Below are 54,447 nucleotides of genomic sequence, written 5' to 3' on the forward strand. Positions count from 1 at the left end.
GTGGGAAGCACAGGGTTTGCCGCGGTTTCGGCCGCGACGGCGTTCGCGCCGAGCGCCGAGTGGCTGATCGCCGGACGCGCCGGGCTTGGCCTCTTCGGCGCCATGCTCATGCCGTCTACGCTCTCCCTGATCCGCAACATCTTCCCGCAGCCCAACCGGCGCAGGCTGGCCGTTGCGATCTGGGCAGCCGGGTTCTCCGGCGGCGCCGCCCTCGGCCCGATTGCCGGCGGCTGGCTGGTGGAACACTTCTGGTGGGGCGCCGTCCTGCTGGTCGCCGTGCCGATCATCCTGCCGCTGCTGCTGCTCGGTCCGGCGCTCATCCCGGAATCCCGCGACCCGAAGCCGGGCCGCGTGGATGTGCCCAGCATCGTCCTGTCCCTGCTGGTCATGGTGCCCGTTGTCTACGGGATCAAGACCCTCGCCACCCACGGTCCCGCACCGGAGGCCTTCGCGAGCATCGGTGCCGGCCTGCTCATGGGCTATGTATTCATCCGGCGGCAGCGCACCCTTGCCCGGGTGCACAGCACGGACCACAGCACAGCCCACCGGACGGCGCCCATGCTCGATGTCAGCCTCTTCGGCAACCGGGTCTTCAGCACCGCCATCACTGCCAACGTCCTGGCGCTGTTCTCGTTCAACGGCTTCATTCTCTTCCTGGCCCAGCACCTGCAGCTGCTGGAGGGCCAGTCCCCCTCGGCCTCCGGGGTCGCCATGATCCCGGCCCTCATCGCCACAGTCGTCGCAGGGCTCCTGGTGGTCCCGTTGGTTCGGAAGGTGCGGCCCGGCTTTGTGGTGGCCGGCGGCCTGATGCTGAGCGCGGCCGGCTATTTCCTGGTGGCCTTCGGCGACCACAGCCACGGCCCGTCGCTGCTGCTGGCCGCGCTGCTGGTCCTCTGCCTGGGGGTCGGTGCCGCGGAGACGATCTCCAATGACCTGATCCTCGGCGCGGCGCCTGCGGACAAGTCGGGGGCCGCCGCCGCCATCTCCGAGACCGGGTATGAAGTGGGGTCCCTGCTGGGCACGGCGATCCTCGGCTCGATCCTGACAGCCTCTTACCAGGGCAACCTCCGGCTCCCCGCGGGCGTGTCCGAGCTCGCGCCGGCCGCGGCCACGAACCAGGCCGGCGAGACCCTCGCCGGTGCGGTGGAGCTCGCCGGGATGCTTCCCGCGCCGCTGGCGGAGGCGGTGACGGCGGCCGCGCGCACGGCCTTTGACTCGGGCGTGCACGTCACGGCTTCCATCGCGCTGGTCCTGATGTCCGGGGCATGCGTGCTCGCGGCCGTTCTCCTGCGAAAGGTGCCGAAGGCAAGCTAGCAGGCTCAGAGACCGTCAAGGTACTTCTGCCGGGCGTCCAGCAACTCGCCAGCGCCATAAACAACAGCGTCCGACGCCGGGAATACCCGGCGTCGGACGCTGAGGTTGCAAGGGCGGCCCGGTGGGCGCCGGACCTACTTGCTGTCCGGAGTGGTCACGCTGGCCGTGGCCTTCATGGTCTCGGCATTCACCATCCAGGCGTACTGCTCGAGCTTGGCGATGAATTCGTGCAGCAGGTCGGCGGTGGTGGGGTCTTCATCGTCCACTTCGTCATGGACTTTGCGCATGGTGCCCACGGCTGCCTCCAGCGCAGCGACAATGCGTTCGATGGCGTCCTTGGTGGTGATCAGGCCCGCCGGGAACTGGGCCAATGCGGTGGACTTGGCAACTGTGGAGCTTCGGCCGTCCGGGAGGGCGTGGAGGGCGCGCATGCGCTCGGCGAGGTCATCCGCGAATCCCCGGGCGGCGTCGACGATCTCGTCCAGCTGGAGGTGAAGGTCCCGGAAGTTGGTCCCGACGATGTTCCAGTGCGCCTGCTTGCCCTGAACGTGGAGTTCGATCAGGTCCACCAGGACTGCCTGCAGGTTGGTCGTCAGTGTAGGTGTTGCTTTCATGCGTCCTCCTCGATAGAACCGGTGCCGTGTGGGCCGCGTGCGCCATTGGCTGGCGGTCCGGCCGATGGTTTCGACGCTACCGCAGGCGCAGTCCGGCCGCGACGGTTCGGGGAGGAATTTCTCGATCAGCTTACTAAGTTGGCTTACTAACCGTTTCGGGGCGGCTTAGACCGCTTCGTTGAGGACCGGACCGCGGGGGAACACGGCCCGGGTAATGCCGCCGGAGGTGGCCTCGGAGAGCTGGGTGAGGTAGTCGTTGCGGCGCCGCGGCGTGATCCTGGACTGGGGTTCGAACGGCTGCGCGGGATCGTCGGCGTAGTGCGCAGTCAGACCGTCGCGCATGAGCCGGATGGCCTCCGAACGCTGCTGGGACACCGCGGCGTGCGTGGACCCGAGTTCAGCGGCCAGGTCTTTGACCGTCCGGTCGCCGAAGTAGATCTCCTCCACGACGTAGCGCATCCGTTCCGGCAGGGATTTCACGGCGGCCCGCAGGTACTGGAGCCGTTCGTCCGCGAGCACGGAGTGTTCCGGCGTGAGGGTTTCGGCGGCCAGGGTATCCACCACCGCTTCATCGAGGGGTGTCAGCGTGCGTGAGGCATCCGCGAGCGCGGCCTCCACAACGCTCTGCTGGACCCCAAGGGCGGAGGCGATCTCGTCGACGGTGGGCGTGCGGCCAAGAGCGGACGCCAGCGTTTCCTGGACGGACATGGTTTCCTTGATCCGCCGGCGGGCGGAGCGGGTGGCCCAGTCGCTGGCCCGCATCTCGTCCGCGAACGCGCCAAGGATGCGCCGGCGCGCGAACGCGCCAAACGGCACCCCGAGGTCGGGATCGAACGAATCGGCCGACGTGATCAGGGCAATGGCACCGGCCGAGGCCAAGTCATCGCGAGAAAGGTGTGACGCCTTCGAGCACAAATCTGAGACGAGATACCCCACCAGCGGAAGGTGCTGCGTGACCATCTCGTTGCGTTCCACGCGATTCAATACTGTGTCCCCCCATGAGACCGGATCCGAAGGGTCACAGACCCTTAAAACGCCGAGAACCGCGCCCAAAACCGACCGGTGCTCCCCCCATAGGAGTCAGCGTTCGCAAGCAGGGCGCAGCACCCATGGAGGAAACCTATCACCTGATTTGGGATCTGCGTGTACCCTCAGGGAAAAGCTTGGCAAAAAGTGCGGTACCCGCCCCGAACCTGCGATTCAGGGGGCGGAAAGAGAATGGGGCCCATGAGCGCAAGTGATCTCTCCGCGGCACTGTGGCAGGAGCGCCGGCAGCTGGAACTGCTCCTTTTCAGGCTGGAAACCCAGCGGTTGCACGTTGGGGCCGGGAACGTGGAATGGCTGAGCCTGATGGCGTCCGAGATCGAAGCCGTGCTGGACCGGTTGGGCTTTGAAGCCCTGGCCCGGAGTGTCGAATCTGCTGCCGTGGCGGCCCTGTGGGGCGTGCCGGCACAGGCGACGCTGGTCGAACTGATCGCTGCTGCCCCCGCAGGCCCCTGGCCCGGGATCCTGCGCGAGCACCTGGACGCCCTGAACGCACTCCTTGCCCGGCTGGGCGAGGCCGCCCGCGTGAACGAAGAGGCGCTGCTAACACTCCCCCTGCCGGGACGCCACGGTCCGGCAGGCACCGCCGGCCTGTTGGATCAGCTGGCCACCAGCGGGAACCTGGAGCGGGCCCTGGCCGTGGTACGGCGTGCACCCCAGCCTGCCCTGGCCCAGTATCTGGGCGGGGAACGGGACTGATCCGGCAGCGGTCCTTAGCCTTCGGCGGGAGCGGCGGGCGGCAGGAGCCCGCGCAGCGCGTCCTCGGCCTCCGGGCCGGCTTCCGCCGCAGCGAGGTTTGCGGCCGCGATGGCTTCGATGACTTCCCGGCGCTGGATGGGCACACCCCGGGGCGCCTCAATGCCTATCCGAACACCGTCGCCGCGGCCTTCCAGGACCGTGATGACGATGCCGTCGCCGATCATGATCTGTTCGCCCGGCTTGCGTGTAAGTACCAGCATCTTCTCAATCTACCCTTCACCGCGGGACGCGTCGGACGGTTCCCGCCTGTTCTGCCATGTCGGATCCGGACCGGCCAGGCGGGCGTCGATCCAGCCCACGGGCAGTCCCAGGCCATTGACGCTTTCAGGCGACCCGGTCTCCGAGGCGCCGACCACCGCCACTGCGGCAACGTTGATCTGGGCCGAGAGCACGCCGACCCAGCGCGCCGTGTCCTCGTGCTTCCGTCCGGCATCGACCACCACCCAGACCTGGTCGGCGGAGAGCGCGGCCACGGACTGCACCCGGGCCAGGGCGTTCCGGGCCTTGCCGAGCCCGAACGCCACCAGGACGGTGCGCTCCGTCAGCACCGCGTGGGCGCGGGCGGCCGTGGCGCTTTGCCGCCCGTCAACGTGCAGGTGGCCATAGGCGGAGAGGTCGCCGGCGGTCCGCACATCGGCACCGCCTGCCGCCATGGACATGGCCAGGGCGGCATCCATCGCGTCCTCCCCGAGACCGACCAACACGACAAGATCGCCGACGCCGTTCAGCGGTGCGGGGGCGACCTCGGCATCCGCAGGCGCCCGGCCCGGCGCGGCGGCGGGAGCTGGGGCTGGGGTTGGGGCTGGGGCCAGAGTTGAGGAAGCGGGGGCCGGGCGCGGCGCGGTAGCGGGGGTTGGGGCCGGAGCCGGGGAGGCACTGTCAGGCCGCCCGGGGTGGCTGTCGATAGGAGCTCCCGCGGTGGGAACTCCGGTGGGAACTCCGACGGCGGGGGCCGGGCCGGCGGCATCTGGTTCCGCCGGGGTCCTGAGCCCGGCGCCGAGCTGTTCCAGAAGCTCGGCAAAGTCCCGCGACTCGGTGGACACCCCGGCGGTGGCGGGCCGGTGCATACTCAGCTCGGCGGCGTCCGCCTCTTCCAGCAGAGCGGCGATGGCGGCGCCCTGAAGGTGATGGGACGGACCGACGGCGGCCCGGGCCGCCGCAGGCGCGGCCGGCGGTCCGGTCTGCGCTGCAGGCGCCCCCGGTGCTGCGGCGGCAGCGTCGGCGTCGTACTTTCCGGCGTTGCTCTCCCCGGCCGGGCTGCCGCCGGGGCTGCCAACGGGGCTACCGGCGGGGCCGGCCGATTCGGTCTCTGCCAGTATGTCGGCGTCGGGCACGACCTCGCCGGTGACCACCTCGTGCTTGGACATGATCTCGATCATGGCCTCGTAGCGGTCCTGGGCGAAGAGGCCGGCGATGCCCGGACTGATGACGCGTTCGGCGGACACGATCCGGGCCGCGGGTCCGTACTGCTGTTCTGCCTTGCGGCGGATCTCCTCGAGGGAGGTTCCCTTAAGCCGATAGCGGTTCGGCATGGCGCACCACTCCTACTGTTTCGATCCGGACGTTGGCAGAGGTCACCTCGCGGTAGGACAGCACGGGCACCGATCCGGGCTGCGTGCCCACGAGCCGGTGGATGGCGGGCCGGAGCGCCGGTGCGCACACGAGCACGGCCTGGCGGTTGGCGGCGGCCGCGGCGTCGACGGCGGAGCCCACCGAGCGCAGCACGGCGTCGAGCCTTTCCTGTCCCATGACGATCTGGCTTCCTCCTTCCGCGGGCCGCATGTCCTCGAGCATGTGTTGTTCCAGGACGGGGTCGATCATGATGACGTTGAGCACGGGGCCGTCCATGAACTTGGCCGTGAGGGCGGGGCCGAGGGCCTGCCGGGCGGCTTCCACGAGCGATTCCGGATCCGTGGAAATCTTGGCGCGGAGCGTGAGGGCCTCGTAGATCCGGGCGAGGTCGTTGATGGGCACCTGCTCGTCCAGCAGGCCCTGGAGGACGCGCTGCAGCTCGGCGAGGGAGAGCAGCGCCGGGGTCAGTTCGTCGACGGCGGAGGGGCTCTGCTTGCGCACACCTTCGGTCAGCACGCGGACGTCCTCGCGGGACAGCAGCCGGGCAGCGTTGGCCGCGACGATCGAGGACAGGTGGGTGACCAGGACGGAGACCCGGTCGATCACCGTGGCGCCGGTCATTTCGGCGTTGTGCCGCATCTCCCCCGGAATCCACTTCCCGGCGAGCCCAAACACGGGCTCGATCATCGCCGCGCCGGGGAGCGAGTCCAGGTTCTCGCCCAGGGCGAGCATCTGGCCGCCGGGGGCCGTGCCGCGGCCGGCTTCCACACCGGCAATCCGGATGGCGTAGGTGGCCGGCGGGAGGTCCACGCTGTCCCTCGTGCGGACCGGCGGGATGACGAGGCCCAGTTCCATGGCGATCTTGTGCCGGAGGGACCGGACCCGGGCCAGGAGGTCGTCGGAGGCGCCGGAGACCATGTCCACGAGGTCCGGTGCCAGCAGGATCTCCACGGGGTGGATGCGCATGTCTTCCAGCAGCTTCTCGTTGGGGTCCTGTTCCGGGAAGTTCAGCGCTGTCGATTCCGCCTCCCGGGCCGTCTCCGCTGCCCGCTGGCCGGCGGCGGTCCGGCGGGCGGCGATGATCAGGCCGATTCCGACGAGGACGAACGGGAGGGGCGGCATGCCGGGGATCAGGGCCATGGCGAGGGCGGCGATGCCGGCGATCATGAGCGCGTTGGGTGACTGCAGCAGCTGGGTGGAGGCCGTCCGGCCCATGTCCGACTCGGCGTTGGACCGGGTCACGATCATGCCGGTGGAGACGGCCATGAGCAGCGCCGGGATCTGCGTGACGAGCCCGTCGCCCATGGTCAGCAGGCCGTAGGTGTTCAGGGCATCGCCGATCTCCATGCCGCGCTGCAGCATGCCGATGGCGATGCCGCCGATGAAGTTGATGATGATGATGATGATGCCGGCGATGGCATCGCCCTTGACGAACTTCGAGGCGCCGTCCATGGCACCGTAGAAGTCGGCCTCTGCCGAGACCTCGGCCCGCCGCTCCCGGGCCTGGGCGTCGGTGAGGAGCCCGGCGTTGAGGTCGGCGTCGATCGCCATCTGTTTGCCGGGCATGGCGTCGAGGGTGAAGCGCGCGCCAACCTCGGCCACGCGCTCGGCACCCTTGGTGACCACGACGAACTGGATCACCACGAGGATGAGGAATACGACGGCGCCGATGATCATGGAGCCGCCCACCGTCACCTTGCCGAAGGCTTCAATGACCTGCCCGGCGTACCCGTTGCCCAGCACCAGGCGGGTGGAGGCGACGTTCAGGCCGAGCCGGAAGAGCGTGGCCACCAGCAGCAGGGACGGGAACACGGAGAAGTCCAGCGGCTTCTTCACGAACATGCTGGTCAGCAGGACCAGCAGCGCCAGCAGGATGTTGCAGACGATGAGGAAGTCGAGCAGGGGTGCGGGCACGGGAACCACCAGCAGGAGCACGATCCCCACGATGCCGATGGGCACCACCAGCCGGTTCAGCCTGTTGTTCATGGTGCGGTCCTTTCACAGACGCTGATTCCCAAAGTTTTCCTGCCGCGTTTCATACGGTGTTTACTACGGTTTTTCATACGGCGCTGGCGTTCCATGCTGTGGCACCGGTGCTGCTCATGCGGTGCATCCCGGCGGCGGCCCCCCGGGCCTTGAGCGCCATGACGAACGCGAGGACGCCGGCCACCGCCCGGTAGAAGTCCACGGGGATCTCGTCCCCCAGTTCACAGGCCCCGTGGAGGGCCCTGGCCAACGGGATGTCCTGGACCATGGGGACGTTCTTCTGCTCGGCCTCTTCCCTGATCCTCGCAGCGATGTGCCCGGAGCCTTTGGCCACCACGCGGGGCGCGGACTTGCCGGGTTCGTATTTGAGGGCCACGGCCACGTGCGTGGGGTTGACCAGGACGACGTCGGCATCCCCGATCGAGGCGATCATGCGGTTCCGGCTCATCGACATCTGGCGCGCGCGGCGCTGGGACCGGATGAGCGGGTCGCCCTCGCTGTTCTTGTTCTCGTCCTGGACTTCCTTCTTGGACATCCGGGTCTTCTTGCGGTTGCGCCGCATCACCACGAAGAAGTCCGCCGCGGCCAGCACGATTCCGGCGGCCACCGCGAACTGCACCAGCGAGGCAATGCCGCCGGCCGCGGCAGCGGTCACACCGGACACCGGCAGCCCGCCGGCGGTCAGCAGCACCGGGATCAACCCCTGCACCACCCAGTAGAGCACCAGCCCGACGACGCTCGCCTTCAGCAGCGCCTTCAGGCCGCCCCACACCGCCTGGGCACCGAAAAGCCGCTTGACCCCGCTGAGCAGGTTGAAGTGTTCGAATTCGAGCCTGAATTTCTTCACGTGGACGCCGCCTTGGAGGGCGGAGCCGACGAGGACAGCCAGGAACACGACGATCAGCAGGGGGCCGACGATCCCGGCGATGGACGCGAACCCGTCTTCGAGCGCCTGGAAGGCCTTGCCGGGATCCGGTGCGGACACGATGCCGCGGACGGTGAAAAGCTGGTCCGTGGCGGCGTTCGCGGCCCGGTCCACCGTGCTGGGCAGCATGAGCGCGGCGGCGCCGACGCCGAGCCAGGCGGTGAGGTCCTGGGAACGGGACAGCTGGCCCTTGGAGCGGACTTCCTTCATCCGCTTGTCAGTGGCTTGCTCGGTCTTTTCCTGTGAATCCGCCATCAGCCCACCCCCAGCACTGCTTTGGCCGCCTGTCCGGCGAGGCTGGAGACGATCCGGGGCAGGGCCAGGAACATGAAGCCGGCCAGCATGAGGGTGAGGAGGATCTTTAGCGGGAAGCCCAGCGAGAAAGCGTTCAGCGCCGGCGCCACGCGGGTGAGCAGGCCGAGCCCGACGTCGGCAAGGAACAGGACCACCAGGAGCGGGCCGGCGATCTGCACGGCAGCGAGGAACATGCCGGACACGGCCGCGATGATGGCCTGCACCGGCTGGGCCAGGTCGATCCCTCCGGCCAGGGGCAGGGCGGCGAAACTGCCGGTGAGGCCCGTGATGACCAGCTGGTAGCCGTCCGAGGCGAAGAGCAGGGCCAGTGCCGCCATCTGCAGGAGCCGGGTGAACTGTGCGCCGTTGACCATCATTTGGGGGTCGAAGGCCTGGGCCATCTGGAATCCGCTGAAAAGGTCGATCAGGCTGCCGGCGGACTGGATGGCGGAGAAGATCACGAGGACCAGGAATCCCAGCACGAGCCCGGTCAGCAGCTCCAGGACCAGACCGGTGAGGAACCCGGCGGTGTCCCGGGGCGTGTAGCCGCCGACCATGCGCTGCGTCACCGCCAGGCCCAGCCCCAGTCCGAGCATCGCCTTCACCCGCCCCGGGAAGGCGTGGTGCGAGAAGGGCGGCGCCACGATCAGGAACGCGGTCATCCGGACCGTGGCCAGGAGCAGGACTTCCAGCCAGGTCGGGTCGATGGGGATGCCCACCTCACAGGCCTCCGAGCAGGGACGGAATCTTCGCGAAGAGGTCGTTCGTGAACGTCACCATCTCCGAAATCATCCAGTGCCCGCAGACGATCAGCGCCACGGCCACCGCGGCCGCCTTCGGCACGAAGGACAGTGTGGCTTCCTGCAACTGCGTGATGGACTGCAACAGGGAGATGGCCAGGCCCACCACCAGCGCCGTGACCAGCACCGGCGCGGAGAGCTTCGCGGCCACAATCATGGCCTGGAGGCAGATGTCCAGGACGGCGTTCGAGTTCATCCTGAACCCGCATAGCTTTGGACGAGCGCAGAGATGATCAGGCCCCAGCCGTCGACAAGGACGAAGAGCAGGATCTTGAAGGGCAGCGAGATCATGACCGGCGGCAGCATCATCATGCCCATGGACATCAGGGCCGCGGACACCACTAGGTCGATCACGAGGAACGGGATGAAGATGACGAAGCCGATGATGAACGCGGCACGGAGTTCGGAGATCATGAACGCCGGAATGAGGGTCTGCAGCGGGACGGCCTCGGGCGTGGCCGGGTTCTCTGCCCCGGCGGCGCGGGACATCAGGGCGATGTCCTCTTCCCTCGTGTGGGCGAGCATGAAGTGCTGCAGCGGGCCCGAGGCGGCGCTGACCGCACCGTTGAAGTCCAGCGTGCCGTTGAGGTACGGCTGGATTCCGGTGGTGTTGATCTCGTTGATGACGGGCCACATCACAAAGATGGACAGGAACAGGGCCAGCCCGGCCAGCACCTGGTTCGGCGGGATGGACGGCAGGGACAGCGCGTTGCGGGTCATCGCCAGGACCACAAAGATCTTGGTGAAGGACGTCATCATCAGCAGCAGCGAGGGCGCGACGGCCAGGAGCGTGATCCCGATCAGGGTCAGGACGGCCGTGGAGGGCTTACCGTCGGCGCCGTTGATCTGGATGTTGACGTTCCCGTCGCCGGGGTTGGCGGGGTCGGTCGGGGCCACCGGCGCGATCGGGTCGATCGGTGCGGCGTGGCTGGCCGTGGCATTGAGCCAAAGCAGCAGGAAGGCAATCAGCACGACGGCGAGCCCCGCGGCCAGGAGCCTGAGGGGTCGTGCGCCTGCTGAAAGCGAGCGGGTGGTGCGGGTAGCGAGAGGGCGGATCAATTGCGGCGTCCGCTCCTGAGCGCGGCGGCAGCCTGTTTCCACGTGGAACCGGCCAGGATGGAGCCGTGCAGCGGCGGGTGGCCCGACGCGCTGCCCGCGCCGCCACGGACGGCGGGGCCGCGGGCATGGGAGCTCCGGTGAAGGGTGCTGCGGCGCGACGGCGGCAGGTCCCGGGCACCGTCCGGGCCTTCGGCGCCGTCGTACTCGCCGCCGGCGGCCTTGCCGCCCTCGTGTGTGCTGACGTGGTTGCCGGCGAGCGGGCTGGCCTCGGCGAGGATCCGGGCGAAATCCCCGAAGCCGCGGCTGGTGCCGGTGACCGGGACTTCCTCGGGTTCGGGCGGGATGTCCCCGGTGTGGAGGACGTTGACGGCGTGCTCGGTGACGCCCAGGAGGAAACGCTGCCCGGCGGCGTCGACCACGACCACGGAGGCCTTTTGTCCGAGGCTCTGCCGGCTGACGATGGTCAGGGCACGGTCAGCCCGGCGCCGCCCGGTGCCTTTGCCCAGCCGGCGCTGCAGCAGCCACATGAGGCCAAGCACCGCGCCCAGGGCCACGACTACCCGCAGCCCGAGGATCAGTGCGTCCATTCAGCTGAGCCCCTCGGCAACGTCGAGGATCCGGGTGATCCGAACCGCGTAGTCCTGGTCCAGGACCACAACCTCGCCGTGCGCGATCAGGCGGCCGTTGAGCAGGACGTCCGCGGGGGCGCCGGCGGACCGATCCAGTTCGATGATCTTGCCCGGCTCCAGGGACAGCACGTCCCGGACCGACATCCGGGTGCGTCCGATCTCCACGGTGAGGGCCATTTCAATGTTGTTGATGCGGCCGAGCCGGCCAGCCACCGTGTCGCCGCCGGCGAAGACGTCGCCGGAGCGGTCCTGGCTGTTGCCGTGTTCGCGGAGCCGGACGGCAAACCAGGCCGCGGCGTTAGTGCCGTCGGAGAGTTCAAAGACCGCCGTGTCGGGGTCCGAGAGAAGCCCGGAAACGTCGGATTCGCGCAGGTCGGACAGGACGCCGGCCCCGAAGACCGAGCTGGCGCTTTCCATCGCGGGACGCAGCACGTCGGTCACGGAGACGTGCCCCAGCTGGGACCCTGCCCCGGCGGCCTCGTCCAGGAAGGTGCGGTCGCTGAGCATGAGCGCGAGATCGGCGGTCACCGCCCCGACGAAGGTCGCCGTGACCGCCTGGCGGGCGTAGGCCGCCGCGGCCCGGGCAGGAACCAGGGCAACAACCTTCAGGGCCACCGGGCTCGGCAGCTCCTCGACGAGCCGTTCCGCCGACAATTCGTGCTTGGTCAGGGTGATGCTCATCGTTGGTTCTCCTCGATTGTGACAATGACTGCGGCCGCGCGGGAGCCGTTGCGGGCCGGCGCGGCCGTGGCCAGCCGGGTTCCGTCCAGGGTGAGGTCAAAGGGCCGGTTTTCCAGGTGCGGCAGGGTCAGGACGTCGCCGACGGCGAGGCCCAGGACCTGGCTCGGGGTGACGAACGACGTCGAGAGCCGCACCGACAGTTCCACCGGCACCTGCTCCAGCTGGGCGCTGATGCGCGCCGGGGCGTCGTCGCGGGTGTCGGTCGGGTTGACCTTCTTGAGCCGCCCCAGCAGGATGCCGGCCGGAACGGCCAGGGTGGCGGGGGCATTGATGTCGCCGACGCTCATGGTGAAGGAAGCGACAATCATCAGTTCGCTCGGGGCTGCGGCCTGGGCAAACTGGGAGTTGTACTGGATGGTGTCCACCCGGACGGCCTCGCTGAGCAGCGGGCCCAGGGAGTAGCCGAGGTCCTCGAGGGCCTCGTCCATGAGGCCCTTGATCAGCGCCTGTTCGATCTGGGTGAACTTGCGGTCCGGCATGGGCGAATCATTGGAGGCGCCGAGCATGCGGTTGACCCAGCCGAGGGCGGCCGGGCCGGGGAACTGCACCACGAGCTTGGAATCGTGGGCCTCCACGGTGCACAGGACCATGGCGGTGACGGCGGGCAGCGAGGCTGCGTACTCGTCGTAGCTGAGCATGCTGACGTCTTCAAGGCGCACCACGGACTTGACGCGGACCTTGGCGGTGAGCTGGGTGCCCCACTGGCGGGCGAAGGTTTCGAAGGCGAGTTCCAGCACGCGGCTGTGTTCGCGGGCGAGGGTCGCCGGACGGCGGAAGTCATAGACGCTGACGGTCCGCTCCCGTGCCACTTCCCGCTCATCCATAACACTCACGGTTGCCACTATCGGCAAGGGATCGCGTGGTGTAAGTGATCCGCCGTTGGCAATCCGCTGCTATTTCTCGCTCAGCTTCAGGGCCTCTGGTATGAGCGCACGGACGACGTCGGGTTTGTCGGAGATGACGACGATGTCCACGCGGCGGTTCCGCTCCATGAGCTCCGGGGTCGAGTCGTCGTTGACCTGGCGGGCCGATCCGAACGCGACGGCGCCAATAGTGCCGGGCGGAATGCCGCCCTTGTCCACCATGTACCGCAGGACGTTGACGGCACGCGCCGAGGACAGCTCCCAGGTGGAGGGGTAGGCCGTGATGCCGTTCGCGGCGTGGCCTTCGACCATGATTTCCATGCCGGCCGGTTTCAGGACCGGGGAGATGACCTGCAGCACCCGGGCGGCCCGGGAGGTGAGTTCGGGCCGGTCCGGTTCGAAGAAGGCCTGTGATCCGACGAGTTTGACCGTCAGCCCGCGCTGGTCGATCTGGAACTCCACGTTTTCGCTCAGCCCGGCCGCCGCCAGGCCAGCCTGCATTTTCTTCTGCAGCTCTTTGAGCCGGTCCACTTCCTTGATCGCCTCAGCCATGTTCTCGGGGGAGGCGGTTGCCGCGCCTTTGACGGCGGCGAACGCCTCAAGGTTCTCGTCCACGAGTTCGGGCGGCACCACCGTGCCCGACGCCGTGTCCACGGTCTCGGACGCGACCGCGCCGAATCCGGTGGCCAGGGAGTTGCGGAGCTTTTCAAACTTGTTGGCGTCCACGGTGGACATCGCGAAGAGGACGATGAACATGCACATCAGCACAGTGACCATGTCCATGTAGGACGCCATCCAGCGTTCGTCGACGTGGTGTTCTTCCGGCTTCTTCCGCCCGCGCCGTCGTGGGCTCACGCGGCCTCGTCCATCCTGTCGGCCTTATCCGTGCCGCCGGCCTTCTTCCCGCCGCCGGAACTCTTGAGCTGGTGCTCGGGAACCATGGCGCGGAGCCGTTCGGCGAGCAGCAGCGGCTGGGCGCCGGACTGGACCGACAGCATGCCTTCCATCAGCAGCGTCATCCGTTCGATGTCCAGCTCCGAGAGCCGGGCCATCCGGGCGCTGAACGGAAGCCAGATGAAGTTGGCCGAGAGCAGGCCCCACAGCGTGGCGACGAATGCGGCGGCGATCATCGGGCCGAGGTGATCCGGCGTGGAGAGGTTTTCCAGGACGTGGGTCAGGGACACGACGGTGCCGATGATGCCCACGGTCGGGGCGTAGCCGCCCAGGCTCGCGAAGAATTTGGAGTTTGCGTGGTCGCTGCGGGACTTCGAGTCGATCTCGTCCTCCATCAGCATCCGGAGGTCCTCGGCGTCGGTGCCGTCGGCGATGTTCTGCAGGGCACGGGCCAGGAAGGGATCCTTGACGCTGGCCGCTTCCTCTTCCAGGGACAGCAGGCCCTCGCTGCGGGCCTTTTCGGCGAAACGGACCATCTGGTCGATGCTTTCCTGCGGCTTGGCGGTCTTGCCGAGGAACATTTTGGGGAGGGCTTTGAAGGCCTGGAGGACGTCTTTGAGCGTGTTCCCGGCGATCCCGACGGCGAGCGTGGCACCGAAGACCAGGATCATGGGGGCAGGGAGGAGAAGGGCCGACAGGCTCGCGCCTTCAAGCGACACCATGGCGATAACGGAGCCAAAAGCGAGGAGCAGTCCGATGACTGTTGCGGGATCCATCGTTACTTTCTGGGTTGCAGGGGCACCGTGGGGCCGGCGCCGTCGGTGTCGTCTGTGTCGTCGGGCGAGTCGTCGGAATCGTCCGAATCGTCAGTCCGAACCAGGCTGAGCGGGTACCCGGTGATGGTCGGAAAGTCCCGGGCCTTGCTCAGGACGTACGCGCGGTAGTCGGCAATGAGCTCGACAACTTCCGCGAGGCTTTCCAGCACCACGTACGCGGCGCCGTCGAGCGTCACCAAATGCGTGTCCGGGCTCTCGTGGATGCGCTCAATGAGGTCCGGATTGACCGCGAAGCGCGTTCCGTTGAGGCGTGTAACGACGATCATGGGCCGATTCTGCTCTGTGAGGGGAAGGGTGTTCTGATCCGTACTGTCGGCACGCCGGGCCCCTTCGTTAGGAACCGTCAACAGGGCCCTTGCACAGTCCCGTTCCGCAGGGCGGCGGAGGCGCCAAGATTTCCCGTGCCAAGGCCGCTGCACGGTATTAAGGTGGGAGCTGACGGGGCCACGCGGCCCGCCCCGGAAGGAAGGCCAGCCATGGTGCCATTTCCGGCTCTTGAGCAGCCGTTGAACCCGTTTCCCCGCTATGAAGCCATGCGGGACAGTGAACCTGTTTTCCAGGATCAGGAGACCGGCGTCTGGCACGCGTTCCGCTACGACGACGTGCAGCGGGTCTTGTCCGAGCACGCCACGTTTTCCTCCCGGTTCGGCGGGGATGGCCCGTCCGGCCAGCTGTTTGCTGCCAGCCTGGTCAACACGGACCCGCCCCGGCACCGCCAGTTGCGTTCCCTGGTGTCCCAGGCGTTCACGCCCCGGTCGGTGGAAGCGCTCGCCCCGCGCATCTCGGAGCTCACCAACGAATTGCTGGACCCGGTCATTGCCGCCGGCAGCACGGACCTGATCGACCAGCTGGCCTATCCGCTGCCGGTCATCGTGATCGCGGAACTGATGGGCATCCCCGCCGCGGACCGGGACCGGTTCAAGCAGTGGTCTGACGTGATCGTGAGCCAGACCCGCCCGGGCGCCGACGACTCCGACCACGCGGCCGCCCACCGGGAAATGGCGGAGTACTTCATGGCCATGATCGAGCAGCGGCGGCGCCAGCCGGGCAACGACCTCATCAGCGCGCTGCTCGGGGCCGAGATCGACGGGCAGAAACTCAGCGTCATGGAGCTGCTCGGCTTTTGCAGCCTCCTGCTGGTTGCCGGCAACGAGACCACCACCAACCTGATCGGCAACGCGGTGCTGTGCTTCACCGAGGCGCCGGGCACGGCGGAACGACTGGTCGCTGAGCCGGACCTGCTGCCGCACGCGATCGAAGAAGTGCTGCGCTACCGCTCCCCCGTCCAGTCCATGTACCGGATCTCGACCGTCGAGACGACGCTGCGCGGCCGGTCCCTCCCTGCGGGGTCGCCGATCGTGGCCTGGATCGGTTCGGCGAACCGGGACGGGGAGCAGTTCCCGCACCCTGAGGTGTTCGACGTCGAACGCTCGCCGAACCGTCACCTCGCCTTCGGGCAGGGCATCCACTTCTGCCTCGGCGCTCCCCTGGCCCGGCTTGAGGCCAAAATCGCGCTGCAGGCTGTGCTCTCCCGGTTGCCGGGGCTGGCCGTTGAACCCGGAGCGACGCTGGAGCGGATGGAAAGCACGATCGTCTACGGGGTCAAAAGGCTGCCCGTGACCTGGCAGGCTGCCTGACGGCGAGCGGCCCGCCACACCCCGCCCTGCCCCCTGCCCCGCCCCCGCCCCAATCCCTGCCCAACCCCGCGTTGCCCTATCACTTGTGGCTGCTTCAGGGTCCGAATGACAACCAGGAGTGATAGGGCAACCCCGGGGTTGTGGGGGAAACGCGCCAGGGATTAGCGCTTGAGCTGCGTCAGTTCCTGCAGGACCTCATCCGAGGTTGTGATGATGCGGGCGTTGGCCTGAAAGCCGCGCTGCGCAACGATCAGGTTGGTGAACTCCTGGGACAGGTCCACGTTGGACATTTCCAGGGTTCCGCCGGTCAGGGTGCCGATCCCGGGGTCGCCCGCAGCACCCAACTGCACGCCGCCGGAGTTGCCGGTGGCCACGTAGGAGGAACCGCCGGCCTTCTCCAGTCCGCCGGGGTTGGTGAACTTGGCGAGGGCGATCTTGGCCAGAACCTGCTTAATGCCGTTGCTGAACGATCCGACCAGGGAGCCGTCGCTGCCAAGTGTGTAGGACTCGAGCTTGCCGACGGCGGCACCGTTCTGGCCGCTGACCGCCAGCGAGCTCATGGTGGCGTAGCCGGAGACCTTGGAGACGTCGATCGTGATGCCGTTGACGGCAATGGGGGCGCCAGCGTTCAGCTTCCCATTGGTGAAGGTCAGGGAGCCCGCGGTTGTTGCGCCGCCGTCGCCGGAAGCATCCCAGCCGGCCGCTGTTTTAGTGAAGGTCAGCGTCAGGCTGCTTTCCTTCCCGTTGGCATCGTAGACATTGACGACGCGGTCCAGTTTGGTGCCGTTTGCGACGTCGCTGGGCAGGTTTCCGTCCAGCGTCACCGTGTCCGTTGCCTTGGCCACCATGGTGTTGGGATTCAGGGTGATGTCACCAACGGGACCGCCGGCGTTGATAACACCGTTGGTGGCAGTCCAGCCCTGGAGGATGCCGCCGTCGGGGCTGACCAGCTGGTTGGCCGAGTCGGGGCTGAAGGAGCCGGCGCGGGTGAAGAGCTGCTGGCCGCCCTTGCTGGTGACGAAGAAACCGTCGCCGGAGATCATCATGTCGGTGGCGCGGCCGGTGCTCTGCGAGGAGCCCTGGCTGAAGTTGGTGGTGACGCCGGCAACCCGGACGCCAAGGCCGATCTGAGCGGGGTTGGTGCCGCCGGATTCGGCCTGCGGACCCGTGGCACCCTGCTGCAACTGGGACAAGGTGTCCTGGAACTGGGTGGAGGACGCCTTGAAGCCGGCAGTGTTGACGTTGGCGATGTTGTTGCCGGTGACGTCAAGCATGGTCTGGTGGGCACGGAGGCCGGAGATTCCGGAGTACAGCGAGCGGAGCATGGGAACTGCCTTTCTACGGGTGAAGAGCTGGTTAGGAAGCGGCCGGAGCAGTAAGCCCGGTGATGGAGTCGAGGGGAACGGAAAGATCGCCGACCGTGACGGACGGGACCGAGCCTTCATAGGTGACGGAGTTGGCGATGCCGGTTCCGGTAGTGCCGTCCGGGAGGGTGTAGCCGACCGACTGGCCGATCAGCTGGGCGGCCGCCGTCCGCATCTGGAGGGAGAAGCCCTCCTTGCTGTTGGTGGTCAGTTCGGTCATTTTTTCCATCATGGAGAGCTGGAGGGTCTGGCTCATCATCTGGTTGGTGTCCATGGGCGCGCTCGGGTTCTGGTTCTTGAGCTGCGTCACGAGCAGGGACATGAACACGTTGGCATCCATGGTCTGCGAGGGAGTCCGGACGGCAGAAGCCTGGGAGGCCGCCCCCGCTGCCGTTACCGGCTGGGATGCGATCGGCTGAATCGTCATAAGTCGCGTTCCTTCGTGTCAGACAAGAATGTCGAGGGTGGTCTGGGGGCCGTTCAAAATCCTGGCGGTGCGCAAGGCTTGGTCATCGGCCAGGGCGTCCCAGCGGTGTCCGGGGCGCGGCTCGGGCGGTCCGTTGCGGCCGTCCGGACCCGAGCCGTTTCCGCCCGGATCGCGGCCGGCGCCGAACTGGCCCCCGGGTCCGGCCCGGTCCTGGCCCGCGCCGGTGTTCCCTGCGTTTTGGGAGGGGCCTCCGGGGCCGCTGTGATCGGACAGGTCCAGGCTGGCGCCGAAGCCGGCGTTATGCAGTTCCTTGCGGAGTTCGGGCAGGATCCCGCGGACTGCTTCACGTCCTGCCTCGCCCGGGGCGAAGAGCTCAATCCGGACGCCCGCGCCGTCAATATGCGCCCGAACCGTCAGCGGGCCGAGATCTTCCGGGCTGACTTTCAGGGTCATGACGTGCTGGCCGTGGGCCGCGCCCACAAGGGTGAAGAGCGGTTTGGCGAGCTGAGGCTGGAGGGCCACGGCGGTCTGCGGAGCCTGCTGGGCAGACGGCTGGAACGCCGCCTGGGCAGCGGATTGGGGCACCGTCGGGGGCACTGTCTGGGGCGCGGTGTTGCCGGCCGACGGCGGCAGGGCGGCGGCGGCTGCCGGGGCTCCGCTGTCCGGATCGGACGGCGCCTCACCGGAGTTGGGTACCGCCGGAACGGGTGCCGTCAGGGCATTCGGGCCGGCCGCAATGGTTGCTGCGGCTGCTGTTACGGCGGCGGTTGCGGCCGTGGTGGCCCCGGCGCCGGCCTGGACGGCGGGTACGGGCATGGCCTGGGCGGGCATCGCTTGTCCGGGTGCTGACGGAGCGGCGGCGGTCTCGTCCGCCTCGCTGCCGGCCGGTCCCGTTGTGGGAGCCGTGACCCCCAGGGGCCCAGCCTGCACAGCGGCACGTTCCGTCGCGGACAGTGTTTGGGCTGCGCCGGCAGCGAGCTCTGGCGACGTGCCGAAGACCGGTGCAGAGCCCGACACGGACGTCGTTGCCACCCCGCCGGCGGCAGGCATGGCCGGCGATGAGGCCGCGGCAGTGGCTGACGAAGTTGCAGGCGTGGTGACGGGCACGCTGACAGGTGCAGCTGCCGGGGCAGAAACCTGTCCGGAGACTGGCTGGCCGTCGGTCGGCGTGGAGATTGACGCGGCAGCGGCCGTGGCCGCCACGGCGCTTGCCGCGACCGCGGGGCCTGTTAGCCCTAGGGTTGCTGCGGGCGCTTGTGTGCTTGCAGTGGTCAAGGCCGGCCAGGCGGCAGCCGTCGCAACGGTTGACGCCGGCGACGCCACAGTGACCGGGTTTCCGGTCAGTGGCGCGGCCATTGCGAGTGCTCCCGCCACAGTCCCTGCGTCGGTGGACGCTGGTGCGTGCTCCTGCCGGACGCGGGCGGGCGAAACAACCGCAGGCACAGCCGTGAGTGAAGCCGAGGCCGGTGCCGCGATGCGGGATCCTTCGATGCGGCCCGACGCCGGAGCAACGGCTGGGGCGGCGACAAACTGCGCGTGCGGAAACTGTGCAGACGGCAACTGAGCAGGTGCCAGCAGGGTGAGCGCTATGCCGGCGGCCGCGGGCGAGCCAGCCTCTGTCTGCGGCCCAGAGCCAGCTCCGCCGTCGGCCGCCACGGCATTACTGGCAGCGTTGCCGGCAGGCAGCACACCGGAGGTGTCGCCGTCGGGCATCGGCAGAGCCGGTCCCCCGCCGTCAGTTGCCGGTGCGGCTACCGGAACGGCAGCCTTGCGGAAGCGGCCGGCAGCAGGGGTGCCCGCAGCGTAAGCGGGCTCATTGCCGGCGCCCGGCCCAACGTCGACGCCGGGCTCGGCAGCGGGGCCGTTGCCTGCTGCCTCCTGGACGTCGTTGAGGACCGAGTCGAAGGACGCGGTCTCCGGATTTGCTTTGCCAGAAGGGCGATCGGCGCCCTGGCGTGCGGCCCGGACCGGTGCGGCCAGCGCAGCGGCGAGATCCGCCGACGCCGCGGCCTTCACGATGCCGTCCCGGCAGGAACGATGCGCCGGATGGAGGTCAGGTTGGACTGCTGCTCCCAGGCATCGCGGATCTGGATGGTTTTGCCGGGCACGGGTGCGTCGATCGCTTTGCCGTTGCCCAGATAGATGGAAATGTGGTTGCCCCCGAAGCTCACCAGGAGGTCGCCGGGTTTGGCCTCGGCGAGGGAGGCCACGGGGGTGCCCTGGCGCATCTGGTCGCTGACCACGCGGGGAATCTCTACACCGAGGTCCTTGAACACCCGCTGGGTGAAGCCGGAGCAGTCCATGCCGGTGGCCGGATTGGTTCCACCCCACACATAGGGAACACCGATGTACTTCTTGGCTACTGCCACCACGTCGTTGCCCGTCGCGGCGCTTCCGGTGTGTACGGATCCCGTGGCTTTGGCGCCGGTGAGCGCGGCGGTGCCGGCCGCCGCAGCGCCACCCAGCCCCAGGCTGCCGGTGAGGGCGGAAACATCCGTTGCCCCGCTCCCGCCCAATGCGGCGGCCAGGGCCTCGGTGAACGTGGCGGAGTCGCCGGTGCCCGTAGCGGTCGCAAGCGAAGTGGCCGCCGCGGTCTTGGCGGCGCTGGTTTCCGTGGCCGCAGGCCGGCTCAGTTCCGCGATCATCGCCTGGATGCCCTGCATGCGGCCGATCGCCTCGGTCATGCTCATGGCTTCACCTGCTGCTCGTCGCGGTGCCAGAGCGCCGAGGCGATCTCGTCGAGGGCCGACTGTTCGGCGCGCAAGTCCGCGGAGTTGACCTCGGCGTCGTGGCGGGCCTGCAGTTTTTCCAGTCCCACGGACCGTGTGCGGGCAGCGATGAACTCGGCACGGGCGTTGGCTTCATCGGCCTCGGCCAGGTGCGTGAGGTTTTGCAGGTCCGCGAGCATGCCGTGCGAGGACGACCTGGCGGCGGCCACGGCGCGCAGGGAGGCCGAGCTGGAGATGGGCTCGTCCGTGGCGGCCAGTTCGCGGCGGGCGGCGGCTTCGCGGACCCGGACGGAGCTGGAGCGTGAACGGGCGCGCGCCAGCCCGGTGGCCGCCTGGTCCTGCTGGAGCTGGCGGAGGCGCAGGAGGCCTGCCAGAGAGAATTCGCGGTTCATGCTGCTGCTCCCAGGATCGAGGTGAGGTGGCCGAGCCGCTGCCAGGACTCGGGGTGGGACGTGGATTCGTCCATCGGCTGCTGGAGGAACCCGCTGACGTCGTGCTCGTGGTTCAGCGCCGCGTCCACCAGCGGGTTGGTCCCGGCCTGGTAGGCGCCGACGTCGATCAGGTCCTGTGCCGCCTTGCGGGCCGCGAGGACCCGGCGGAGTGTGGCCGCGGCGTCCAGGTGCGGCCGGGAATTGACCTTGCTGGCCACCCGGGACACGGATCCGAGCACGTCCACGGAGGGGAAGTGCCCGGTGACGGCAAGCTTGCGGTCCAGCACCACGTGGCCGTCCAGGATGGAACGGGCCGCGTCGGCGATGGGTTCGTTGTGGTCGTCGCCGTCCACCAACACCGTGTAGATGCCGGTAACGGAGCCGGTTTCGGCCGTACCGGCGCGCTCCAGCAGCCGCGCCAGGATGGAAAAGGTCGACGGCGGGTAGCCCCGGGTTGCCGGGGGCTCGCCGGCCGAGAGGCCAATCTCGCGCTGGGCCATGGCCACACGGGTCAGGGAGTCCATCATCAGCACGACGTCCTGGCCCTGGTCGCGGAATGACTCGGCGATCCGTGTGGCGGTGAAGGCTGCGCGCATGCGCATGAGGGCCGGTTCGTCGGAGGTCGCGACCACCACCACGGAACGGGCCAGGCCGGCGGCCCCGAGGTCGTCCTCGAGGAACTCGCGGACTTCACGGCCGCGTTCGCCGACGAGCGCGATCACCGAGACCTCGGCGTCGGTGCCGCGGGCGATCATCGAGAGCAGGGAGGACTTGCCGACGCCGGAGCCGGCAAACAGGCCCATGCGCTGGCCCTTGCCGAAGGTCGTCATGGTGTCCAAGACGCGCACGCCGGTCTGCAGCGCGGTGTCGATGCGGGCGCGTTTCATGGCGTTGGGCGCCTCGTTGTCGATCGGCACACGCGGTCCGCTGAGCAGCGGCCCCTTGCCGTCGATCGGGCGGCCCAGGCCGTCAAGGACCCGGCCGAGCAGTCCCCGACCGGTGGGAACCAGCACCGCGCCGCCCTTGGCGCGGACGGGGTCACCGGCCGCTACTCCGGCAAGCCGGCCCAACGGCATGCAGCGCACAGAGCCGTCCAGCGCCGCGACCACTTCGGCGTCAAGGCCAGGGTTCGCCCCCACCGTGACGAGGTCGCCCAGCGCGCAGTCCAGCCCTGACACTTCCATGCCGAGACCAATGACTGACGTGACGACGCCGACCCTTTGCGGGGCAGCAGCGGCCAGCGCAGCGGCGTAGTCGGCACCCTTCGGGCGCCACTCGGCGATCATTCGTCGCCCCGGTAGGCGGGGTAGGCGCCGGCAGAGTCCGCGCCGGACTGGCCGGACTCGCCGAGCAGAGCCGTGCGGGCACGGCCCAGGGCCGAGCGCAGGCTGGCGTCGAACCAGCCCTGCTGGTATTCGACCTTCGCGTCGCCGCGGCCCAGGGAGGGATCCGCGATGAGCGGCAGTCCGGCGGGCATGTCCTGGCCCTCCCGGGTGAGGACATCGATGTCTGCCGGATGCAGCCGGATCGCGAGCACCGTGGCGGCGTCGTTCCCGGACAGGGCCCGGGCCAGGGCGGCGCGGGCGGTCCGGTTGCCTTCGGCCAGTTCGTAGCCGAGGATGGCCTCGGCGAGTTCCAGCGCCGTGCGCGCCAGGATTTCCTCGGCGTCCTGCAGGGCCTGCACGTTGCGGTGCGCGAAGTCTGTCTTGGCGACGGCGAGGGCCCGCACGGCACGATCCAGGTCCTGCTGTCCCGCGGCGAGGGAGGCGGCCTGCTCGGCGGCCATCCGGTCCCGCCAGCGGCGCTGTTCTTTCGCGGCGGCGCGCACACCGGCGGCGTAGCCTGCGGCGTGGCCCTCGGTGTAGCCGGCCTGCTCGGCGGCCGGGCCGTGGGCCCGCAGCGACGGGAAGACGACGCGCTCCGGGGCAGGGGCTGCGCCGCTGTCAGTAGACATAGTCTTCTTCGTCCCCGCGCTGGATGGTGATCTGCCCTTCGGCCTCGAGCTCGCGGATGGACCGCACGACGGCGGCACGGGCCTCTTCGACCTGTGAGGCACGCAGCGGCCCCAGCCCGGCGATCTCGGATTCGAGGATTTCCAGGTTGCGCCCGGAGACGTTGGTGGTGATGGTTTCCAGGACGGGCTCGGAGGCACCCTTCATGGCGATTGCCAGGACGGCCGAGTCGAGTCCGCGGAGCACCAGCTGGACGTCGCGGCGTTCCAGTTTCACGATGTCGTCGAACGTGACCATCTGAGCCCGGATCTCCACCGCGAGGTCGGGATCGAGCAGGTCCAGGCCGTCCAGCACGGACCGTTCCGTACCGGCGTCGGTCCGGTTGATGATCTCCAGCAGCGGCTGGATGCCGCCCACCACCTTCGAGGCCTGCTGGGACACGGCGGCACCGCCGCGGAGTTTGAGGGTCTCGGCCACAATCCCGATCGCCTCGGGCGCCCCGGATCCCATGGTGGCGATGCTGAGGGCGACGTCGGCGCGCAGCGAGCCGGGCAGCCCGGACATCACGGCCGAGGCCTTGCGCGGACTGAGGTGGGCGAGGACCAGGGCGATGGTCTGCGGCAGTTCGCCGTCGATCAGTGCCAGGATCTGCACGGGTTCGATGTCTTCGAGGAACTCGAAGGATCTGCCGGCCATGTTGACCGTCAGGCGGTTGATGAGTCCGGCGGCCTTTTCCGAGCCGAAGGACGCCTCGAGCAGGCCCTCGGCGAGTTCCCGTCCGCCCCGGGCCGTGCGCGGGCTGGTCAGCGCGGTCTGGTGGAAGTCCTTCATGATCTGCTCGGCGACGTCCGGATCCACCTTGCGGAGCTTGACGATCTCCGCGGCAATCTCTTCGGCCTCGCTGTCCGTGAGCTGGGCCATGACCTTGGCGGCGTTCTCGGGGCTCATCTGCATCAGGACGACGGCGGCGCGCTGGGTTCCGGTGAGGAGCGTATCCGCTGGTTTCATACCGGCTGCCTGTCATCCATGAGGCTGCGCAGGTAGTCGGCGGCCCGCTCCGGGTTGGCTGCGACCATGTTGTCGATCTCAAACCGGCGGCGTTCGGATTCCAGCTGTTCGGTGGTGGGGCCGGGAAGCGGAGGCAGCGCGGTGATCGGGATGGCCGAGGTCGCCGGTGCAGGCTCGAGGGCCACAACGGGCGGGGCCACCGGCATGATCTCCAGGTCCAGGCGTTCGCCCAGGTCCACAGGCTCGCGCTTCTGGCGGCGCCGCAGGATGATCGTGAGGACCAGGGCCAGGATCAGCAGGCCGAGCAGGATGCTGCCGGCGGTGACGAGAGTTCCGAAGAACGCGGCCTGCTTTTCGGCTTCGGCGTTGGCCTGGGCCTCGGCGAGTGCTTTGGCCGCGTTGTCGGCGGCGGTGGTGCTGAACGGCACCACCTCGACGGTGACCACATCGCCGCGGGCGGCGTCGATCCCGGCAGCGGAGGTGACGAGGTTCTTCAGGGAGGCAAGGTTCAGGCCACCGGCGGCGGCCTGGCTGACGGCCACGGAGATGGTCTGCCGCTTGATGGCCCCGGCCGGGATGACCCGGTCCTCGGTGACCTTGTTGACGGCGTTGTTCTTGGTCTCGGTGGAGGAGTCGAAGTTTCCGTTGCCGGTCGTGTCGCCGGGCACGGCGATGTTGTCCGGGCCCAGGACGCCCGCGGCGCCTCCCCCGGTTCCGGTGTACTTCTCGGTCTTGGACGATTCACTGAGCGGCAGGGCGCCCTCGGCGTTGGAGAAGGTTTCGCTCTTCTGCTGCGCGGATTCGCCCGTCACGTCGGCGGCGACGGCAACCGTTGAATTGCCCGGACCCACCACGCGGTCCAGGACGGCCCTGACGGCGTCGGACGTGCGCTGCTGGTAGTCACTCGCCTGCTTGGTCGAGGAACCGGCCGGCCCGCCGCCGACGGTGGAGAGCACATTGCCCTGGGAGTCGACCACGGAGACGTTGGCTGGCTTGAGGTTTTCGATCGCGGCGGAGGTCAGGTGGACAATCGCCTGCACTTTGTCGCCGGAGAGGGTAGTGCCGGCGTCGGTCTCGACAAAGACCGACGCGGTGGTGTCCGGGGCCGTGGACACAAACACTGTCTTCTCGGGGATGGCGAGCCGGACGGCGGCGGTCTTCACGCCGTCCATGGCGGAGATCGTGCTGGCGAGCTCGCCTTCGAGGGCGCGCTTGTAGGTGACCGACTGCTGGAACTCCGAGGACGTCACGCCCATCTTGTCCAGCAGGGAATACCCGGTGGCGGCGGCGGTCGGCAGGCCCGCGGCGGCGGCCTTGAGGCGCTCGTCGTAGACCTTGTCCTGGGGGACGAGGATGGTGGATCCGCCGTCGCTGAGCTCGTACGTAACGTTGTCCTTGCGGAGCTGTTCGACTATGCCGTTGGCGTCGGTGGTCTGGAGGCCGGAAAACAGTGGCGTCAGCACCGGGCGGGTGAGCCAGGCGGACAGGGCCACAATGCCGACCACCAGCAGGGCTGCGCCGAGCACGGCCAGGGTGCGCTGGCCGGCGGTGAAGCTCTTCAGGCCGGCGCCGAAGCGCTGGAAGAAAGCGTTTATCTGCGGAGGCATCAGGCCTGCATCCTCATGATCTCGTTGAACGCGTCAACACCCTTGTTGCGCACGGTGGCCATGAGCTCGAGGGTGACCTGGGCACGGGTGGCGGCAAGTGTGGCGTTGTGGATGTCATCCAGGTTGCCGGTAACGGCGGAGACGGCCAGCTGGTTCGACGTCGACTGCAGCTGCTGGAGGTTGTCCACCGCACCGGTGAGGGACGTGGCAAAGGCGGAGCCGTCCGTGCCGGCAACGGGGGCCGTTCCCGTGTCTACGCCTGCGACGTAGCTTGTTGGCAGGACTCCCTGGACAGGAGCGATGGGGGCAACAGTCATCAGGAGCGTCCAATCTCAAGGGCGGCCATGTACGTTTCGCGGGCGCGGTCCACAACCTGCGCGTTGGCCTGGTAGCCGCGCTGGGCGATGATCAGGGCGCCCATCTGTTCGGCCATGTCGATGTCCGGGTATTTCACGTTGCCGTTGGCGTCCGCCAGCGGGTGGTCCGGCTGGTAGACGATCCTGCCCTCGGCGCTGCCGCGCGGGGTGCCCTTGACGTACACGCCGGAGCCCTCCGAGCCTTCTGCGGCTTCGACATAGCGGGCCTGGAAGGCGGGGCCGGACGTGGCGGAGGCGTTGTTCATGTTGGCGAGGTTGTCCGAGACAGCATCGAGCCACTTGCGGTGGACGGTGAGGGCGGAGCCGGCGATGCCGATTGCGTCGAAGGTCATCAGCTGGTCCTCAGGGCGGCGCGCACGGCGGAGAATTCGGTATTGACGGCGCGGGCGGCGAACTGGAAGCGCAGCACGGTATCGATGTTGGACAGCGTCTCGGTGTCCAGGTTGACGTTGTTGCCGTTCAGCTCGGTCGGTTCCAGGGATTCCGCCGTCGTTGCCTGGACGTGGCCGTCCCCGGACTGCACCGACGCCGCGAGGGCGTCCTCAAAGCTGACCCGCTTCGCGTGGTAATTAGGCGTGTTGACGTTCGCGATGTTGTTCGCGATGGTGCGCTGGCGCAAAGCCAGCCCGTCCATGGCGCTGGCCAGGGCGGCGGAAGTCACGGATTCGAGCACAGAGTCCTGCCTGGGAAAGGTGGGGGTGGCCGATCCGTGGCCGGTAATCGAGCGATCCGTGCTCTTACAGTGGTTATCGGCACTGCTCAGCGCCGCGTTAGGTGAAAACGAGGGAGTATTTCAGGATGTTTTGAAGCCGGCGGTTCTTAGCCGTTGACGTCGAGGTAGACGGCGGAGGAAGACTCGCCCACGCCGGGTATCGAGGAGACCGCCTGGAGCTGACGGGCGACTCCAGACCTGGCTTCTTCCAGCCGCAGGGCAACTCGTTCCTGTGCGGCGGCCAGGGCTGCAGCGCGCCGCCGGGCGGCCGCCGGCAACGGTCCGGGCAGGACAGGCGGGGACCAGCGTTTTTCCGGTCTCGGCTCCGCCGTGGATCCGGCGGGGACCGCGAGCGGGCCCAGCGGGTCCTTCAGGGTGCGTTCGGCGGCCTGGACGGCCATTTCGAGGACATCCAGGACAGCCATCCAGGCTGCCAGGGAAGTGTCCGGGGCTGCCGACTCGGTCGGGGTTGATTCGGAGTGATTGAAACCGGCTCCCCCTAAGCCGATGTCTGAGTCACCCTGCTCAGCCAAAACCGAGACTCCCGCCACCCGTTCCGGGCTGGGTGTTCCAGGAGCCTGCCGCCGAGAAGGTGGCGGGGGCAGCGGCGGGGAAGGCCGCGGCGGTTCTGCTGCCTGTGGCGGCAGGCGATGAGACGGCCGCCGCCTCGTGCCAGGTCTGGCGCAGGGGTTCCAGCAGTTCGATGGCTTCGCGGGTCAGGGCAGGATCGCGCTGGATGTTGGCGTTGACCAGGGCCGTGAAAGCGTAGTTGTAGAGACCGAGCAGCCCGTCAGCTCCGTCCCAGGCATCAGTCTTCAAGGAAGAGGTGAGCTCGGCGATGATTGCCTGCGCGTGCAGGAGGTTTTCCGAGGCGACTGGCCAGTTGGCGGCCTGCTGCGCGGTCTCGGCCCTGCCCAGATCCAGCAGGAGGCGGTCGTACAGCATGGTGAGGAGGCGCGCCGGTGGCGCAGAGAGGACGGAGTCTTCGAGGTACTGGTTGCGCCGTGCCGCGCCGCCGAACCCGGCTGTGCCGTAACCATTGCCGTAGGCATTGGTGGTCATGATGAGCTACTTCCTGAGGAGAGGCCGGCGAGTTGGGAGGAGAGCCAGGTCTGTTGGGCTTTCATGTTGCTGAGCGCCACCTCAAGGGCGGAGTACGTGCTCTTCAGCGTGGCCTGGCGGGAGGCGAGGCGGGTGTCCCAATCGCTGATTCGATCGGCAAGATCACGGACCTCGGACTGCTGTCCGGTGATGGTGGTGGTCAGCGTGCCGTTGTACTTGTCCGACGCCTCGGTGGCCGCGGTGGCGATGCGCCCGGCGATCTCCTGCACCTTGGCTGTAGTGCCAGCGGGGTCGGCTGCGAGGGCGGCAGCAAACTTGGTGCCGTCGAATTCCATGGTGCCGGTCTTGGTGATACTGATGCCTATCTCCGAAGGAGACGTTGGGGGCGTGCCGACGGGCCGGGACGCGGCGGAAAGGATGTTCTGGTTCACGGACCGCACGGTGCTGTCGCCGGCGAAGATCCCCGCGCTCGTCGTGGTGCCGCTGGTGTTCGTTGTGGTGCTCACCGCGGTCTTGCTTGCCACGAGGGAGAAAATGCCGTTGACGCCTGAGACGAGGTCCGAGGCAAGCTTGGTAATTCCCGCGTCGTCACGGGCAACTGTGAGTACGACCGGGGCTGTGGTTACTTCCTTGGCGGTGACGGACACGCCGGGCAGAAGATCCGTGAAGGTGTTGGTCGAAGACTTCACCGTCTGGGCCGCGGTTGTGCCCGGCCAGAGAGAGATTTCAGCATCCTGGGCGGCCTTGACATCCGTGAAGACCGTACCCGGATCGCTGATCGTGAACGCGCCGGCTTCGCCGGACTTCGTGGCCGCGAACTGGAGCCGGAATTCCCCGCCGCCAACAGCCACCTTGCTTGCCACGACGCCGGCACCAGCGGCGTTGACTGACTTGACGACGTCGTCAAGGTTGCTCGAGAGCGGCTGGACGGTGTAGTCCACGCCCCCGCTGTTGATCGTCATTGTTGTGTAAGGCCATCCCACGACGGCGTTCACTTTGGGTGTCACGGTGACCTGGGTTTGCGCCAGCTTGTTCACCTGGAAATCGATCGAGCCTGATTTGGCAGCGGCAGTGGTGGTCGCCACGACCTTGTCGCTGCTCATGGTGGCCGCGTAGAGGTCCGTGGCGCCTGGTTTGGCCGCAGCCGTGGCCAGAGTCGCGAGGGCTGCGACTTTGCTGTTTAGCCCCTGGAGTGCGGACACCATGGACTGGATGTCAGACGACTTGTTTTTGAGCAGGGTCTGGGGAATGGCCTCGACCTGCATCACGGATGCAATCAACGCGGTGGTATCCAACCCGCTGGCCAGCCCATCCAGTGAGATCCCCATCGCCGACTCCCCTTGCTGTCAAAATCTGCTTGATGCTGATTGCTGTTGCTGAAGTGTAAATGTTGCACGTAAGGGCCGGACGATGGTTTTGGCATCGTCCGGCCCCTCCGCAGCACGGTGATCGGGGGTGTCTCTTCGTCCGATCAGGGTGGCAGGCTCATCTGTAAACTACGAGACCGCCCGAACCGGTTTAGCGCAGGAGCGAAAGAACACCCTGGCTGGACTGGTTTGCCTGAGCCAGCATGGCGGTGCCGGCCTGGGACAGGATGTTGGCCTTGGTGAACTTGACCATTTCCTGAGCCATGTCGACGTCGGCGATGCGGGACTGAGCGGCCTGCAGGTTCTCACCGGCAACGTTCAGGGACTTGATGGAGTGCTCGAGGCGGTTCTGAACAGCACCGATGTTTGACCGCTCGGTGGAAACCGACTTGATCTGGCCATCCAGGGCGGTGATCGACGTCGCGGCGTTAGCGGCGGTGTCAAAAGTCAGCGCCTTGACCGCGGTACCCACAGCGGTGATGTCAGCACCGGAGAGGTCCACGACGATCTGGTCGTTGGCCGCAACTCCGCCGGCGCCAACCTGGAACGTCAGCTTCCCGTCCGATGCCGTACCGCCACTGGCGTTCAGCAATGAAATGCCGTTGAAGTTGGTCGAGTTGCCAATACGGGTCAGCTCGTCGGCAAGGGCGTCAGATTCGGTCTTGATGGCCGTGCGGGCATCCACGTTGTTCGAGTCATTGCCGGCCTGGACAGCGAGGTCACGCACACGCTGCAGGATGGAGTGGACCTCGGTCAGGGCGCCTTCAGCGGTCTGGATGACCGAGATGCCGTCCTGGGCGTTGCGGGCGGCCTGGGCCGAGCCGGTGACCTGGGACTTGAGGCCCTCGGAGATAGACAGGCCTGCTGCGTCATCGCCGGCGCGGTTGATGCGCAGGCCGGTGGACAGCTTCTCCAGGGACTTGGAGAGGTCACTCTGTGTGGCGTTGAGGCTGCGGTAAGTGTTGTTTGCCGCAAGGTTGTTGTTGATAACGAAGCCCATGGTATTTCCTCCGTGAGTGGGACTGTAAGCGATGGCCCATCCGTGGGCCTTCAGGAGTAGCTATCGCCATGTCGGAAGCACAGGTAAGGAGAATTCCAAAATTGTTTTCGGGTTTTCCGTGTAGCCCTTTTGTGCCCGTTATTGGCCTTATTCCCGCTAACGGATCGAACACCCCTGCCGATAGTTTCTACGAACCCAGCTGTTGGCTGCATCGTCCGCACGATCGAACAGCCGCAGCGGCACTACCGCACCCGTCACCGAAGAGGGAGTCCTCCGGACCTATGGCCATCCACGAACTTTCAGCCCTGCTGTGGCGGGAGCGTGAACTCCTGGACGTTCTCACTTTCAAGCTTGAAGAGGAGCAACTGCTCCTCACGTCAGGCAAGTCGCGCTGGCTGGCGCACGGGACCAAGGAAGTCGAGCAGGTCCTTGAGCACCTCTCCAAGGCGAGCCTGGCGCGCACCATCGAGGCCGCCGTCGTTGCCGAAACCTGGGGCCTGCCGTCCGACGCTTCCCTCGGCGAGCTGGCCGCCGCCGCACCCGAGGGGGCCTGGGCCGAGGTCCTGACCGCACACCTGACCGCGCTGACCCGCCAGACGGCCCTTATAAAGGAACTGCGCGACTCCAACGAGCAGTACCTGCGCACCGCCGTCCGTTCCACCCAGGAGTCGCTGGCGGACCTGAACCCCGCGGCTGCAACGGGCACCTACGACGCCCATGGCAAGACCGGGGAGTCAGCCGGCTCCCGCATCTTCGACAAGCAATTCTAAGGAAGCCACGCATGAGCACCTTTGGCACCCTGAACACCGCCTACCGGGGATTGACGGCTGCCCAGCTGGGCATGAACGTCGCCGGCCAGAACATCGCCAACGCCGCCACCGAGGGCTACACCCGGCAGCGTGTGGAGCAGTCCTCGCTGGCGGCGCCGGCCCGTGGCCTCTTCAGCGGGGGCACATTGCAGCCCGGGCAGGGTGTTTCCGTGGACACCATCGCACGGCTCGGCAACAGCTTCCTCGACGGCAGTGTTCGCTCGGCCGGAGCCCAGGCAGGGTACGCGAGTGTTCGCTCTTCGGCTCTGCAGGGCATTGAAGGCGTCCTTCAGGAACCCGGCGAGAACGGCATCTCGACTGCGCTGCAGGGCTTCTGGTCCGCTTGGCAGGGCGCCGCCAACCAGCCCGCGGAGGACGGCCCGAAGGGGCTCCTCCTCAACGCGGCGAACTCCGTGACGGACAAGATCTCCTCCGCCTACAAGGCCCTGGATGCCCAGTGGACCAGCGCCCGCGGGCAGGCTCAGGACACGGTCAACGCCGTGAATGCGGCCGCCGCCCAGGTTGCTTCGTACAACACGACCATCCGGTCCGCCCTCGCTGCCGGCGGATCAGCCAATGAACTCATCGACGCCCGGGCCAAGCTCACGGACAAGATCGCCAGCCTGACCGGCGGCGCTGTCCGCGAGCAGGCCGACGGTACCGTCGACGTCCTTGTCGGGGGAAACGCCCTCGTCACGGGCGGCTCAGTCCGGACGCTCCAGCTTGCGGGCGCCACCGCCATGGCTGACGCCGCTGCCGATGCCCCGCGCATCGAGTGGACAAGCCCCAGCGGCACGGCGACCCTCGACGGCGGCGAACTCGCGGGTGCACTGTCCGTGCTGGCACCGGCGAGCAAGGGCGGCGCAATCGCCCAGGCGGCGGACGCGTACAGCACGTTGGCGCTCGCTCTCGCCACCGCCGTCAACACGGTCCACCAGACCGGAGTCACGGGCGCGGGCGCCTCGGGTGCACCCTTTTTCACTGTCGGGGGTAACCCTGCCGCGCTCAGCGTCAAGGGGCCGACCGACATTTCCGGGATTGCCCTGAAGGCGTCGACCGGCGGCGCCCTGGACACGAGTATTGCCGACCGGATCTCCCAGCTCGGCGTAGGTGCGAACTCCCCGGACAAGGTCTGGTCCGGCATCGTCACCGACATTGGCGTGCAGTCCAGGGGGGCCCAGCAACACGAGGCCCTCACTACGGCTGCACAGGCCTCCGCCCTCACCGGCCGTGCTTCCCAGGCCTCCGTGAGCCTGGACGAGGAAAACATCAGCCTGCTCACCAACCAGCATGCCTACCAGGCGGCTGCACGCGTCATGACCGCCGTCGACGAGGCGCTTGATGTTCTGATCAACCGCACCGGTCTGGTAGGAAGGTAGCTATGCTGAACCGGGTAACAAACCTGACTATGAGCTCAGCCGCCCAGCGGACCCTGCAGACCCAGCAGTCCAGGCTGGCCGAGCTGCAGGAGAAGGCAAGCACTCTCAACAAGATCTCTCGGCCCTCGGACGATCCTGCAGCCACCGCTCAGGCCCTCGAGACCCGTGCCCTCCTGGCCGCCAACGCCCAGTATGGCCGCAACATCGACGACGGCAACACGTGGCTGACGGCGGCGGATTCTGCACTCGAGCAGGCCACCAATGTGATGCACCGGGTTAAGGACCTCACAGTCCTTGCAGGCAACGGCACCTTGCCCCAGTCCGGAAAGGACGCCATCGCCATCGAGCTCGACGCCCTTAACAGCGAGCTCCTCTCAATCGCCAACACCAAGCACCTCGGCAGGAACATCTTTGCCGGGAATTCGGATGCCCCGGAAGCTTTTAGCGGTCCCATACCGCCCTCATACAACGGTGCCGGGCTCAGCCCTGTTGAACGTCGCTTCAGTGCCACGCAGACCGTGAGGGTCGACGCCGACGGCCAAGGTATCTTCGGCGTTGGAACGGGCTCAGTCTTTGACACGGTCAAATCGCTAGCCGACGCGCTCAGGGGCGGAGCGGCCCCAACACAGTCGCAGCTCGACACCCTGGAGACTGGTTTTAACAACATCGTCGACGGGCGGTCCGAGATCGGAACCCGCCAGGCACAGCTGGAACGTGCCAGCAGCGTCAACACAGAATTGGAGGCCACCTTGGATGCACAGAAGACCGGCATTGAGAAGGCAGATCTTGGCAGCGTCATCATGGACCTGAAGCTTCAGGAGACTAACTACCAGGTGGCCCTGGCCGCGACGGCGCGGGTGCTTCAACCCACGCTGATGGACTTCCTGCGGTGAGTGCCCCGGTCATGGACACTCCCGTCGCCAACCTGCCTGTCGCCTTCACGGCCCCCATGCCGGGCTTCGAGGATCTGCATGACTTCAGCCTGCGCAGCGTCGAGGGCGCGGCCGGGTTGTACGCCCTGGAAGCCGCTTCAACCCCGGTGCGTCTGTTCCTGGCCGATGCCGCCGTGTTTGCGCCCAGCTACGCCCCGCCCATCCCGGTGGCAGCGCTGGAGGCCCTGGACTTTCAGGAGTCCGAGGCACCGCAGGTACTGATCGTCCTCAACCACTCCCCCGGTTCCACCACGGTCAACCTCATGGCCCCGATCGTCCTCAACCGCAGCACGGGACGCTGCACCCAGCTCGTGCTCGACGGCCGGGATTACCCGCTCCGGGCCGAGCTCAACTCGCTCTAGCCAACGCGCCCGGCGAGCGCCGCCGCCTCACCAGAAATGCGCCACATCCACCACGAGCCGTGACCCGGTGCCCGGCCCGGTCAAGGTAAGGACCCGGAACGGCAGCCGGGCACGGACCCCCAGGCCCAGGCTGCTGTATCCCTCGAAGCTGCCCGCCCACGCCACCTGGCGAAACGTCTGGTAACCGCTGACGTTCACGAGTTCGTTTTTGTCCGCCGGGTTGTACGTGGAGTTGCCGTTGCTGTCATACGCTGGCGCGTTGACCGTGAGCTGGATGAAGGCCTGGCCCCGCAGCGGGACCGGCAGGCCCGACCCGTCCTGCACCACTTGGGGAACATAGCGGACGGTGTAGCCGGCCACGGGGCCGTTCAGGTCGATGACAAGCCGATCAAAGCAGTAGTGCTGGCCGCTCCGGACGCTCACCACCTGGGCCTGGCTCAGGGCCGGATCTGTTTTCATCAGCGAACCCCAGACCAGCCCGCAGTAGGGGTCCGCGGCTGCCGGCGCCGGCGCAAGCAGCCCCAGGCCGGCGGCCATCAACACTGCCGCGAGCAATGCCTGGATCTTCAGCTGGATCGTCTTCAGCTGGGTCTTTATCAATGCGGCCACCGCCTGACACTGAACTGCTCCGATATTGAACGCACTGAACTGCCTGCTTTGTCTGGACAGGCAGCCTGGGCGGGGAACCGGGAGCGCCAGCACTGTCAGACGCTTTCAGCGTAGGCGGGCCCGAACCGGCGGGCGAGGCCGCCCACCATTTCGGCGCCCAACTGTTAGCGTGGCTCGTCGCCGGTCACGGACGGATGTCTGCGACGGGTCCTTCGAGATTCGTTTACAAACAGATAACGCGCCGGGCCGGGCAGGAGCTGCGACGGACTGGGCCGGAACGGCGAAGCGCCGGCCCCCTCGCGGGTCCGGCGCTTCGTGCGGAGACTGCTGGAAGGTTCTTAGCCTTCGCAGTCGCGGCAGTACTTCATGCCGTTCTTTTCCAGGGCAACCTGGGACCGGTGACGGACCAGGAAGCAGGAGGCACAGGTGAATTCATCGGATTGCTCGGGAACAACAATGACGGTCAGCTCTTCGCCGGACAGATCCGCCCCCGGGAGATCGATGCCTTCAGCGGTGTCGTTCTCGTCGACGTCGATCACAGCAGTCTGGGCGCCGCCGCCGCGGGACGCCTGCAGGGCCTCCAGCGACTCAGCGGGAGATTCTTCTTCAGTCTTGCGTGGGGCGTCGTAATCGGTAGCCATATTGGGGTTCACTTTCGTTGCTGCGCAGCGCCATTTCAGGCACCTCAGTGAAGCAGTTTAGGACATTATGCATGGAGTTAAGGAATAGTGTGGCCAATCAGACACAACGAGTCTGTCGGGCCGCGGAAAACCGGGGCAGCGGCCCCGCCCGAAGCCCGGCCGTGCGCGTCGGCTGGGCGGTTCAAATAGAGTTTCAGATAGGCGGTTTAGGCAGGCAGGTCAGGCGACCGGCCAGACCACCAGGGTCTGCCATTTCGCCGGGTCGGGTTCGGCGCCGGGATCGGTGAGGTAGTACTCCCACATTGCTTCCCCCGGGCTCGCCCCGTCCTGCCGCATCCGCGCCATGATCGCGCCGTACGTCTGCTGCAGTGATTCGTAGGGACCGATGTGCATCGCTTCGTAGGCCCGGCCCGAGGGGAGGCTCCCGGCGAGGACCGCCGTGTCCACGCCGCCCGGATTCGTGAAGGGTGCGGCGAGAGGAAACCCCGCCTCGACATCCACGACGTCGGTCGGCGTGCCACGGTACAGCGCGAACGGAGGTCCGGCCAGCTGGACATGCTGCTGCTGCACCGCGCCCATGACGGCACCGAAGGCACGGCCGAAAAAGTCCCGCAGCGCGTTCATCGGGACAGTCTCGTGCACCACCGCCGTCGGTTGTTCCTTGAGCTGGGCGGGCCTGATGACCGGAGCGGGCCCAGGATTCGTTGGAGTCATACGCCCAGATTCTGCCGTGCCCATTCCGCGGTCTAGGGCCTTACGGCCCGCGCCCAGCCCGCGCCCCGAACGGCTCTGAACGGGCATGAACAGGCTCTGAACGAGCCCGCGCCGCGGCCGGGCACAGATGCTGGATCGCCGCGAATAAATAAATGAACTTTATTCATATTAGGTCTTGCCCCGCGCCGCCATCGCCCCCAATACTAAATGAACAACGTTCATTTACGTGACCCCCGTCTCACTGGAGTAGCCATGATCGAAAACACGTCCCTCGACGCCCCGCCCTCCCTCGCCCGGACCGAACCATCGAACCGGCCCGCGCTGCGCGTCGGCGTCGTGCAGCACCGCTGGCAGCCCGATGCCGCGGCCCTGCGCGCCGAACTGGACGAAGGCATCGGGCGCGCCGCCCGACTGGGGGCCGCCGTCGTCTTCCTGCCCGAGCTCACCCTGTCCCGCTACCCGGCGGACACGCTTCCGGAGAACGACACCGCCCGGGGCGGGGCCACGCGCCCGCGGCCCTCGGACATCGCCGAGGACCTGCTCACCGGCCCCACGTTCCGCTTCGCGGCGGACGCGGCCCGCAGGCACGGCGTCTGCGTCCACGCCTCGCTGTACCAGAAGGCCGGGAACCCGGACGGTTCCGACGACGGCCTGGGCCTGAACACCGCCATCCTGGTATCCCCCAATGGCGACCTTCTGGGCCGCACCCACAAGCTGCATATCCCCGTCACGGCCGGCTACCACGAGGACAAGTTCTTCCGCCAGGGCCCCGGGGGCGAGGACGCCTACGAGGTCCACTCCCCCGCCGAACTCGGCGGCGCACGGCTGGGCATGCCCACCTGCTGGGACGAATGGTTCCCCGAACTAGCGCGGATCTACTCCCTGGGCGGGGCAGAACTCCTGGTCTACCCCACGGCCATCGGTTCCGAGCCGGACCACCCGGACTTCGATACCCAGCCGTTGTGGCAGCAGGTCATAGTGGGCAACGGGATTGCCAACGGACTGTTCATGGTGGCCCCCAACCGCTACGGGAGCGAAGGCACGCTGAACTTCTACGGCTCGTCCTTCATCTCCGATCCCTACGGCCGGATCCTCGCCCAGGCGCCGCGGAACGAATCCGCCGTGCTGGTCGCGGATCTGGACCTTGACCAGCGCAAGGACTGGCTCACGCTCTTCCCGTTCCTGGCCACGCGCCGCCCGGACACCTACGCGCGGCTGACCGAACCCGTGCGCCCCGACGCCCCGCTCGGTCTCGACACGCGGAAGGCCACCCTCCAGAAGGCCACGGCGTGAGCGCCTGGCGGATGCCGTCCGAAACGGCACCCCAGGACCGCGTCTGGATGGCGTTTCCCACCGGTGGCTACACGCTGGGCGAGACAGCGGAAGAAGCCCACGCCGCCCGTTCCGTCTGGGCCGCCGTTGCGAACGCCGTCGTGGATTTCGAACCCGTCACCATGCTGGTGGCCCCGGACGACGTCGAGACCGCCGCCCGGTACCTCCGCCCCGAGATCGAGGTGGTCACCGCCGCGCTGAACGACGCCTGGATGCGGGACATCGGCCCCACGTTCGTGCTGGACGACGCCGGCCGGCTCGGCGCCGTGGACTGGGTCTTCAACGGCTGGGGCGGCCAGGACTGGGCCGCCTGGGACAAGGACTCGCTTGTGGCAGCAGCCGTCGCGGCACGCTCCGGGGCCAGCCACCTCGTCTCGCCTCTGGTGAACGAGGGCGGCGGCATCCACGTCGACGGTGAAGGCACGGTCCTCGTCACCGAGACGGTCCAGCTGGATCCGGGCCGCAACCCGGGACTCAGCAAGGCCGACGTCGAGGCCGAACTGGCCCGGACGCTGGGCACCACGCACGTCGTCTGGCTTCCGCGGGGGCTGACCCGGGATTCGGAACGGTTCGGCACCCGCGGCCATGTCGACATCGTCGCCGCCATCCCGTCCCCCGGCACATTGCTTGTCCATTCCCAGCAGAACCCCGCGCACCCCGATTTCCAGGTCAGCCGGGACATCATCAGCCATCTCGCCACCACCCGGGACGCGGCCGGCCGCGAATGGAACATCATCGAGGTCCCCGCCCCGGAAACCCTCACGGACGAGGAAGGCTTCGTCGACTACAGCTACATCAACCACCTGGTGGTCAACGGCGGCGTCATCGCCTGCACGTTCGGCGACCCGATGGACGAGAAAGCGTTGCGCATCCTCAGCGATGCCTATCCCGGCCGCACAGTGGTGGGCATCGACGCCCGCGAGCTCTTCGCCCGCGGCGGCGGCATCCACTGCATCACCCAGCAGCAACCAACCGCCTCCCAGAAAGCAGATCAGCCATGAGTCACACCATCGGCCGCGAAGACGGCACCGCCACCGCGCACGACGTCGTCGACCCGGCCGGTTCCAAGCACGGCATCACAGGCAAGGGGCTCAAGGGCGGCCAGCTGGGCCTGCTCGCCGTCGTCGTCCTGGGCATCTCCTCCGTGGCACCGGCCTACAGCCTGACCAGTTCGCTGGGACCCGCCGTCGGCGCCGTCGGCGTGCAGCTGCCGGCGATCTTCATCGTCGCGTTCATCCCCATGATCCTGGTGGCCTTCGCCTACCGGGAGCTCAACGCCGATTCCCCGGACAGCGGCACCACCTTCACGTGGGCCACAAAGGCGTTCGGCCCGTTCGTGGGCTGGATGGGCGGCTGGGGGCTGCTGGCCGCCAACATCATTGTCCTTTCCAACCTAGCCGGCGTCGCGGTGGACTTCTTCTACCTCTTCCTCGCCCAGGTGTTCAACAACCCCGAACTCGCGGACCTGACCTCCAACACTGCCGTGAACATCGTGACCTGCCTGGTGTTCGTGGCCCTGGCTGTCTGGGTCAGCTACCGCGGCCTGCACGCCACCAAGCTCGTGCAATACGGCATGGTCGGCTTCCAGGTGCTGGTGCTGGCCGTCTTCATCGTCATGGCGCTCGGCCACGCGGCCTCGGGCGACTCCGGCACCGCGATTGCGTTCAGCTGGGACTGGTTCAACCCGGCAAAGATCGAGAGCTTCGAGCAGTTCACCGCCGGCATGTCACTGGCCGTCTTCGTCTACTGGGGCTGGGACGTCTGCCTCACCGTCAACGAGGAAACCAAGGGCGGCCGCGGCACCGCCGGCCGCGCGGGAACAACGACGGCGGTGGCCGTCCTGGCTCTCTACCTCGCCGTCATCGTGGCCACCATGATGGTGGCTGGCACCGGAGTCGACGGCATCGGCCTGAACAACCCGGACAACCAGGCGAACGTCTTTGCGGCGCTGGCCTCCCCCGTCATGGGCCCGCTCGCCATCCTGATGTCCCTGGCCGTGCTGTCCGGCACCGCGTCCTCGCTGCAGTCCACCATGGCCTCCCCGGCCCGCAGCCTGCTGGCGATGGGCCACTACGGTGCCCTGCCGCCGCGCTTCGCATCCGTCAGCAAGCGCTTCGGCTCCCCCGGTTACGCCACGCTGGTTGCGGGCCTGCTGTCCGGCGGCTTCTACGCCGTCATGAAAGTGGTGAGCGAGAACGTACTCAACGACACCATCATGGCCCTGGGCCTGATGATCTGCTTCTACTACGCCCTCACCGCGTTCGCCTGCACGTGGTACTTCCGGCACAGCCTGTTCTCCAGCGTCCGCAACGTCTTCATGCGGCTGCTGTTCCCGGTGCTCGGCGGTCTGGTCCTCACCGTGGTCTTCTTCCAGACCGCCGTGGACAGCTGGGCGCCGGAATTCGGCAGCGGCTCCGAGGTCTTCGGCGTGGGCCTGGTCTTCATCCTGGGCATCGGCATCCTTGCCCTGGGCGTGGTGGTCATGCTCGTCACCGCGAAACTGCAGCCGGGCTTCTTCCGGGGCGAGACCATCCGGAAGGACACCCCCGCCCTGGTGGTTCCGGAGTAGCCTCCACGGCAAAAGACAGCGCACGGCTTTGCCCCCTGCTGCGGGGCAAAGCCGTGCGTTTGCTGTCAGTAGGGCCGAACGAATCTACCCGATGCCGGCACGCCGGCGTAGCGTCACTCGCGTCAGATCCTGGTCTCGACCTGCTTCGCATCGAGAGAAGGAATACACATGGAACGCCGGACATTTCTCGCATTACCGCTGGCCGCCCTGACCCTTCCAGGGGTTCTTTCCGCGGCCCCCGCCTCCGCGGCCGGGGCCCGGCCCCAGGCGCTCAAAGGCGCAGCCCGCGGGGGCACAGACGCATTGGCGCTCCGGCAGATCCGGGCCCTCAACGCCAGCTGGTACTACTCGTGGGGATCGAAATATACCGTCACCACCAACCCAGGATTCGTCCCGATGGTCTGGAGCGGAAAAGCTCTGGTGCAGAATAATTCCATCGACGACGTGATCCGCCAGCTTCCCGTAACGAGAACCAAAAACCTTCTCGGCTTCAACGAGCCGGACTTCTCCAGTCAGGCCAACATGTCCGTCGACGAGGCCATCCGGCTGTGGCCCCTGCTCCAGTCCACCGGCCTCAGGCTGGGGTCCCCGAGCACCGTCAGTGCAACCAGCCCCTGGCTGGACAAGTTCATGACCAAGGCTGCCAGGGCCAACCTGCGCGTCGACTTCATGACGATGCACTGCTACGGCTGGCCAAATGCTGAGAGCTTCCTTTCGAAGGTCAGGGATCTGCACGAGAAGTATGGAAGGCCCGTGTGGGTTACCGAGTTTTCCGTCGCTGACTGGTCGGCGACCCCTTCGCGCCCCTCCCGGTACACCCGCGGAGACGTGCACAGCTTCATGCGGGCTGCTGTCGCCGGGATGAGGGCGATGCCCTTCGTCGAACGGTTCGCGTGGTATGCCAGAGGGCCCTCCGACCCGATCTTGGGCCCTTCGGCCCTCTACCAAACGAACGGCCAACTGACAGTAGCCGGCAGGATCTATGCATCGCTCTAACGGCGACTTGTGGACAGTTCCGGCTCTGGTTCTGTCTCCGTCGCCGCTGCCAGGGTGCGGCTATTGCGTGGACGCAGGCGCTTCTCCACCACAAAACCCGCCAGGCCCAGCAGCACGAACACCACAATCACCGCGTAGTTCTGGTACCAGGGCGCTTCCGGTTGCCGCGGCCAAGCGATATTGAGGATTTCAAAACCCAACCACAGCAGCGCGGCCACGTTCACCACTGGCCCAAGAACACCCAGGCTGAACTGTCCGGCCTTCCACTGTCCTTTCAGCCGAGCTATCAGCGCGGCCAGCACCGGAAAGATGAATGCCACGTAGAAGCCCGCCGTCGCGAAGGCAATGAGGGCGCCGTACACCTGCGATGCCGACAGCGCCAGAACAACCAGCGAAGCGGCCGCCGAGACCAGCAGCGCGTTGATGGGCAGTCTGTCCGTTTTGCTGAGACGCCTCAGGACCCTGGCCGCCGGCAGGGCATCCAGCCTGGCGAACGCGAAAATCGATCGCGACACGGCCGCCTGCAGCGCCACTGTCCCCGCGATGAATCCCAGGACGATGGTCACCAGGAGCGGCTTGGTGATTCCCTCGCCAAGATTGGCAGTGAGGGTTGTGGTAATCGGGTCCGGGTCTGCCCCCGACATGGCGGCGTCAATGTCCGGGATTGCCAGGAGCAGCGCCAGGCAGGAAAACGTGATGACAGATGCCACCGTGACCAGGGACGTCAGGACGGCCCGCGGCACTCTGCGTTCGGGAGATCGGACTTCCTCGGCAATTGCACCCGCACTTTCAAATCCCACAAACGACCATCCGATGATTGCCACTGCGGCGAGGAAGGGCCCAAAGACATATGCGGTTGTGTCGGGCGCGGTTCCGAAAGCGTCCAGAATCGTGCTGAGGGAATTCCGGCGATGGAAGATGATGAGGACCAGCCCGACTCCCAGGCTGGCGATGACCTCGCACACGATGCTCACCGTCACCAGCAGGCTCAGCCATTTCCGTCCGGCGGAGTTGGCAATGGTGCTCACCAACAAGACGACGGCGCCCAGCATGATTTTTGTTGTGATGTCGGGCTGTTCCATGCCCAGCAATGACGCCAGAAATGTGCCGCCGCCGAAGGCAACAGCGGCAACTGTGATGATGAGGGTCCAGATGTAGGCCCATCCGGCGTACCAGCTGTAGGTGTGCCCGAGAAGGGACCGGGACCAAAGGCAGACCCCGCCGGCAACAGGCCACCGTGAAGCGAGCTCGGCAAGTACGGCAGCCACCAGAGCCTGGCCCAAGAGGACGACCAACAGACCCCACCAGAACGCCGGACCTGCCGCCAGCAGCGCCAAGCCGAAAACTCCGTACAAGCCGATGATCGGTGACATGAAGGCGAACGCCAAGGAGAACGAGGACCAGAACCCCATTTCCCGTTTCAGTTGGAGGGATTCAGGATTGGGCGCCTGCGTTGGACCAGGTGCGTCCGGCAACAGCTGGGACGGGGAGTTCATTGCTATGGGCCTTCTTTCGCTGGGTCGGTCTGAGGGTTGAAGCTTCACAACGCGTGGCGGGCGTGGCTGATCACAGGCCAAGGGCGCACCCTTGGCCGGTCGTGTTCGGGATGGTCAATGTTCGCGGTGGCGACGGGCTAGCCGTCCGGGGCTTAGTCGTCGGAGGTTTAGAAGTCCGGGGTTTAGAAGTCCGGATACAGCTCCGCGGATGCTGTAACTGGGTTGAGGGGCTCGGCAATCAACGCGGGGTCACCGAGCGCCGCTTCCGCGAGTGCTTCGCAGGTCGAGAAGCGGACGTCGCCTCGTTCCAGCGCAGTTTCGATAACGGTCCGCAGCGCCTCCAGCCGTCCCGCCCGCCCGGTGAGGAACGGGTGGCACGTAAGCATGAAAAGGGCGCCATGACGTCGCATGGCGTCGATCTCGTGAATCCACATATCCGCCACGACCAGTGGCGACTGGATGATTTCACCAATCTTGGGTTCCGGAAGGAAGGCATACTGCTCCCAGTCATCCAGGCTCCAGTGCGGGGGGAGCTCGGCAACCGTTCCTGCGGGGGTTTCAATGAGATACGGAACGTCCGCGTCCATCAGGCTGGAATCGTATTTCAGCCCATACTCAGCTACCAACGACGGCGTCTGCCAAGAGGGCTCCCACAGTGCGGCGCGGTGCCCCTTGGGAGAAATGCCGAAGCGCCCGAGTGCGGCAAGCGCCAGGTCGAAGTCGGCGCGTTCGTCGTCGAAACTCATGTTCACCGCCGTGCGGTGGGTGTGTGAGTGGTGCGCGATCTCATGACCGGCTTCCAGGACCTGTTCAACCATGTGCGGATATCGTTCCGCAGTGACGCCTGGAATGAAGAATGTCGCCGGCTGCTGCACGTCTTTCAACATTTGGAGAATCCGGGGAACACCCACCTTGGGTCCGAACGCCTGGTGGGTCATCGCCATTGCGTTGTCGGCATAGCGTCGGCCGGCGGCCAGGACAGGGGACTCGGCGTCGACGTCGAAGGTCAACGCGGCGACGCATGCGGCCCCTTGCCTCCAGCCGCTTTTATCGAATGTCATGATCGCCCCTATGAATCAGAAAAAAGCTCAGAAGAAATGGGTCAGAAGTCATGCGTGGAGAGCCAATCGGCGTAATCGCCGAGAGCCCGCTGCAGCGGCCAGGCCGGTTCATAGCCCAGGTCCGCGGCTGCGGAAGCGATGCTGAAATGTCCCTGCAGGTCCAGGGTTGGATCCGTCCCCGGCCCGATCTCCACAGTGGCCTCCGGGAATGCGATCCGAACTTCCTTGACGACGTCGCTGAGTGTCCAGTACTCGCTGCCGGAGATGTTGTAGGCCAGCGGCCTGGTCGGGGCTGTTTGCGGTGCCTGGACTGCCGCCAGGATGGCGCGGGCGACGTCGCGGACGTAGACCAGGTTGTAGCGGTGGTCGGCCCCGTGATCCTGTGAGAATGAACCGTCACGGACAACGCCGCGCATGATGTCCCGCATGATTTCGTCCATGCGGTTTCCGGGTCCGTAAACCTGGCCGATGCGCAGGGAGATGACGTCGATTCCGTACCTGTCGCCGTAGACCTGGCCGAGCCATTCCCCGGTAACCTTCGTCACGGCGTAAGGCGTCGTGGGATTTGCCGGCTCCGATTCGAGAACTACCGGTGCTGAGGTCTTTCCGTACACGCACTCGGAAGAGAAGAAGACGATCCTCTTGACGCCGTGCAGTCGTGCTGCCTCGAAAACCGCCACTGTTCCTTCGACGTTGGCCGCAAAGGTTGCCAGGGGAAAGCTCAGGGAATACGTCGGGTGGGATATTGCGGCAGTGTGGACGATGGTGTCGACGTCGTGCTCCTTGAATATCTCCAGGAGGCGCGGAATATCGAACAGTTCACCCTGAACGGAAACGACGTCGGGGCGTGGCGCCTCGAGGAAGTCCCGGTTGTAGCTGACCGTATGATGCCCGGCGTCGGCAAGTTCGTTGATGATGTGGCGGCCGGTGAATCCGGCACCACCTGTGACCAGGACAGAGCTCATGTGATTTCGCCTTTCAGTGCGTGTTGGAAGTCAATGTCCGAGTGGGAACGTGGTGGTTCGACCACCGTCGATAACAAGGTTTGTTCCCGTGACATATGAGGAATCGGGGCCCAGCAGCCACAGCGCCGCGGCTGCGATCTCCTCCGGCAGGGCGAACCGGCCCAGCGGTACGGACGCTTCGTCCCTGGCGCGTTCTTCTCCGTTCGCGAACTCGGCCGCCAGCATCGGGGTGTCTGTCGTGCCCGGGGACAGTGCGTTGACCCGGATCCCGGCCGGGGCAAGTTCGGCGGCCAAGGACCGCACCATCGACAGGACGCCGCCCTTGGTCGCGGTGTACGCGGAGTAGCCCGCCTGGCCGACCAGTGACAGCTCGCTGGCAGTGCAAACCAGAGATCCGCCGCCGTTGGATGAGAGCGTTCGCGCTGCTGCCCTGGCGAAGTGGAAGGTACCGGACAGGTTCACGCGGATCAGTCTCTGCCACAGCTCGTCTGAGGTTTCGGCGATGGGCGCAACACTGGAGATTCCTGCGGCGTTGAAGGCCCCGCTCAGCGGTCCGAGTTCGGCTTCCGCCCGGGCGAAGGCGTTATCGACTTGCTGGGACTCCGATACGTCGGCTTCGACGAAGATCACTGCGCCGGTCAGTTGGCGTTTTGCGTCATCGAGCAGACGGTCCGGGAGCGCCACTGCCGCAACCTTGGCCCCTTGCGCCAGCAGGGCCCGCGTGGTCGCGAGGCCGATGCCTGAGCTGGCTCCGGTGACAAGGTAGGTCTTGTCCTGAAAATGGCTCATGTCTTCTCTTCCCCATTTGTTGTAGCGGGTTGGCTTGTGGCCGGGCGGGCAGTATGCCCCCGGTCACGGTTCGGGGGCATACGCCGGAATTGCCTGGTTAGCCGGGAGTGCCTAGATTGCTGGTTTAGCCCACGAGGGCACGGGTGTGGTCGTTAAGGAACATGCCGCGGGGGTCGAATTCCCGGCGAACCTGGATGAAGGTGTCAAGCTCCGGGTAGAGGCGCTCGAGGCGGCTCCTTGTCATGAAGTGGATCTTTCCCCAGTGGGCACGCGGCTCGAATTCCTGCAGCACCGCGTCTGCATCCCGGAAGAAGGGCCAGTAGTCGGTCCCGGGTTCAGTGGTCAGCGTGATGACAGTGGTGTCGCGTCCTTGGAACTGGGACATGTAGCCTTCGTCGGCCTTCACCCAGCGGACCTCGACGGGGTACTTCTGGTCGGAATGCCTGGTGCGGATCAGGTCCTGGACAGCCTCGACGGCCTCCAGGCCGTGCTCGCTGGGAACGAAGTACTCGAGTTCATGGAACGGTGTGGTGAATCCGCCCGGATAGATTCGGTAGGACCGGTCCAGCCGGGCACCCTCCGTCGTGGCAATTTCACTCTCGTCCTGGATCTGGGCAATGTTGTACCGCTTGGTGTAGCTGCGGTTTGCCATGCCCTGTCCCGGCGAGCCGGGCAGGTCCAGGAGCTCGCAGGAGTCATCGTCCGGGCACCAGAGGAACGAGTAGTGCCGGTTCGCGTCGATGTCGGCCTGCCAGGTTGCCGCCGTCTCCGCCCACGTGGGATAGGTGATCTCCTCCTGCAGGTAGTAGCGGTCCTCGACCGCCAGTTCGACCTCGAGGAAAATTCCGAGCGTCCCCAAGGCGACCTGGGCGGCCCTGAGTTCGCGCAGCTGCCCTTCACCGATTTCGACGATTTCGCCGTAGCCGTTGATCAGCCGGACCCAGCGCAGGGCTGATGAGAAGCTGCCCAGGTTCTTTCCGGAGCCGTGCGTGCTGGTGGCGAGCGCCCCGGCGATCTGCTGCTTGTCAATGTCGCCCTGGTTGCCCAGCGCCAGCCCCTGCTCCCACAGCGGATCGCCAAAGGCGTTGATGGTGGTGCCGGCCAGGGCCCTCGCGCGGCGCCGCATGAGGTCGGTTCCGGTGATTCCCGAGAGCGCGGACATGTCCATCAGGACGCCGCCGGTCTGCACAAGCGGCGAGGACGAATGCCCTGAGCCGACGGCGCGGACGGGCAGGCCTTCGCGGATGGCGAACCGGACGGCGTCGAGCGCTTCCTGTTCGTTCCGCGGCCGGACGGTGAATGCCGGCGTGGCGCTCTGGTTGCCGCCCCAGTTGGTCCAGGTTACGTCTGTCCCGAAGGGAGAGGACGGGGTCGCGGCGCGCGCCGACGACGCCGAGTGGTGATGATTCGTGGTGGTCATTGCCGGGCTCCGATCCTGGTCTTAACGCTCATGCGCCGTGGTTGATCATGACGTGCTTGGTCCGGGAGTAATCGTCCAGGGCATACAGCGAGAGGTCGCGGCCGTAGCCGGATCCCTTGAATCCGCCCCACGGAACCTCGCAGGCCAGCACCAAGTGCGAATTGACCCAGACAGTGCCGAAATCGAGTCGCTTCGGCACACTGAGCGAGAGGCTCGAATCCCGCGTCCATACCGAGGCGGAAAGGCCATAGGGGCTCTCGTTTGCCCGGGTAACGGCCTCTTCGGTCGAGCTGAATGACTCGACGGTGACGACGGGGCCAAAGATCTCGTGGGTAGCAATATGCGCCCCGGCCGGTACGTTGCTGATCACTGTGGGTTCAATGTAGAAGCCGGGGCCGTCCAGTGCCGAACCGCCGATAGCCACCTGGAGACCGGCAGCCTTTGCCTCGGCAAGCGATTCCTTCACGCGTTCGAAGTGCGGGCGCGAAATCATGGGACCGATTTCGACGTCGTCCCCGGCGTCCGGGGCGCCGACGACGAGCGTGCCGACTTCCCGTACCAGGTGCTCGGTAAACTCCTCAGCCACGGATTCGTGGACCAGTACGCGGCAGGCGGCGCCGCAGTCCTGGCCGGCATTCCAGAAGCCGGCGTTCCGCACACCGGCGGCGGCCGCTCGGAGATCGGCGTCGGGGAAGACAACTACAGGGGCCTTGCCGCCGAGTTCCAGATGGACGCGCTTGACGGACCTGCCCGCGGTCTCTGCCACCGCCTGTCCGCTGACGACGCTCCCTGTCAACGCAATGAGGGCGACATCAGGGTGTTCGGCGAGCCGCTGCCCAACGGTTCGGCCTTGTCCGGTCACGATGTTGAGAATTCCATCGGGGATGCGTCCGGCCACCAGTTCTGCCAGCTTTAGCGTCGAGAGCGGGGTCTGTTCCGAAGGCTTGAGGACGATGCTGTTCCCGGCGGCCAGGATGGGCGCGATCTTCCACGCAGCCATCAGCAGCGGGTAGTTCCACGGGGTGATGACGCCGACGACGCCGACGGGTTCCCTGAGGATCACCGAGGTATGCCCGGTGGCGTAGTCGCCACCTGCCATGGACGTCAGCGTGCGGGAAGCCCCGGCCATGAACCGGAACGTGTCGATGGTGCTGGAGACATCGTCCTCCGCAACCGTTCGCGGTTTGCCGGTGTTGGCGGACTCGATGATTTCGAAGGCTTCGCGGTTGGCTTCAATGGTGTTGGCGATCAGGGTGAGCACCTCGGACCGTTCCTTCGGGGTCGTGGCGCCCCAGGACTTCTGGGCCGCCACGGCCGCCTCAACCGCATCGTCCACGTCCGAGGCTGTACCTGCCTGAACGGATGTGATGACCTGCTCTGTGGTGGGGTCGACGACGTCGATGAGCCGGGTGGAGGAACCGGCAACAAACGATCCATTTATGAAGTGCCCCGCCGGAGGCGAAACCGAAGGCAAAACGCTCTCGCTGCTTTGCTCAGTGGAAGAGCGGCGGACTGTGAACCGCTCGAGGTCAGTGAGTGTCATGATATTTGGCCTTTGCTTTCTGCGCCGGTCTCGGCGCCGGAGTTTGTGTGGGGAGGGCGGTACGCCCGGGGTGGCCATACCGCCCGTGACGGGCGCACCGCCCTCGGTGGGCGTTAGGCCCGAGGGGCCTCAATCAGTTCAGCTGCGAATGCAGGCGACTGAAAGGGGGCTGCCTCCGACTTCTTGCGGAACACCCGCGCCGCAAAGTAGTAAAGGGGTGCAACGACCACCAGGCCAACAATCCAGGAGACGTCCACGCCGTTCATCGCTGCGGCAATAGGGCCGGTGAACACCGCTGTTGCCGAGAACGGAACCTGGATCAGCGCGCCGGCAACATAGGCTCCGATCGCAACCCAGTTGAACCTTCCGTATACCCCGCCGTCGCGCTTGAAGAAGTCTTCAACCCTGTAATCGCCGTGCCGCAGGAGGTAGTAGTCCACCAGGTTGATGGCCGTCCAGGGAACCAGGACGTACATCAGGAAGGAGAGGAAGTTCGTGTAGAAGAAGATGAAATTGTCGCGGGCGAACAGCGCGATCAGGAGGGCCAGGGTGAAGATGAGGATCGCCGCAATGGTCCGGGTCTTGGCGTGGGGCAACCACGCCGGCCTGAACGTCTGCCCGATGGTGAGGGTGCACAGGACCCCGCAGTAGAGGTTCATGGCGTTCGACGCGGCAACGCCGAGGCAGAAGATTCCGATGATCACCATGGTCCATGGCCCGAGCATGGCTCCCAGGCTCCCCACTATTTCTACGGTGCTGCCATCGTTGATCAGTGCCAGGGCAAGCGTTCCCACCAAGGCACCCAACACCATCGGGAAGAGTGTTCCCAAGACGCAGCCCGAGTAGGATGCCCAGAACGCAGGGGCCGAGCCGGTGCCCTGAGGCATGTAGCGGGAGTAGTCCGAGACGTAGGGGGCGTAGGCGAGCTGCCAGAGGGCGGAGACGGAGATGGTGGCCATGAAGCCCACCCAGTTGAAGTTTCCCTGGTCCAGGAAGCTGGCCGGCAATCCGTGGACGGCCAGGATCCAGACGAAGGCCAGCACCAGCGCCAGACCGGCCACGATGCTCAAAACGCGGGCATAGGCGTGGATGAGCCGGTAGCCGAAGATGGTGGCAATGACGCTCAGGACGCCAATGACAATGATGCCTGTGTCAACACTGATGCCCGGGCTGACTGCGGCCAGTGCTTGACCGCCAAAGACGAGGTTCGCCGCAAAAAACCCGACGTACATGATCACCACGATCACAACGATCAGCAGAGCCCCGTAGGAACCGAATTGGCCCCGGGTCTGAATCATCTGCGCCACGCCCAGCTGCGGGCCTTGGGCCGAATGCAGTGCCATGAAGATGCCACCGACAAGGTTTCCAATGATGATTGCGACGATGGCGGGCACAAAGCTGAGCCCGAACACCGTGGTCGCCAGTCCCCCGGTCACGATGGTCATGATCATGATGTTGGAACCGAACCAGATGGTGAAAAGGTCCCGGGCTTTTCCGTGGCGTTCGTCGGCCGGGATGGGTTGAATGGTCTTGTCTTCGAGCCGGGGCACTTCGGCCGTGACGGCGTGAGTGGGATGAGTGCTCATGATGCGTTCCGGGAGTACATGGGGAACCTCTTTGTTCTGTCCCGGCGCTTCGTCGAGCACGGGATCTGTTGTATTAATCATTCGTGACATTCGTCACGGTGAACATCCGGCGATTGAATAGTTGCCGTAAACCTGTTCATACATATGTACAAATCAAGGGCGATACCCTGCCACTACGGCTCAAACGGTGGCGGTTTGCAGCTCTTGAGCGGCGTTGGCTGAGGCCTTGCTGCGGTTCACCATCAGGGCGAGGAGGTCGAAGACCAGGGTCGCGGCGGCGACTGTGGTGATGTCTGCGTGGTCGTAGGCCGGGGCGACCTCGACGACGTCGGCGCCCACGATGTTGATGCCGTCCAGTCCGCGGAGCAGCGCCAGCAACTCGCGGGAGTGGAGCCCGCCCATCTCGGGGGTGCCGGTGCCGGGTGCGTAGGACGGGTCGAGGACATCGATGTCGATGGAGACATAGACCGGGGTGTCGCCCAGCCGCTCCTTGACGCGCTGGATCGCGGCCGGAACTCCGATGACGTCCAGGTCCGAGCAGCGGATGATCTGGAAGCCGAACTCGTGGTCGCGGAGGAAGTCGTTGCGGTCATAGACAGGGCCGCGGATGCCCACGTGCATCGACCTGTCCTCGACGAGGAGGCCCTCTTCGAACGCCCGGCGGAAGATGGTTCCGTGCGTGACCGGCTGGTCGAAATAGGTGTCCCAGGTGTCCAGGTGTGCGTCGAAGTGAAGGAGTGCCACCGGGCCGTGGACCTTGTTCAATGCCCGCAGCATCGGGAGCGCGATGGTGTGGTCGCCGCCAATGGAGATGAGCCCCTTACCGGAGCCGGCGTCGCCCAGGAGCGGGAGGGCCTGCTCCTCGATCTCGCGGACTGCGCGGGAGATGTCGTACGGGGTGCAGGCGATGTCGCCGGCGTCTACAACTTGGGCCTCGTAGACGGGCTCGACGTCGAGCTCCGGGTGGTAGCCGGGGCGCAGGAGCCGCGACGCTTCACGGACAGCAGCCGGGCCGAAGCGGGCGCCGGGGCGGTAGGAGGTGCCGCCGTCGAACGGGACACCGACGATCGCGATATCGTAGTCCGGCACACGGTCGATCTGGGGAAGCCGGGCGAAGGTGCCCAGGCCCGCGTAGCGGGGGACTTTCGTTGCGTCGACGGGGCCGATTGGCTTGTGCGTAGTCATGACGGGGGGTCCTCCAGTTGCTGTGGTTTCAGCCGGCCTGGCAATGTTCTTTCCGAGCTGTGCTCCTGCGCCGGTTGAGGTCTATGCCTTAACTATTAGTGATCGGCGTCACGTGGCATATGCGTCGATTGACTACAAATAACCGAGGGGTTTATACATATGTATAAGTCGCTTTAGGGTGGCCTCCCGACTCGTGAACAGGACCCGCGCATGGCGATCACCGTGGCCGAGCTGCTGGCCGAACCGCAGCTGGGCCTGACCCTGCTGGCGGGTTCCGCCGGCCTGGGCAACCGGGTCTCGTGGGCCCACACCTCCGACCTCCCGCGCTTGTGGGAGTGGGTCACCGGCGGCGAGCTCATGATGACCAACGGGCTCTCCATCCCGGCGGATCCCGAGGGACAGGTTGCGCTTGCCGAGGCATTGGTCGACGCAGGTGCCAGCGCGCTGGCGATCGGCGAGCAGATGCATGCCCCAGAGCTTCTTCCCGAGTTCTTCGAAGTCTGCGACCACCTGCCGCTGCCGGTCATCAACATCCCGTACCCGCTTCCGTTCATCGCCATTGCACGTTCGGTCGCCGAATCGTCGTTGCTCGAGGAGTCCCGCAGACTGCGCCAGACGGCCCGCATCTATGACCTGCTGCGGCTCGCCGGGCCATCTGAGGGCAACTGGCTAAGCCTGGTCCAGGCCATCGAAGCCGAACTCGATGCCAGCCTCTTCGTGGTTGATCGGAGGTGCCTGCATGCCTGGCATCCCGGAGGCCAGGCATTGCCGCCGGACCTAAAGCAGCATCTTGAACCGCTGACCAGCGAGTTGCCGGTGGCCAGCAAGAAATTCCAGTGGCACCGCTTCGGGGACAGCCACCTGATGATGACGGACATCCCGACTCACGCAAACGCGCTTCTGGTGGTCCTACCGAAATCCGAGCCGCTCCCGGATGCTGTGGTGCTGCTACATGCGGCCACGGTCCTGGGACTGGAGCTGTCACGGACGGTGCTGTCCCTCGAGAACCAGCGCCGGCTGGGCGCGGAGTTCCTTTTGCAGGCCTTTGACGGGCGTCTGGGCATCGCCGAAATTGAAAGCCGGCTGCCGGAGTTCGGGATTTCGTCGCGGGAATTCCTCATCGTCTCCATGTCCAGCGACGACGGTGAGCGCCTGGCTGGAGTCCACGTTGATCTTTGGCGACACGGCTATGCAACGGCGTGCCAGCGCACATTTAATACATTGCATTTGGCCGTCTCCTCGGATTGTTCTGACGATCTGCTGCGGCATGCCGTCCCCTTGGACGTGAAGATCGGGATCAGCCGGCCGTCCGCGGCCGCTGGAGCGCAGAGGGCTCTTCAGGAATCGACATGGGCACTTGGGACGGCATCAAGCACCGGTGAGCGGCTGGTCCGCTATGCCGAGGGACCCTCGTGGCTGGGGCTGACCAGCTTTGAGGAAGGCAACGCACTGGTCCAGCGGCTCCTCGGACCTATTTTCGAGTACGAACAGGGAGAGCACGGAGACCTCATCCTCACGCTGAAGACGTTCCTTGACATGCAACGGTCCTGGCAGAAAACAGCGGCGGCCTTGTTCGCGCATCGGCAAACCATCATCTACCGCATCCGGAAGATCAGTGAGCTGACAGGCCTTGATATGTCCGAAACCTCCACGCTGGCGCAATTGTGGTTTGCCCTGCAGATCCATGAAGCCATGGATCTGCAGGGCAATCCACGGCATCCACCCACGGCCGGGGCCGGGCCGCACGCAGCGAACTAAAATGGGCCCATGGCCCTACGCCATACTTGTGGGATATTGCTGCTCACGGCAGTTGCTACGGGGGGCCTTTCGGTGCTCCCGCCCGCCGCCCACGCATCCCTCCAGGAGACAGCGCCCTGCGCGAAGTTGAGCGCACATCAGACCCGGTACAGCGCCGGCACCGCCACCAGGGTGGTCTTCGTGACGGCCGCTGACGCCTCGCAGAACACCGTGCTGATCACCGGCTGCGTCCGCGATGGCGACGGGTTTGTCCAGGAGTGGCAACAGACCGGCTTCATCGGCAGGAACGGATTCGCCCCGGAGGGGCAGTTGAGGGAGGGCCAGTCCCGCTCACCCACCGGCTCGTTCTCTGCCACCGAGGCCCTGGGCCGGGCGGATCCCGGCACCCGGCTGCTGTACCACACGGTCAATCGGCGATCCCGGTGGGGCGGACCGGGCAGTCCCACGTACAACAACTACGTGGAGGGCGGATCAACCGCCGACGAAAACCTCTGGTACTGGATGAACCAGGGCACCTATGAGCAGGCGGCCGTCATCAACTACAACCGCCTGCCGGATGCCATACCGGTCCCGGGCGCGGACTACGCAATCTTCTTCGGCGCCGGCAACCGGGTCTCGGCGGGGTGCGTCTCCACCACACTGGAAACCTCAACCCGGGTGGTGCAGACCCTCGTTCCCGGCGACCGCTTCATCATGGGAGCGGTGAGCGACGTCTTTCTGGCGGCCCCGCCTGCCGCTGCCACACCGCCCGCCGCCGCATCGGCTGCCGGCCGGGCCCCTGCTGCGTCCGCGCCGGCGTCGCCCCTGCCACGGTCCTCCCCGGCTCCAGCCTCGCCCTCGAGCCAAGGCGCGCCGGCGGCCGAAACCGGCGTCCCCGCGCCGGTCACGCTCGGGTTGGTGCTCGTAGTCGGCGGCGCCGCGGCGGTTGCGCTGTCCTTTGTGCTGCGGCGGCTCCGGAAGCGCGGGAACGGCCAGCGGTCCTGACCCGAACCGGGGAAAGCGCGCCGCGCCACCTCTTCAGGCACAAGAAAACCCCTCCGTATCCGGGCAAGATCGCCGGAACGGAGGGGTTCGTGGGGCCCCCTGTCGGATTCGAACCGACGACCCCCGCTTTACAAGAGCGGTGCTCTGGCCAACTGAGCTAAGGAGGCATTCCTTGCGCTTTCCGGCATCCGGCCAAAAAATGGCGCGGACGTCAGGACGCTAGACAAGGTTAGCCCACCGACGCCCGGTAGGAAAAACCGTGGGAGAAACGCAACCCCCGGCCACGGACAGACGGCCAAAACGAAGGCCCGGCCCAGGAATACTCCGGGGCCGGGCCTTCAACGGCAAGCGTGCCGTGGACGGTTACTTCTTGGCGTCGACTGCGGCCTGCAGGTACTGGTCAAACGGAGTCTGGGCGCTGTCGCCGACGCCCCACTGCTTGCCTTCGACGAACACGGTTGGTGTGCCGGTCACGCCGATCACCGCGGCCTCCTGTGTGGTGTGCTTGACCCACGGGCGGTACGTCTTGTCATCGATGCACTGGTCGATGCTCTTGGCCCCGACGTCGGTGGCCAACTTCTTCAGCTCAGTGTCGGAGAGACCCGCGCTGCCTTCCGCCGGCTGCTTCGCGAACAGCGCATCGACGAAGTCCGAGTACTTCTCCGGGGATTCGTTGACCACGCAGGCTGCGGCGTTGGCTGCGCGCGAGGAGTAGTTGGTCGTGGACCGGCTGTCCAGGAAGCCAAGCGGGCGGTACTCCACCGTGATCTTGCCTTCATTGCGCAACTTGGTGAGCGTCTCGTTGTACTGCGCCTCGAAGTTCTTGCAGACGGGGCAGATGAAGTCGATGTAGAGGACCACCTTGACGGGTTTGCCGGCCTCCGCCTCGGCGCCCGGGGCCGTGACCGTTGCCGGCGGCGTGGCCGGGGCTGCCGGGAGGTCGGACAGCTTCACGGTTGCGGGATCGCTCTTGACAACCTCCGTGTTCGCCAGGAGCGTTACGCCGCCGTGGATGTTGCCGTTGGCCGGGGTGGGTCCCTCGTCGGCAACCGGGGCGTTGTTCTTGATGTTGGTGGTGACCACAAGCGCCACGATCACAATGATGGCCACGACGGCGGCAACAATGCCCCAGCCGATCAGCAGCTTGTTGCGCTTCTCTTTCTTCAGCTGCGCCTCACGGATCTCACGGGCTTTCTCACGCGCCGCGGCAGTGCGCTCTGCCTTAGACTGTCGGGGTTCGTTTGCGGGGCTCATTGGTTCCTCGGGTCGTTCGGCCAGGGACGGTCCACTCAGTGGCAACTTCATCATTTTAGG

General features: G+C 66.6%; 56 protein-coding genes and 1 tRNA gene (1 of these 57 only partly in view). 13 read left to right on the forward strand and 44 right to left on the reverse strand.

What is annotated here, in order from left to right; genetic code table 11:
- Positions 1-1,314 carry the 3' portion of an MFS transporter gene (locus tag ACFVTM_RS20175; RefSeq protein WP_390205779.1) on the forward strand. Its footprint begins 285 nt before the window's first position, so the window shows 1,314 of its 1,599 coding nt (coding positions 286-1,599); its start codon lies beyond the left edge, outside the window; the stop codon is at positions 1,312-1,314.
- Positions 1,315-1,448: 134 nt separating this feature from the next.
- On the opposite strand, the gene ACFVTM_RS20180 is transcribed toward ACFVTM_RS20175, so the two are convergent.
- Both ACFVTM_RS20180 and ACFVTM_RS20185 read right to left on the reverse strand, forming a co-directional pair.
- Positions 1,449-1,928: a Dps family protein gene (locus ACFVTM_RS20180; protein WP_390205780.1), complete on the reverse strand. Its 480-nt coding sequence runs from the start codon at positions 1,926-1,928 to the stop codon at positions 1,449-1,451.
- Positions 1,929-2,093: 165 nt separating this feature from the next.
- On the reverse strand, positions 2,094-2,912 hold the full coding sequence (locus ACFVTM_RS20185) for a sigma-70 family RNA polymerase sigma factor (protein ID WP_390205781.1): 819 nt from the start codon (positions 2,910-2,912) through the stop codon (positions 2,094-2,096).
- Between the two features lie 243 nt (positions 2,913-3,155).
- Between ACFVTM_RS20185 and flgN the strand changes: the two genes are divergently transcribed.
- Complete coding sequence (gene flgN / locus ACFVTM_RS20190) at positions 3,156-3,671, forward strand: flagellar export chaperone FlgN (protein WP_390205783.1); 516 nt, start codon at positions 3,156-3,158, stop codon at positions 3,669-3,671.
- Between the two features lie 14 nt (positions 3,672-3,685).
- Here the strand turns inward: flgN and ACFVTM_RS20195 are convergent, their stop codons facing one another.
- From ACFVTM_RS20195 to ACFVTM_RS20255, 13 genes are all read right to left on the reverse strand, one after another.
- Complete coding sequence (locus ACFVTM_RS20195) at positions 3,686-3,931, reverse strand: carbon storage regulator (protein WP_390205784.1); 246 nt, start codon at positions 3,929-3,931, stop codon at positions 3,686-3,688.
- A 9-nt stretch (positions 3,932-3,940) separates the two neighbouring features.
- Positions 3,941-5,263: a hypothetical protein gene (locus ACFVTM_RS20200; RefSeq protein ID WP_390205785.1), complete on the reverse strand. Its 1,323-nt coding sequence runs from the start codon at positions 5,261-5,263 to the stop codon at positions 3,941-3,943.
- The gene (locus ACFVTM_RS20205) at positions 5,241-7,289 is read right to left on the reverse strand and encodes a flagellar biosynthesis protein FlhA (protein ID WP_390205787.1); all 2,049 of its coding nucleotides are present in this window, start codon (positions 7,287-7,289) and stop codon (positions 5,241-5,243) included. Before ACFVTM_RS20205 ends, ACFVTM_RS20200 begins: the two co-directional genes overlap by 23 nt.
- Before the next feature lie 73 nt (positions 7,290-7,362).
- Entirely contained in the window at positions 7,363-8,469 is a 1,107-nt protein-coding gene (locus ACFVTM_RS20210) for a flagellar biosynthesis protein FlhB (protein WP_390205789.1), read from the reverse strand.
- Positions 8,469-9,227: a flagellar biosynthetic protein FliR gene (locus ACFVTM_RS20215; protein WP_390205791.1), complete on the reverse strand. Its 759-nt coding sequence runs from the start codon at positions 9,225-9,227 to the stop codon at positions 8,469-8,471. Before ACFVTM_RS20215 ends, ACFVTM_RS20210 begins: the two co-directional genes overlap by 1 nt.
- A 1-nt stretch (position 9,228) precedes the next feature.
- Positions 9,229-9,504, reverse strand: a complete 276-nt coding sequence (gene fliQ, locus ACFVTM_RS20220; RefSeq protein WP_390205792.1) for a flagellar biosynthesis protein FliQ — start codon at positions 9,502-9,504, stop codon at positions 9,229-9,231.
- Positions 9,501-10,367, reverse strand: coding sequence for a flagellar type III secretion system pore protein FliP (fliP, locus tag ACFVTM_RS20225; RefSeq protein WP_390205793.1), 867 nt, complete (start codon positions 10,365-10,367; stop codon positions 9,501-9,503). The genes fliQ and fliP overlap by 4 nt, the downstream gene beginning before the upstream one ends.
- Positions 10,364-10,954 (reverse strand): flagellar biosynthetic protein FliO, encoded by a 591-nt coding sequence (gene fliO / locus ACFVTM_RS20230; RefSeq protein ID WP_390205794.1) that lies wholly within the window; start codon positions 10,952-10,954, stop codon positions 10,364-10,366. The genes fliP and fliO overlap by 4 nt, the downstream gene beginning before the upstream one ends.
- Positions 10,955-11,677: a flagellar motor switch protein FliN gene (gene fliN, locus ACFVTM_RS20235; protein WP_390205795.1), complete on the reverse strand. Its 723-nt coding sequence runs from the start codon at positions 11,675-11,677 to the stop codon at positions 10,955-10,957.
- Positions 11,674-12,561: a flagellar motor switch protein FliM gene (locus tag ACFVTM_RS20240; RefSeq protein ID WP_390205870.1), complete on the reverse strand. Its 888-nt coding sequence runs from the start codon at positions 12,559-12,561 to the stop codon at positions 11,674-11,676. Before ACFVTM_RS20240 ends, fliN begins: the two co-directional genes overlap by 4 nt.
- A gap of 69 nt (positions 12,562-12,630) precedes the next feature.
- Positions 12,631-13,455 (reverse strand): flagellar motor protein MotB, encoded by an 825-nt coding sequence (locus ACFVTM_RS20245; protein WP_390205796.1) that lies wholly within the window; start codon positions 13,453-13,455, stop codon positions 12,631-12,633.
- On the reverse strand, positions 13,452-14,270 hold the full coding sequence (locus ACFVTM_RS20250) for a motility protein A (RefSeq protein ID WP_390205798.1): 819 nt from the start codon (positions 14,268-14,270) through the stop codon (positions 13,452-13,454). The genes ACFVTM_RS20245 and ACFVTM_RS20250 overlap by 4 nt, the downstream gene beginning before the upstream one ends.
- A gap of 2 nt (positions 14,271-14,272) precedes the next feature.
- Entirely contained in the window at positions 14,273-14,596 is a 324-nt protein-coding gene (locus ACFVTM_RS20255) for a flagellar FlbD family protein (protein ID WP_390205799.1), read from the reverse strand.
- Between the two features lie 210 nt (positions 14,597-14,806).
- On the opposite strand from ACFVTM_RS20255, the gene ACFVTM_RS20260 reads away from it, so the two are divergent.
- The gene (locus tag ACFVTM_RS20260) at positions 14,807-15,967 is read left to right on the forward strand and encodes a cytochrome P450 (protein ID WP_390205800.1); all 1,161 of its coding nucleotides are present in this window, start codon (positions 14,807-14,809) and stop codon (positions 15,965-15,967) included.
- Positions 15,968-16,128: 161 nt separating this feature from the next.
- On the opposite strand, the gene ACFVTM_RS20265 is transcribed toward ACFVTM_RS20260, so the two are convergent.
- The 16 genes from ACFVTM_RS20265 to ACFVTM_RS20340 form a co-directional block, all read right to left on the reverse strand.
- A complete protein-coding gene (locus ACFVTM_RS20265; RefSeq protein ID WP_390205801.1) occupies positions 16,129-17,292 on the reverse strand; it encodes a flagellar hook protein FlgE in 1,164 nt (387 codons plus the stop codon).
- Positions 17,293-17,323: 31 nt separating this feature from the next.
- Entirely contained in the window at positions 17,324-17,758 is a 435-nt protein-coding gene (locus ACFVTM_RS20270) for a flagellar hook assembly protein FlgD (RefSeq protein ID WP_390205803.1), read from the reverse strand.
- Between the two features lie 18 nt (positions 17,759-17,776).
- Entirely contained in the window at positions 17,777-19,774 is a 1,998-nt protein-coding gene (locus tag ACFVTM_RS20275; protein ID WP_390205805.1) for a flagellar hook-length control protein FliK, read from the reverse strand.
- Positions 19,771-20,448: a C40 family peptidase gene (locus tag ACFVTM_RS20280; protein ID WP_390205806.1), complete on the reverse strand. Its 678-nt coding sequence runs from the start codon at positions 20,446-20,448 to the stop codon at positions 19,771-19,773. The genes ACFVTM_RS20275 and ACFVTM_RS20280 overlap by 4 nt, the downstream gene beginning before the upstream one ends.
- Positions 20,445-20,879, reverse strand: coding sequence for a flagellar FliJ family protein (locus ACFVTM_RS20285; RefSeq protein ID WP_390205808.1), 435 nt, complete (start codon positions 20,877-20,879; stop codon positions 20,445-20,447). Before ACFVTM_RS20285 ends, ACFVTM_RS20280 begins: the two co-directional genes overlap by 4 nt.
- Positions 20,876-22,204: a FliI/YscN family ATPase gene (locus ACFVTM_RS20290; RefSeq protein ID WP_390205810.1), complete on the reverse strand. Its 1,329-nt coding sequence runs from the start codon at positions 22,202-22,204 to the stop codon at positions 20,876-20,878. The genes ACFVTM_RS20285 and ACFVTM_RS20290 overlap by 4 nt, the downstream gene beginning before the upstream one ends.
- Complete coding sequence (locus ACFVTM_RS20295; protein ID WP_390205811.1) at positions 22,201-22,872, reverse strand: FliH/SctL family protein; 672 nt, start codon at positions 22,870-22,872, stop codon at positions 22,201-22,203. The genes ACFVTM_RS20290 and ACFVTM_RS20295 overlap by 4 nt, the downstream gene beginning before the upstream one ends.
- Positions 22,862-23,878 (reverse strand): flagellar motor switch protein FliG, encoded by a 1,017-nt coding sequence (gene fliG, locus ACFVTM_RS20300; protein ID WP_390205813.1) that lies wholly within the window; start codon positions 23,876-23,878, stop codon positions 22,862-22,864. The genes ACFVTM_RS20295 and fliG overlap by 11 nt, the downstream gene beginning before the upstream one ends.
- The gene (gene fliF / locus ACFVTM_RS20305; protein ID WP_390205814.1) at positions 23,875-25,485 is read right to left on the reverse strand and encodes a flagellar basal-body MS-ring/collar protein FliF; all 1,611 of its coding nucleotides are present in this window, start codon (positions 25,483-25,485) and stop codon (positions 23,875-23,877) included. The genes fliG and fliF overlap by 4 nt, the downstream gene beginning before the upstream one ends.
- Positions 25,485-25,802 (reverse strand): flagellar hook-basal body complex protein FliE, encoded by a 318-nt coding sequence (gene fliE, locus ACFVTM_RS20310; protein ID WP_390205815.1) that lies wholly within the window; start codon positions 25,800-25,802, stop codon positions 25,485-25,487. The genes fliF and fliE overlap by 1 nt, the downstream gene beginning before the upstream one ends.
- Entirely contained in the window at positions 25,802-26,194 is a 393-nt protein-coding gene (locus ACFVTM_RS20315) for a flagellar basal body rod protein FlgC (RefSeq protein WP_390205817.1), read from the reverse strand. Before ACFVTM_RS20315 ends, fliE begins: the two co-directional genes overlap by 1 nt.
- Complete coding sequence (locus tag ACFVTM_RS20320; RefSeq protein ID WP_390205818.1) at positions 26,194-26,535, reverse strand: flagellar basal body rod protein FlgB; 342 nt, start codon at positions 26,533-26,535, stop codon at positions 26,194-26,196. The genes ACFVTM_RS20315 and ACFVTM_RS20320 overlap by 1 nt, the downstream gene beginning before the upstream one ends.
- Before the next feature lie 146 nt (positions 26,536-26,681).
- Positions 26,682-26,999 carry a hypothetical protein gene (locus ACFVTM_RS20325; protein ID WP_390205819.1) on the reverse strand — a complete coding sequence of 106 codons (318 nt, stop codon included), beginning with the start codon at positions 26,997-26,999 and terminating at the stop codon, positions 26,682-26,684.
- A 100-nt stretch (positions 27,000-27,099) separates the two neighbouring features.
- Positions 27,100-27,636 (reverse strand): flagellar export chaperone FliS, encoded by a 537-nt coding sequence (gene fliS, locus ACFVTM_RS20330; RefSeq protein WP_390205821.1) that lies wholly within the window; start codon positions 27,634-27,636, stop codon positions 27,100-27,102.
- Entirely contained in the window at positions 27,633-28,964 is a 1,332-nt protein-coding gene (fliD, locus tag ACFVTM_RS20335; RefSeq protein ID WP_390205822.1) for a flagellar filament capping protein FliD, read from the reverse strand. The genes fliS and fliD overlap by 4 nt, the downstream gene beginning before the upstream one ends.
- 190 nt (positions 28,965-29,154) lie before the next feature.
- Positions 29,155-30,003, reverse strand: coding sequence for a flagellin (locus ACFVTM_RS20340; protein ID WP_390205823.1), 849 nt, complete (start codon positions 30,001-30,003; stop codon positions 29,155-29,157).
- 281 nt (positions 30,004-30,284) lie between these two features.
- Between ACFVTM_RS20340 and ACFVTM_RS20345 the strand changes: the two genes are divergently transcribed.
- The 4 genes from ACFVTM_RS20345 to fliW are packed head-to-tail and all read left to right on the forward strand — an operon-like array spanning position 30,285 to position 33,485.
- Positions 30,285-30,773, forward strand: a complete 489-nt coding sequence (locus ACFVTM_RS20345) for a flagellar protein FlgN (protein WP_390205824.1) — start codon at positions 30,285-30,287, stop codon at positions 30,771-30,773.
- Between the two features lie 11 nt (positions 30,774-30,784).
- Positions 30,785-32,191, forward strand: coding sequence for a flagellar hook-associated protein FlgK (gene flgK, locus ACFVTM_RS20350; protein ID WP_390205825.1), 1,407 nt, complete (start codon positions 30,785-30,787; stop codon positions 32,189-32,191).
- Positions 32,192-32,193: 2 nt separating this feature from the next.
- Complete coding sequence (gene flgL, locus ACFVTM_RS20355; protein ID WP_390205826.1) at positions 32,194-33,084, forward strand: flagellar hook-associated protein FlgL; 891 nt, start codon at positions 32,194-32,196, stop codon at positions 33,082-33,084.
- Between the two features lie 11 nt (positions 33,085-33,095).
- Positions 33,096-33,485, forward strand: coding sequence for a flagellar assembly protein FliW (fliW, locus tag ACFVTM_RS20360; RefSeq protein ID WP_390205827.1), 390 nt, complete (start codon positions 33,096-33,098; stop codon positions 33,483-33,485).
- 27 nt (positions 33,486-33,512) lie between these two features.
- Here fliW and ACFVTM_RS20365 read toward each other — a convergent pair whose 3' ends face one another.
- The 3 genes from ACFVTM_RS20365 to ACFVTM_RS20375 form a co-directional block, all read right to left on the reverse strand.
- Positions 33,513-34,022, reverse strand: a complete 510-nt coding sequence (locus ACFVTM_RS20365) for a hypothetical protein (RefSeq protein WP_390205871.1) — start codon at positions 34,020-34,022, stop codon at positions 33,513-33,515.
- 410 nt (positions 34,023-34,432) lie between these two features.
- Complete coding sequence (locus ACFVTM_RS20370; RefSeq protein WP_390205829.1) at positions 34,433-34,735, reverse strand: DUF4193 domain-containing protein; 303 nt, start codon at positions 34,733-34,735, stop codon at positions 34,433-34,435.
- 219 nt (positions 34,736-34,954) lie between these two features.
- Entirely contained in the window at positions 34,955-35,449 is a 495-nt protein-coding gene (locus ACFVTM_RS20375) for a GyrI-like domain-containing protein (protein ID WP_390205831.1), read from the reverse strand.
- A 252-nt stretch (positions 35,450-35,701) separates the two neighbouring features.
- Between ACFVTM_RS20375 and ACFVTM_RS20380 the strand changes: the two genes are divergently transcribed.
- The 4 genes from ACFVTM_RS20380 (at position 35,702) to ACFVTM_RS20395 (ending at position 40,346) form a co-directional block, all read left to right on the forward strand.
- A complete protein-coding gene (locus tag ACFVTM_RS20380) occupies positions 35,702-36,742 on the forward strand; it encodes a nitrilase-related carbon-nitrogen hydrolase (protein WP_390205832.1) in 1,041 nt (346 codons plus the stop codon).
- Positions 36,739-37,782, forward strand: coding sequence for an agmatine/peptidylarginine deiminase (locus ACFVTM_RS20385; protein WP_390205834.1), 1,044 nt, complete (start codon positions 36,739-36,741; stop codon positions 37,780-37,782). The genes ACFVTM_RS20380 and ACFVTM_RS20385 overlap by 4 nt, the downstream gene beginning before the upstream one ends.
- Positions 37,779-39,350, forward strand: coding sequence for an APC family permease (locus ACFVTM_RS20390; protein WP_390205835.1), 1,572 nt, complete (start codon positions 37,779-37,781; stop codon positions 39,348-39,350). The genes ACFVTM_RS20385 and ACFVTM_RS20390 overlap by 4 nt, the downstream gene beginning before the upstream one ends.
- A gap of 168 nt (positions 39,351-39,518) precedes the next feature.
- Positions 39,519-40,346: a glycosyl hydrolase gene (locus tag ACFVTM_RS20395; protein ID WP_390205836.1), complete on the forward strand. Its 828-nt coding sequence runs from the start codon at positions 39,519-39,521 to the stop codon at positions 40,344-40,346.
- Here the strand turns inward: ACFVTM_RS20395 and ACFVTM_RS20400 are convergent.
- The 8 genes from ACFVTM_RS20400 to speB all read right to left on the reverse strand — a co-directional run bounded on the left by ACFVTM_RS20400 (position 40,343) and on the right by speB (position 50,391).
- The gene (locus ACFVTM_RS20400; protein WP_390205838.1) at positions 40,343-41,758 is read right to left on the reverse strand and encodes an APC family permease; all 1,416 of its coding nucleotides are present in this window, start codon (positions 41,756-41,758) and stop codon (positions 40,343-40,345) included. The two genes, ACFVTM_RS20395 and ACFVTM_RS20400, sit on opposite strands and share 4 nt — an antisense overlap.
- A gap of 266 nt (positions 41,759-42,024) precedes the next feature.
- Positions 42,025-42,903 (reverse strand): polysaccharide deacetylase, encoded by an 879-nt coding sequence (locus tag ACFVTM_RS20405; RefSeq protein ID WP_390205840.1) that lies wholly within the window; start codon positions 42,901-42,903, stop codon positions 42,025-42,027.
- Between the two features lie 41 nt (positions 42,904-42,944).
- Complete coding sequence (locus ACFVTM_RS20410; RefSeq protein ID WP_390205842.1) at positions 42,945-43,868, reverse strand: NAD-dependent epimerase/dehydratase family protein; 924 nt, start codon at positions 43,866-43,868, stop codon at positions 42,945-42,947.
- Between the two features lie 30 nt (positions 43,869-43,898).
- Positions 43,899-44,657: an SDR family NAD(P)-dependent oxidoreductase gene (locus ACFVTM_RS20415; RefSeq protein WP_390205843.1), complete on the reverse strand. Its 759-nt coding sequence runs from the start codon at positions 44,655-44,657 to the stop codon at positions 43,899-43,901.
- A gap of 124 nt (positions 44,658-44,781) precedes the next feature.
- Positions 44,782-46,077 carry a D-arabinono-1,4-lactone oxidase gene (locus tag ACFVTM_RS20420; protein WP_390205844.1) on the reverse strand — a complete coding sequence of 432 codons (1,296 nt, stop codon included), beginning with the start codon at positions 46,075-46,077 and terminating at the stop codon, positions 44,782-44,784.
- A gap of 28 nt (positions 46,078-46,105) precedes the next feature.
- Positions 46,106-47,620: an aminobutyraldehyde dehydrogenase gene (locus ACFVTM_RS20425; RefSeq protein ID WP_390205845.1), complete on the reverse strand. Its 1,515-nt coding sequence runs from the start codon at positions 47,618-47,620 to the stop codon at positions 46,106-46,108.
- 113 nt (positions 47,621-47,733) lie between these two features.
- Positions 47,734-49,287 (reverse strand): purine-cytosine permease family protein, encoded by a 1,554-nt coding sequence (locus ACFVTM_RS20430; protein ID WP_390205847.1) that lies wholly within the window; start codon positions 49,285-49,287, stop codon positions 47,734-47,736.
- A 99-nt stretch (positions 49,288-49,386) separates the two neighbouring features.
- Positions 49,387-50,391, reverse strand: a complete 1,005-nt coding sequence (gene speB, locus ACFVTM_RS20435; protein WP_390205848.1) for an agmatinase — start codon at positions 50,389-50,391, stop codon at positions 49,387-49,389.
- A gap of 210 nt (positions 50,392-50,601) precedes the next feature.
- On the opposite strand from speB, the gene ACFVTM_RS20440 reads away from it, so the two are divergent.
- Together ACFVTM_RS20440 and ACFVTM_RS20445 are read left to right on the forward strand one after the other, a co-directional pair.
- Positions 50,602-52,149 carry a PucR family transcriptional regulator gene (locus ACFVTM_RS20440; protein WP_390205850.1) on the forward strand — a complete coding sequence of 516 codons (1,548 nt, stop codon included), beginning with the start codon at positions 50,602-50,604 and terminating at the stop codon, positions 52,147-52,149.
- Between the two features lie 126 nt (positions 52,150-52,275).
- Entirely contained in the window at positions 52,276-53,133 is an 858-nt protein-coding gene (locus ACFVTM_RS20445; RefSeq protein ID WP_390205851.1) for a hypothetical protein, read from the forward strand.
- 90 nt (positions 53,134-53,223) lie between these two features.
- Here ACFVTM_RS20445 and ACFVTM_RS20450 read toward each other — a convergent pair.
- Positions 53,224-53,300 (reverse strand) — tRNA-Thr (locus ACFVTM_RS20450).
- A 196-nt stretch (positions 53,301-53,496) separates the two neighbouring features.
- The gene (locus ACFVTM_RS20455) at positions 53,497-54,387 is read right to left on the reverse strand and encodes a DsbA family protein (protein ID WP_390205853.1); all 891 of its coding nucleotides are present in this window, start codon (positions 54,385-54,387) and stop codon (positions 53,497-53,499) included.
- Positions 54,388-54,447: the final 60 nt, after the last annotated feature.

The sequence above is a fragment of the Arthrobacter sp. NPDC058130 genome (genome assembly GCF_042884475.1).
Classification (GTDB): Bacteria; Actinomycetota; Actinomycetes; order Actinomycetales; family Micrococcaceae; genus Arthrobacter.

What these genes read in the sequence shown, in the direction of transcription:
- ACFVTM_RS20180 (WP_390205780.1), bottom strand. Translation starts at nt 1,928, where the DNA reads ATGAAAGCAACACCTACACTGACGACCAACCTGCAGGCAGTCCTGGTG.
- flgN (WP_390205783.1), top strand. Translation starts at nt 3,156, where the DNA reads ATGAGCGCAAGTGATCTCTCCGCGGCACTGTGGCAGGAGCGCCGGCAG.
- ACFVTM_RS20195 (WP_390205784.1), bottom strand. Translation starts at nt 3,931, where the DNA reads ATGCTGGTACTTACACGCAAGCCGGGCGAACAGATCATGATCGGCGAC.
- ACFVTM_RS20200 (WP_390205785.1), bottom strand. Translation starts at nt 5,263, where the DNA reads ATGCCGAACCGCTATCGGCTTAAGGGAACCTCCCTCGAGGAGATCCGC.
- ACFVTM_RS20205 (WP_390205787.1), bottom strand. Translation starts at nt 7,289, where the DNA reads ATGAACAACAGGCTGAACCGGCTGGTGGTGCCCATCGGCATCGTGGGG.
- ACFVTM_RS20210 (WP_390205789.1), bottom strand. Translation starts at nt 8,469, where the DNA reads ATGGCGGATTCACAGGAAAAGACCGAGCAAGCCACTGACAAGCGGATG.
- fliQ (WP_390205792.1), bottom strand. Translation starts at nt 9,504, where the DNA reads ATGAACTCGAACGCCGTCCTGGACATCTGCCTCCAGGCCATGATTGTG.
- fliO (WP_390205794.1), bottom strand. Translation starts at nt 10,954, where the DNA reads ATGGACGCACTGATCCTCGGGCTGCGGGTAGTCGTGGCCCTGGGCGCG.
- fliN (WP_390205795.1), bottom strand. Translation starts at nt 11,677, where the DNA reads ATGAGCATCACCCTGACCAAGCACGAATTGTCGGCGGAACGGCTCGTC.
- ACFVTM_RS20240 (WP_390205870.1), bottom strand. Translation starts at nt 12,561, where the DNA reads ATGGATGAGCGGGAAGTGGCACGGGAGCGGACCGTCAGCGTCTATGAC.
- ACFVTM_RS20250 (WP_390205798.1), bottom strand. Translation starts at nt 14,270, where the DNA reads ATGGATCCCGCAACAGTCATCGGACTGCTCCTCGCTTTTGGCTCCGTT.
- ACFVTM_RS20255 (WP_390205799.1), bottom strand. Translation starts at nt 14,596, where the DNA reads ATGATCGTCGTTACACGCCTCAACGGAACGCGCTTCGCGGTCAATCCG.
- ACFVTM_RS20260 (WP_390205800.1), top strand. Translation starts at nt 14,807, where the DNA reads ATGGTGCCATTTCCGGCTCTTGAGCAGCCGTTGAACCCGTTTCCCCGC.
- ACFVTM_RS20265 (WP_390205801.1), bottom strand. Translation starts at nt 17,292, where the DNA reads ATGCTCCGCTCGCTGTACTCCGGAATCTCCGGCCTCCGTGCCCACCAG.
- ACFVTM_RS20270 (WP_390205803.1), bottom strand. Translation starts at nt 17,758, where the DNA reads ATGACGATTCAGCCGATCGCATCCCAGCCGGTAACGGCAGCGGGGGCG.
- ACFVTM_RS20280 (WP_390205806.1), bottom strand. Translation starts at nt 20,448, where the DNA reads ATGAGCATGACCGAGGCGATCGGCCGCATGCAGGGCATCCAGGCGATG.
- ACFVTM_RS20285 (WP_390205808.1), bottom strand. Translation starts at nt 20,879, where the DNA reads ATGAACCGCGAATTCTCTCTGGCAGGCCTCCTGCGCCTCCGCCAGCTC.
- ACFVTM_RS20290 (WP_390205810.1), bottom strand. Translation starts at nt 22,204, where the DNA reads ATGATCGCCGAGTGGCGCCCGAAGGGTGCCGACTACGCCGCTGCGCTG.
- ACFVTM_RS20295 (WP_390205811.1), bottom strand. Translation starts at nt 22,872, where the DNA reads ATGTCTACTGACAGCGGCGCAGCCCCTGCCCCGGAGCGCGTCGTCTTC.
- fliG (WP_390205813.1), bottom strand. Translation starts at nt 23,878, where the DNA reads ATGAAACCAGCGGATACGCTCCTCACCGGAACCCAGCGCGCCGCCGTC.
- fliF (WP_390205814.1), bottom strand. Translation starts at nt 25,485, where the DNA reads ATGCCTCCGCAGATAAACGCTTTCTTCCAGCGCTTCGGCGCCGGCCTG.
- fliE (WP_390205815.1), bottom strand. Translation starts at nt 25,802, where the DNA reads ATGACTGTTGCCCCCATCGCTCCTGTCCAGGGAGTCCTGCCAACAAGC.
- ACFVTM_RS20315 (WP_390205817.1), bottom strand. Translation starts at nt 26,194, where the DNA reads ATGACCTTCGACGCAATCGGCATCGCCGGCTCCGCCCTCACCGTCCAC.
- ACFVTM_RS20325 (WP_390205819.1), bottom strand. Translation starts at nt 26,999, where the DNA reads ATGGCTGTCCTGGATGTCCTCGAAATGGCCGTCCAGGCCGCCGAACGC.
- fliS (WP_390205821.1), bottom strand. Translation starts at nt 27,636, where the DNA reads ATGACCACCAATGCCTACGGCAATGGTTACGGCACAGCCGGGTTCGGC.
- fliD (WP_390205822.1), bottom strand. Translation starts at nt 28,964, where the DNA reads ATGGGGATCTCACTGGATGGGCTGGCCAGCGGGTTGGATACCACCGCG.
- ACFVTM_RS20340 (WP_390205823.1), bottom strand. Translation starts at nt 30,003, where the DNA reads ATGGGCTTCGTTATCAACAACAACCTTGCGGCAAACAACACTTACCGC.
- ACFVTM_RS20345 (WP_390205824.1), top strand. Translation starts at nt 30,285, where the DNA reads ATGGCCATCCACGAACTTTCAGCCCTGCTGTGGCGGGAGCGTGAACTC.
- flgK (WP_390205825.1), top strand. Translation starts at nt 30,785, where the DNA reads ATGAGCACCTTTGGCACCCTGAACACCGCCTACCGGGGATTGACGGCT.
- flgL (WP_390205826.1), top strand. Translation starts at nt 32,194, where the DNA reads ATGCTGAACCGGGTAACAAACCTGACTATGAGCTCAGCCGCCCAGCGG.
- fliW (WP_390205827.1), top strand. Translation starts at nt 33,096, where the DNA reads ATGGACACTCCCGTCGCCAACCTGCCTGTCGCCTTCACGGCCCCCATG.
- ACFVTM_RS20365 (WP_390205871.1), bottom strand. Translation starts at nt 34,022, where the DNA reads ATGGCCGCCGGCCTGGGGCTGCTTGCGCCGGCGCCGGCAGCCGCGGAC.
- ACFVTM_RS20370 (WP_390205829.1), bottom strand. Translation starts at nt 34,735, where the DNA reads ATGGCTACCGATTACGACGCCCCACGCAAGACTGAAGAAGAATCTCCC.
- ACFVTM_RS20375 (WP_390205831.1), bottom strand. Translation starts at nt 35,449, where the DNA reads ATGACTCCAACGAATCCTGGGCCCGCTCCGGTCATCAGGCCCGCCCAG.
- ACFVTM_RS20380 (WP_390205832.1), top strand. Translation starts at nt 35,702, where the DNA reads ATGATCGAAAACACGTCCCTCGACGCCCCGCCCTCCCTCGCCCGGACC.
- ACFVTM_RS20390 (WP_390205835.1), top strand. Translation starts at nt 37,779, where the DNA reads ATGAGTCACACCATCGGCCGCGAAGACGGCACCGCCACCGCGCACGAC.
- ACFVTM_RS20395 (WP_390205836.1), top strand. Translation starts at nt 39,519, where the DNA reads ATGGAACGCCGGACATTTCTCGCATTACCGCTGGCCGCCCTGACCCTT.
- ACFVTM_RS20400 (WP_390205838.1), bottom strand. Translation starts at nt 41,758, where the DNA reads ATGGGGTTCTGGTCCTCGTTCTCCTTGGCGTTCGCCTTCATGTCACCG.
- ACFVTM_RS20405 (WP_390205840.1), bottom strand. Translation starts at nt 42,903, where the DNA reads ATGACATTCGATAAAAGCGGCTGGAGGCAAGGGGCCGCATGCGTCGCC.
- ACFVTM_RS20410 (WP_390205842.1), bottom strand. Translation starts at nt 43,868, where the DNA reads ATGAGCTCTGTCCTGGTCACAGGTGGTGCCGGATTCACCGGCCGCCAC.
- ACFVTM_RS20415 (WP_390205843.1), bottom strand. Translation starts at nt 44,657, where the DNA reads ATGAGCCATTTTCAGGACAAGACCTACCTTGTCACCGGAGCCAGCTCA.
- ACFVTM_RS20420 (WP_390205844.1), bottom strand. Translation starts at nt 46,077, where the DNA reads ATGACCACCACGAATCATCACCACTCGGCGTCGTCGGCGCGCGCCGCG.
- ACFVTM_RS20425 (WP_390205845.1), bottom strand. Translation starts at nt 47,620, where the DNA reads ATGACACTCACTGACCTCGAGCGGTTCACAGTCCGCCGCTCTTCCACT.
- ACFVTM_RS20430 (WP_390205847.1), bottom strand. Translation starts at nt 49,287, where the DNA reads ATGATTAATACAACAGATCCCGTGCTCGACGAAGCGCCGGGACAGAAC.
- speB (WP_390205848.1), bottom strand. Translation starts at nt 50,391, where the DNA reads ATGACTACGCACAAGCCAATCGGCCCCGTCGACGCAACGAAAGTCCCC.
- ACFVTM_RS20440 (WP_390205850.1), top strand. Translation starts at nt 50,602, where the DNA reads ATGGCGATCACCGTGGCCGAGCTGCTGGCCGAACCGCAGCTGGGCCTG.
- ACFVTM_RS20455 (WP_390205853.1), bottom strand. Translation starts at nt 54,387, where the DNA reads ATGAGCCCCGCAAACGAACCCCGACAGTCTAAGGCAGAGCGCACTGCC.